Annotated in this window: 68 protein-coding genes and 2 pseudogenes (1 of these 70 cut by a window edge); 37 read left to right on the top strand and 33 right to left on the bottom strand. The window is 63.4% G+C overall.

Annotated elements, in window-relative coordinates; genetic code table 11:
• Positions 1-375 precede the first annotated feature (375 nt).
• Positions 376-1,146: a phospholipase D-like domain-containing protein gene (locus AC3WMA_RS18040; protein ID WP_492286732.1), complete on the bottom strand. Its 771-nt coding sequence runs from the start codon at positions 1,144-1,146 to the stop codon at positions 376-378.
• 358 nt (positions 1,147-1,504) lie between these two features.
• The gene (locus AC3WMA_RS18035; protein ID WP_492286731.1) at positions 1,505-1,714 is read right to left on the bottom strand and encodes a cold-shock protein; all 210 of its coding nucleotides are present in this window, start codon (positions 1,712-1,714) and stop codon (positions 1,505-1,507) included.
• A gap of 124 nt (positions 1,715-1,838) precedes the next feature.
• Between AC3WMA_RS18035 and AC3WMA_RS18030 the strand changes: the two genes are divergently transcribed.
• Positions 1,839-2,084 (top strand): hypothetical protein, encoded by a 246-nt coding sequence (locus AC3WMA_RS18030; RefSeq protein ID WP_492286730.1) that lies wholly within the window; start codon positions 1,839-1,841, stop codon positions 2,082-2,084.
• A gap of 84 nt (positions 2,085-2,168) precedes the next feature.
• On the opposite strand, the gene AC3WMA_RS18025 is transcribed toward AC3WMA_RS18030, so the two are convergent.
• Complete coding sequence (locus tag AC3WMA_RS18025; protein ID WP_492286729.1) at positions 2,169-2,375, bottom strand: hypothetical protein; 207 nt, start codon at positions 2,373-2,375, stop codon at positions 2,169-2,171.
• Positions 2,376-2,701: 326 nt separating this feature from the next.
• On the opposite strand from AC3WMA_RS18025, the gene AC3WMA_RS18020 reads away from it, so the two are divergent.
• The 3 genes from AC3WMA_RS18020 (at position 2,702) to AC3WMA_RS18010 (ending at position 3,988) form a co-directional block, all read left to right on the top strand.
• On the top strand, positions 2,702-2,914 hold the full coding sequence (locus AC3WMA_RS18020; protein WP_492286728.1) for a DUF2934 domain-containing protein: 213 nt from the start codon (positions 2,702-2,704) through the stop codon (positions 2,912-2,914).
• 41 nt (positions 2,915-2,955) lie between these two features.
• Positions 2,956-3,462 carry a phosphatase PAP2 family protein gene (locus tag AC3WMA_RS18015; protein ID WP_492286727.1) on the top strand — a complete coding sequence of 169 codons (507 nt, stop codon included), beginning with the start codon at positions 2,956-2,958 and terminating at the stop codon, positions 3,460-3,462.
• A 292-nt stretch (positions 3,463-3,754) separates the two neighbouring features.
• A complete protein-coding gene (locus AC3WMA_RS18010; protein ID WP_492286726.1) occupies positions 3,755-3,988 on the top strand; it encodes a hypothetical protein in 234 nt (77 codons plus the stop codon).
• Between the two features lie 64 nt (positions 3,989-4,052).
• On the opposite strand, the gene AC3WMA_RS18005 is transcribed toward AC3WMA_RS18010, so the two are convergent.
• The 7 genes from AC3WMA_RS18005 to AC3WMA_RS17975 form a co-directional block, all read right to left on the bottom strand.
• Positions 4,053-4,655, bottom strand: coding sequence for a hypothetical protein (locus tag AC3WMA_RS18005; protein ID WP_492287094.1), 603 nt, complete (start codon positions 4,653-4,655; stop codon positions 4,053-4,055).
• A gap of 157 nt (positions 4,656-4,812) precedes the next feature.
• Positions 4,813-5,247: a pyridoxamine 5'-phosphate oxidase family protein gene (locus AC3WMA_RS18000; protein ID WP_492286725.1), complete on the bottom strand. Its 435-nt coding sequence runs from the start codon at positions 5,245-5,247 to the stop codon at positions 4,813-4,815.
• A gap of 108 nt (positions 5,248-5,355) precedes the next feature.
• Positions 5,356-6,642 (bottom strand): Y-family DNA polymerase, encoded by a 1,287-nt coding sequence (locus AC3WMA_RS17995; RefSeq protein ID WP_492286724.1) that lies wholly within the window; start codon positions 6,640-6,642, stop codon positions 5,356-5,358.
• Entirely contained in the window at positions 6,639-7,061 is a 423-nt protein-coding gene (locus tag AC3WMA_RS17990) for a LexA family protein (RefSeq protein ID WP_492286723.1), read from the bottom strand. The genes AC3WMA_RS17995 and AC3WMA_RS17990 overlap by 4 nt, the downstream gene beginning before the upstream one ends.
• A 177-nt stretch (positions 7,062-7,238) precedes the next feature.
• Positions 7,239-8,009 (bottom strand): exodeoxyribonuclease III, encoded by a 771-nt coding sequence (xth, locus tag AC3WMA_RS17985; RefSeq protein ID WP_492286722.1) that lies wholly within the window; start codon positions 8,007-8,009, stop codon positions 7,239-7,241.
• A gap of 40 nt (positions 8,010-8,049) precedes the next feature.
• Positions 8,050-8,691 (bottom strand): dienelactone hydrolase family protein, encoded by a 642-nt coding sequence (locus tag AC3WMA_RS17980; RefSeq protein ID WP_492286721.1) that lies wholly within the window; start codon positions 8,689-8,691, stop codon positions 8,050-8,052.
• A complete protein-coding gene (locus tag AC3WMA_RS17975) occupies positions 8,691-8,930 on the bottom strand; it encodes a DUF2171 domain-containing protein (protein WP_492286720.1) in 240 nt (79 codons plus the stop codon). The genes AC3WMA_RS17980 and AC3WMA_RS17975 overlap by 1 nt, the downstream gene beginning before the upstream one ends.
• A gap of 857 nt (positions 8,931-9,787) precedes the next feature.
• Here AC3WMA_RS17975 and AC3WMA_RS17970 point away from each other — a divergent pair.
• The 6 genes from AC3WMA_RS17970 (at position 9,788) to AC3WMA_RS17945 (ending at position 12,790) form a co-directional block, all read left to right on the top strand.
• A complete protein-coding gene (locus AC3WMA_RS17970; protein WP_492286719.1) occupies positions 9,788-9,988 on the top strand; it encodes a hypothetical protein in 201 nt (66 codons plus the stop codon).
• Positions 9,985-10,206, top strand: coding sequence for a hypothetical protein (locus AC3WMA_RS17965; protein WP_492286718.1), 222 nt, complete (start codon positions 9,985-9,987; stop codon positions 10,204-10,206). Before AC3WMA_RS17970 ends, AC3WMA_RS17965 begins: the two co-directional genes overlap by 4 nt.
• Positions 10,207-10,379: 173 nt before the next feature.
• A complete protein-coding gene (locus tag AC3WMA_RS17960; protein WP_492286717.1) occupies positions 10,380-10,700 on the top strand; it encodes a plasmid stabilization protein in 321 nt (106 codons plus the stop codon).
• Between the two features lie 115 nt (positions 10,701-10,815).
• The gene (locus AC3WMA_RS17955; RefSeq protein WP_492286716.1) at positions 10,816-11,037 is read left to right on the top strand and encodes a con-10 family general stress protein; all 222 of its coding nucleotides are present in this window, start codon (positions 10,816-10,818) and stop codon (positions 11,035-11,037) included.
• Between the two features lie 679 nt (positions 11,038-11,716).
• Positions 11,717-12,568: an SDR family oxidoreductase gene (locus tag AC3WMA_RS17950; RefSeq protein WP_492286715.1), complete on the top strand. Its 852-nt coding sequence runs from the start codon at positions 11,717-11,719 to the stop codon at positions 12,566-12,568.
• A 72-nt stretch (positions 12,569-12,640) separates the two neighbouring features.
• On the top strand, positions 12,641-12,790 hold the full coding sequence (locus AC3WMA_RS17945; protein WP_492286714.1) for a hypothetical protein: 150 nt from the start codon (positions 12,641-12,643) through the stop codon (positions 12,788-12,790).
• Between the two features lie 109 nt (positions 12,791-12,899).
• Here the strand turns inward: AC3WMA_RS17945 and AC3WMA_RS17940 are convergent, their stop codons facing one another.
• The 6 genes from AC3WMA_RS17940 to AC3WMA_RS17915 all read right to left on the bottom strand — a co-directional run bounded on the left by AC3WMA_RS17940 (position 12,900) and on the right by AC3WMA_RS17915 (position 18,733).
• Entirely contained in the window at positions 12,900-13,052 is a 153-nt protein-coding gene (locus AC3WMA_RS17940; protein ID WP_492286713.1) for a DUF1127 domain-containing protein, read from the bottom strand.
• Positions 13,053-13,551: 499 nt separating this feature from the next.
• The gene (locus AC3WMA_RS17935) at positions 13,552-14,649 is read right to left on the bottom strand and encodes an HWE histidine kinase domain-containing protein (protein ID WP_492286712.1); all 1,098 of its coding nucleotides are present in this window, start codon (positions 14,647-14,649) and stop codon (positions 13,552-13,554) included.
• 115 nt (positions 14,650-14,764) lie between these two features.
• Positions 14,765-15,217, bottom strand: a complete 453-nt coding sequence (locus AC3WMA_RS17930; RefSeq protein ID WP_492286711.1) for a response regulator — start codon at positions 15,215-15,217, stop codon at positions 14,765-14,767.
• Between the two features lies 1 nt (position 15,218).
• On the bottom strand, positions 15,219-16,253 hold the full coding sequence (locus tag AC3WMA_RS17925) for a sensor histidine kinase (protein WP_492286710.1): 1,035 nt from the start codon (positions 16,251-16,253) through the stop codon (positions 15,219-15,221).
• 382 nt (positions 16,254-16,635) lie between these two features.
• Positions 16,636-17,517 (bottom strand): alpha/beta fold hydrolase, encoded by an 882-nt coding sequence (locus tag AC3WMA_RS17920; protein ID WP_492286709.1) that lies wholly within the window; start codon positions 17,515-17,517, stop codon positions 16,636-16,638.
• A gap of 70 nt (positions 17,518-17,587) precedes the next feature.
• Positions 17,588-18,733 (bottom strand): alpha/beta hydrolase, encoded by a 1,146-nt coding sequence (locus AC3WMA_RS17915; RefSeq protein WP_492286708.1) that lies wholly within the window; start codon positions 18,731-18,733, stop codon positions 17,588-17,590.
• 156 nt (positions 18,734-18,889) lie between these two features.
• On the opposite strand from AC3WMA_RS17915, the gene AC3WMA_RS17910 reads away from it, so the two are divergent.
• The 5 genes and pseudogenes from AC3WMA_RS17910 (at position 18,890) to AC3WMA_RS17890 (ending at position 20,946) form a co-directional block, all read left to right on the top strand.
• Positions 18,890-19,336 carry a hypothetical protein gene (locus tag AC3WMA_RS17910; RefSeq protein WP_492286707.1) on the top strand — a complete coding sequence of 149 codons (447 nt, stop codon included), beginning with the start codon at positions 18,890-18,892 and terminating at the stop codon, positions 19,334-19,336.
• Between the two features lie 263 nt (positions 19,337-19,599).
• Positions 19,600-20,001, top strand: coding sequence for a hypothetical protein (locus tag AC3WMA_RS17905; protein WP_492286706.1), 402 nt, complete (start codon positions 19,600-19,602; stop codon positions 19,999-20,001).
• A 21-nt stretch (positions 20,002-20,022) separates the two neighbouring features.
• Positions 20,023-20,163, top strand: a pseudogene (locus tag AC3WMA_RS17900) (GAF domain-containing protein); the annotation flags it as partial.
• Between the two features lie 81 nt (positions 20,164-20,244).
• Positions 20,245-20,580 (top strand): HWE histidine kinase domain-containing protein, encoded by a 336-nt coding sequence (locus tag AC3WMA_RS17895; RefSeq protein ID WP_492287093.1) that lies wholly within the window; start codon positions 20,245-20,247, stop codon positions 20,578-20,580.
• An 81-nt stretch (positions 20,581-20,661) separates the two neighbouring features.
• A complete protein-coding gene (locus tag AC3WMA_RS17890) occupies positions 20,662-20,946 on the top strand; it encodes a PRC-barrel domain containing protein (RefSeq protein WP_492286705.1) in 285 nt (94 codons plus the stop codon).
• Here AC3WMA_RS17890 and AC3WMA_RS17885 read toward each other — a convergent pair.
• The gene (locus tag AC3WMA_RS17885; RefSeq protein ID WP_492286704.1) at positions 20,943-21,176 is read right to left on the bottom strand and encodes a hypothetical protein; all 234 of its coding nucleotides are present in this window, start codon (positions 21,174-21,176) and stop codon (positions 20,943-20,945) included. The two genes, AC3WMA_RS17890 and AC3WMA_RS17885, sit on opposite strands and share 4 nt — an antisense overlap.
• A gap of 126 nt (positions 21,177-21,302) precedes the next feature.
• On the opposite strand from AC3WMA_RS17885, the gene AC3WMA_RS17880 reads away from it, so the two are divergent.
• Together AC3WMA_RS17880 and AC3WMA_RS17875 are read left to right on the top strand one after the other, a co-directional pair.
• The gene (locus AC3WMA_RS17880) at positions 21,303-21,488 is read left to right on the top strand and encodes a hypothetical protein (protein ID WP_492286703.1); all 186 of its coding nucleotides are present in this window, start codon (positions 21,303-21,305) and stop codon (positions 21,486-21,488) included.
• A 359-nt stretch (positions 21,489-21,847) separates the two neighbouring features.
• Positions 21,848-22,144, top strand: a complete 297-nt coding sequence (locus AC3WMA_RS17875; protein ID WP_492286702.1) for a SemiSWEET family sugar transporter — start codon at positions 21,848-21,850, stop codon at positions 22,142-22,144.
• A 10-nt stretch (positions 22,145-22,154) separates the two neighbouring features.
• Here the strand turns inward: AC3WMA_RS17875 and AC3WMA_RS17870 are convergent, their stop codons facing one another.
• The 6 genes from AC3WMA_RS17870 to AC3WMA_RS17845 form a co-directional block, all read right to left on the bottom strand.
• Positions 22,155-23,177 carry a YihY/virulence factor BrkB family protein gene (locus tag AC3WMA_RS17870; protein ID WP_492286701.1) on the bottom strand — a complete coding sequence of 341 codons (1,023 nt, stop codon included), beginning with the start codon at positions 23,175-23,177 and terminating at the stop codon, positions 22,155-22,157.
• 61 nt (positions 23,178-23,238) lie between these two features.
• Positions 23,239-23,490, bottom strand: a complete 252-nt coding sequence (locus tag AC3WMA_RS17865; RefSeq protein ID WP_492286700.1) for a hypothetical protein — start codon at positions 23,488-23,490, stop codon at positions 23,239-23,241.
• A gap of 84 nt (positions 23,491-23,574) precedes the next feature.
• Positions 23,575-23,820 carry a hypothetical protein gene (locus AC3WMA_RS17860; RefSeq protein ID WP_492286699.1) on the bottom strand — a complete coding sequence of 82 codons (246 nt, stop codon included), beginning with the start codon at positions 23,818-23,820 and terminating at the stop codon, positions 23,575-23,577.
• Positions 23,821-23,837: 17 nt separating this feature from the next.
• The gene (locus tag AC3WMA_RS17855) at positions 23,838-26,078 is read right to left on the bottom strand and encodes a xanthine dehydrogenase family protein molybdopterin-binding subunit (protein ID WP_492286698.1); all 2,241 of its coding nucleotides are present in this window, start codon (positions 26,076-26,078) and stop codon (positions 23,838-23,840) included.
• Between the two features lie 10 nt (positions 26,079-26,088).
• Complete coding sequence (locus AC3WMA_RS17850; protein WP_492286697.1) at positions 26,089-27,114, bottom strand: FAD binding domain-containing protein; 1,026 nt, start codon at positions 27,112-27,114, stop codon at positions 26,089-26,091.
• Positions 27,111-27,626 carry a (2Fe-2S)-binding protein gene (locus tag AC3WMA_RS17845; RefSeq protein WP_492286696.1) on the bottom strand — a complete coding sequence of 172 codons (516 nt, stop codon included), beginning with the start codon at positions 27,624-27,626 and terminating at the stop codon, positions 27,111-27,113. The genes AC3WMA_RS17850 and AC3WMA_RS17845 overlap by 4 nt, the downstream gene beginning before the upstream one ends.
• 360 nt (positions 27,627-27,986) lie before the next feature.
• Between AC3WMA_RS17845 and AC3WMA_RS17840 the strand changes: the two genes are divergently transcribed.
• Both AC3WMA_RS17840 and AC3WMA_RS17835 read left to right on the top strand, forming a co-directional pair.
• The gene (locus AC3WMA_RS17840) at positions 27,987-28,265 is read left to right on the top strand and encodes a type II toxin-antitoxin system Phd/YefM family antitoxin (protein ID WP_492286695.1); all 279 of its coding nucleotides are present in this window, start codon (positions 27,987-27,989) and stop codon (positions 28,263-28,265) included.
• Positions 28,262-28,597 carry a type II toxin-antitoxin system RelE/ParE family toxin gene (locus tag AC3WMA_RS17835; RefSeq protein ID WP_492286694.1) on the top strand — a complete coding sequence of 112 codons (336 nt, stop codon included), beginning with the start codon at positions 28,262-28,264 and terminating at the stop codon, positions 28,595-28,597. Before AC3WMA_RS17840 ends, AC3WMA_RS17835 begins: the two co-directional genes overlap by 4 nt.
• 120 nt (positions 28,598-28,717) lie before the next feature.
• Here AC3WMA_RS17835 and AC3WMA_RS17830 read toward each other — a convergent pair whose 3' ends face one another.
• Positions 28,718-29,836 (bottom strand): catalase family protein, encoded by a 1,119-nt coding sequence (locus AC3WMA_RS17830; protein WP_492286693.1) that lies wholly within the window; start codon positions 29,834-29,836, stop codon positions 28,718-28,720.
• 275 nt (positions 29,837-30,111) lie between these two features.
• Here AC3WMA_RS17830 and AC3WMA_RS17825 point away from each other — a divergent pair, with 275 nt between their 5' ends.
• On the top strand, positions 30,112-31,905 hold the full coding sequence (locus tag AC3WMA_RS17825) for a thiamine pyrophosphate-requiring protein (RefSeq protein ID WP_492286692.1): 1,794 nt from the start codon (positions 30,112-30,114) through the stop codon (positions 31,903-31,905).
• A gap of 66 nt (positions 31,906-31,971) precedes the next feature.
• The gene (locus tag AC3WMA_RS17820; protein ID WP_492286691.1) at positions 31,972-32,571 is read left to right on the top strand and encodes a flavodoxin family protein; all 600 of its coding nucleotides are present in this window, start codon (positions 31,972-31,974) and stop codon (positions 32,569-32,571) included.
• A gap of 43 nt (positions 32,572-32,614) precedes the next feature.
• Here AC3WMA_RS17820 and AC3WMA_RS17815 read toward each other — a convergent pair whose 3' ends face one another.
• Positions 32,615-33,559: a cation diffusion facilitator family transporter gene (locus tag AC3WMA_RS17815; RefSeq protein ID WP_492287092.1), complete on the bottom strand. Its 945-nt coding sequence runs from the start codon at positions 33,557-33,559 to the stop codon at positions 32,615-32,617.
• 369 nt (positions 33,560-33,928) lie between these two features.
• Between AC3WMA_RS17815 and AC3WMA_RS17810 the strand changes: the two genes are divergently transcribed.
• The gene (locus AC3WMA_RS17810; RefSeq protein WP_492286690.1) at positions 33,929-36,025 is read left to right on the top strand and encodes a catalase; all 2,097 of its coding nucleotides are present in this window, start codon (positions 33,929-33,931) and stop codon (positions 36,023-36,025) included.
• A 215-nt stretch (positions 36,026-36,240) separates the two neighbouring features.
• On the opposite strand, the gene AC3WMA_RS17805 is transcribed toward AC3WMA_RS17810, so the two are convergent.
• Positions 36,241-36,768 (bottom strand): DNA-3-methyladenine glycosylase, encoded by a 528-nt coding sequence (locus AC3WMA_RS17805; protein WP_492286689.1) that lies wholly within the window; start codon positions 36,766-36,768, stop codon positions 36,241-36,243.
• A 281-nt stretch (positions 36,769-37,049) separates the two neighbouring features.
• Positions 37,050-37,463, bottom strand: coding sequence for a DUF1236 domain-containing protein (locus AC3WMA_RS17800; protein ID WP_492286688.1), 414 nt, complete (start codon positions 37,461-37,463; stop codon positions 37,050-37,052).
• Positions 37,464-37,589: 126 nt separating this feature from the next.
• On the opposite strand from AC3WMA_RS17800, the gene AC3WMA_RS17795 reads away from it, so the two are divergent.
• From AC3WMA_RS17795 to AC3WMA_RS17785, 3 genes are all read left to right on the top strand, one after another.
• Complete coding sequence (locus AC3WMA_RS17795) at positions 37,590-38,360, top strand: exonuclease domain-containing protein (RefSeq protein ID WP_492286687.1); 771 nt, start codon at positions 37,590-37,592, stop codon at positions 38,358-38,360.
• 514 nt (positions 38,361-38,874) lie between these two features.
• Positions 38,875-39,348 (top strand): DUF3833 family protein, encoded by a 474-nt coding sequence (locus tag AC3WMA_RS17790; RefSeq protein WP_492286686.1) that lies wholly within the window; start codon positions 38,875-38,877, stop codon positions 39,346-39,348.
• 115 nt (positions 39,349-39,463) lie between these two features.
• Positions 39,464-39,754, top strand: a complete 291-nt coding sequence (locus AC3WMA_RS17785) for a phosphopantetheine-binding protein (RefSeq protein ID WP_492286685.1) — start codon at positions 39,464-39,466, stop codon at positions 39,752-39,754.
• 113 nt (positions 39,755-39,867) lie between these two features.
• On the opposite strand, the gene AC3WMA_RS17780 is transcribed toward AC3WMA_RS17785, so the two are convergent.
• Both AC3WMA_RS17780 and AC3WMA_RS17775 read right to left on the bottom strand, forming a co-directional pair.
• Positions 39,868-41,139, bottom strand: a complete 1,272-nt coding sequence (locus AC3WMA_RS17780; RefSeq protein ID WP_492286684.1) for a cation:proton antiporter — start codon at positions 41,137-41,139, stop codon at positions 39,868-39,870.
• Positions 41,140-41,290: 151 nt separating this feature from the next.
• Positions 41,291-42,388 carry a PAS domain-containing protein gene (locus tag AC3WMA_RS17775; RefSeq protein ID WP_492286683.1) on the bottom strand — a complete coding sequence of 366 codons (1,098 nt, stop codon included), beginning with the start codon at positions 42,386-42,388 and terminating at the stop codon, positions 41,291-41,293.
• 953 nt (positions 42,389-43,341) lie between these two features.
• Between AC3WMA_RS17775 and AC3WMA_RS17770 the strand changes: the two genes are divergently transcribed.
• From AC3WMA_RS17770 to AC3WMA_RS17760, 3 genes and pseudogenes are all read left to right on the top strand, one after another.
• The gene (locus tag AC3WMA_RS17770) at positions 43,342-43,539 is read left to right on the top strand and encodes a DUF3606 domain-containing protein (protein WP_492286682.1); all 198 of its coding nucleotides are present in this window, start codon (positions 43,342-43,344) and stop codon (positions 43,537-43,539) included.
• A complete protein-coding gene (locus tag AC3WMA_RS17765) occupies positions 43,536-44,063 on the top strand; it encodes a hypothetical protein (RefSeq protein ID WP_492286681.1) in 528 nt (175 codons plus the stop codon). The genes AC3WMA_RS17770 and AC3WMA_RS17765 overlap by 4 nt, the downstream gene beginning before the upstream one ends.
• A gap of 204 nt (positions 44,064-44,267) precedes the next feature.
• Positions 44,268-44,917, top strand: a pseudogene (locus tag AC3WMA_RS17760) (CinA family protein).
• On the opposite strand, the gene AC3WMA_RS17755 reads toward AC3WMA_RS17760, so the two are convergent.
• The 3 genes from AC3WMA_RS17755 to AC3WMA_RS17745 all read right to left on the bottom strand — a co-directional run bounded on the left by AC3WMA_RS17755 (position 44,914) and on the right by AC3WMA_RS17745 (position 46,431).
• The gene (locus AC3WMA_RS17755; RefSeq protein WP_492286680.1) at positions 44,914-45,321 is read right to left on the bottom strand and encodes a GFA family protein; all 408 of its coding nucleotides are present in this window, start codon (positions 45,319-45,321) and stop codon (positions 44,914-44,916) included. The pseudogene AC3WMA_RS17760 and the gene AC3WMA_RS17755 sit on opposite strands and share 4 nt — an antisense overlap.
• A gap of 524 nt (positions 45,322-45,845) precedes the next feature.
• Positions 45,846-46,088: a DUF982 domain-containing protein gene (locus tag AC3WMA_RS17750; RefSeq protein WP_492287091.1), complete on the bottom strand. Its 243-nt coding sequence runs from the start codon at positions 46,086-46,088 to the stop codon at positions 45,846-45,848.
• A gap of 103 nt (positions 46,089-46,191) precedes the next feature.
• Entirely contained in the window at positions 46,192-46,431 is a 240-nt protein-coding gene (locus AC3WMA_RS17745) for a DUF6894 family protein (protein WP_492286679.1), read from the bottom strand.
• 344 nt (positions 46,432-46,775) lie between these two features.
• On the opposite strand from AC3WMA_RS17745, the gene AC3WMA_RS17740 reads away from it, so the two are divergent.
• The 3 genes from AC3WMA_RS17740 (at position 46,776) to AC3WMA_RS17730 (ending at position 47,876) form a co-directional block, all read left to right on the top strand.
• Positions 46,776-47,102 carry a hypothetical protein gene (locus tag AC3WMA_RS17740; protein ID WP_492286678.1) on the top strand — a complete coding sequence of 109 codons (327 nt, stop codon included), beginning with the start codon at positions 46,776-46,778 and terminating at the stop codon, positions 47,100-47,102.
• Complete coding sequence (locus AC3WMA_RS17735; protein ID WP_492286677.1) at positions 47,103-47,609, top strand: transglutaminase-like domain-containing protein; 507 nt, start codon at positions 47,103-47,105, stop codon at positions 47,607-47,609. It begins immediately after the preceding gene.
• A 75-nt stretch (positions 47,610-47,684) separates the two neighbouring features.
• Positions 47,685-47,876, top strand: coding sequence for a CsbD family protein (locus tag AC3WMA_RS17730; protein ID WP_492286676.1), 192 nt, complete (start codon positions 47,685-47,687; stop codon positions 47,874-47,876).
• 93 nt (positions 47,877-47,969) lie between these two features.
• On the opposite strand, the gene AC3WMA_RS17725 is transcribed toward AC3WMA_RS17730, so the two are convergent.
• Positions 47,970-48,473: a YciE/YciF ferroxidase family protein gene (locus AC3WMA_RS17725; protein ID WP_492286675.1), complete on the bottom strand. Its 504-nt coding sequence runs from the start codon at positions 48,471-48,473 to the stop codon at positions 47,970-47,972.
• Positions 48,474-48,631: 158 nt separating this feature from the next.
• Between AC3WMA_RS17725 and AC3WMA_RS17720 the strand changes: the two genes are divergently transcribed.
• From AC3WMA_RS17720 to AC3WMA_RS17695, 6 genes are all read left to right on the top strand, one after another.
• Positions 48,632-48,931 (top strand): PepSY domain-containing protein, encoded by a 300-nt coding sequence (locus AC3WMA_RS17720; RefSeq protein WP_492286674.1) that lies wholly within the window; start codon positions 48,632-48,634, stop codon positions 48,929-48,931.
• A gap of 36 nt (positions 48,932-48,967) precedes the next feature.
• Positions 48,968-49,534, top strand: coding sequence for a hypothetical protein (locus AC3WMA_RS17715; protein WP_492286673.1), 567 nt, complete (start codon positions 48,968-48,970; stop codon positions 49,532-49,534).
• A 183-nt stretch (positions 49,535-49,717) separates the two neighbouring features.
• Entirely contained in the window at positions 49,718-50,008 is a 291-nt protein-coding gene (locus AC3WMA_RS17710; protein WP_492286672.1) for a hypothetical protein, read from the top strand.
• A gap of 114 nt (positions 50,009-50,122) precedes the next feature.
• Positions 50,123-50,974: a glucose 1-dehydrogenase gene (locus AC3WMA_RS17705; RefSeq protein ID WP_492286671.1), complete on the top strand. Its 852-nt coding sequence runs from the start codon at positions 50,123-50,125 to the stop codon at positions 50,972-50,974.
• Positions 50,975-51,388: 414 nt separating this feature from the next.
• On the top strand, positions 51,389-51,610 hold the full coding sequence (locus AC3WMA_RS17700; protein ID WP_492286670.1) for a hypothetical protein: 222 nt from the start codon (positions 51,389-51,391) through the stop codon (positions 51,608-51,610).
• Positions 51,607-52,216 carry the 5' portion of an ATP-dependent helicase gene (locus AC3WMA_RS17695; protein ID WP_492286669.1) on the top strand. 1,460 nt of this gene lie beyond the right edge of the window, so only the first 610 of its 2,070 coding nucleotides appear in the window; it begins with the start codon at positions 51,607-51,609; its stop codon lies off the right edge, out of view. Before AC3WMA_RS17700 ends, AC3WMA_RS17695 begins: the two co-directional genes overlap by 4 nt.

The raw sequence follows: 52,216 nt of genomic DNA, 5'->3' as shown, positions 1-52,216 counted from the left end.
GGAGCCGGCCAAGGAGAAGCCATGGCAATGAGCCAAAAGCCTCGAGGGGAACGGATGCGACCAGGAACCGGCGGGAGGGGGCCGGAGCGGTCAGCGAACCGTACGCTCGATATGGCGACTGCCTCCGCATCCGCAATCCATCATTTAGATGACCGCGCCTTGCAGCCGGCGCAGCCTATACCCGTCCATAGGATCGCTACCATCTCGGGCTTGGCTGCAATGACAGATGGCGGGCCGGCAATCACGACCTTGGTCTGATTGCCGCCAAACAAGGCCCCGCGCCATGTTGTGCCGCCCAAGGGGAACGGCGGATGATGGCTTGGCAGTGCTCCCTGAGATGAGCGCGCCGGCCTCCTCCCGCCGATGCGACAAGTGCTAACGAAGCAATCCTTCGGCTTGGAACTCGTCCCAACCAGCCAGGTCTGGCGAGATCCCACCATCTGGGTCTGGCGACTTGTTTCGGGATTTGCCGGCCTGCTTTCCAGCGCGCGTTAATGCTGCCTTTCCCGCAGCTCGCCGTCGGTTCTCGGCCGCGGTCACGACATCCTCTTCCCGCCAGATTTCCGCCGACCCGCTGTCGAGGACATGTTCAATGAAACCCGGGGTGAAGACGTGGAAGGTCACCGCTTTGGCCCGACCACGAAGCTTTACTGTTTTCGTGCCTGCGCTCTGGAGGCGGCCATCGTCGAGCCATTTGTGACGCTCGCGCGGTGATATCGAGAGGATGTCTTCGGCTTCGCTGGGGAGTATGCCGACGCCGCCCGTGAAACCAACGCGGCCATCTACGATTAGCAGCTTACGGTGCGTACGGTTGTTGACGCGGTCGAGCGTGTACCAAGTGACAGGGCGGAACCGCACGACCTCGACGCCCGCGTCCTGCATGCGCTTGATCAGCGCTTCGTCCATGGGAAGGCTGCCAACCCAATCGAGCAGCACTTTCACTCTCAGCCCCTCGCGGGCTTTGGCGGAAAGAGCATCCGCGAATTTCACCGCGATGTCGCCGCGCCAATAGATGTACGTTTCGAAACTGATTGTCTGCCGGGCTTCACGGATCGCGCCCAGCATCGAGGGAAAGATTTGGTTGCCGTTGACGAGCGTATCGACCTTGTTGCCGGGGATGTAGTTCGACCCGAAAAGGGCGCCCATCGACGTCTTCAGCTGGCGATCGGACGAAGCCAGGTGATGCGGAAGCGGCTCCCTCAGCTCTTGGGGCTCAGGCATCAGGTTATAGACGACGAGGCATCCAACCGCACCCGCCAATGCCGACAGGAATCCTACGGCGACAAGGTTTCGCCGATTGTTCACGGCCGCGAGGCCTGGCAGGAGAAGTGCTGATAGCCCATTCCGATTGATGTTCCGCGATCCTTTGGAGCGCGCCGTGTTGTGCTCCCGATGGAACTGAGAAGGTTCGGGCGGGGAGTGGGTCTTGAAGGGCGACGCCTGATAAATATGCCCGCCTCCCGATGGAGGCGGGCTGTCGCAGCCGGCAGAAGTGGCCGCGCCGCTACGCCGCCTTGAGGTTGTCCGCCGACTGCTTGCCCGACCTCTTGTCGGCGACCATCTCGTAGGAAACCTTCTGTCCCTCGTTCAGGCTGCGCAACCCGGCGCGCTCCACCGCGCTAATGTGCACGAAAACGTCGTTGCCGCCGCCGTCGGGGCTGATGAAGCCGTAACCCTTGGTCTCGTTGAACCATTTCACAGTGCCGGTAGCCATACGCATCTCCATAGTGGACCGGCAGGATGCTGGCTCCATCCGATGAGCGCAAGTGTTGGCGACCTTGGCGGAACAATCAGAAGCGACACGCAGTCTCCCTAGCAGATGCAAATGGAGATGAGCGATGACCAACAGCCAAGACACAGATGTCCGCGCAGCCAACGCGCGTGCTGAGCGGCAGGGTGAAGGCCCCGGTGGGGGGATCGTCCCGCCGATGCGGGCAGACAAGCACTCGACGATCGAGCCGGCCGTGGAGACGCCCGTCGAAGGGCGGCAGGGTTTCCTCGGTCGTCCAGTGCTCGCGGTGTTGATCGGTGGGCTCTTCCTGGTCGCGATCGCTTGGATCGTCGTCCACTACGCTTCGCGCTAGGTCGACAAAGCAGCAGCCCGCCATCGTCATGGCGGGTCTACAACAACCCGCTGCGTCGCTGGAAGAAGGGTGGGGCTTGGGCCCTCACCACACCAGCGTCGGCAGCAGATATCCGAGGAATGCGAAGACCGACAGAGCCGCGACCAAAATGACGGCCGCTCGCAGACGGCTCAGCGCCAGACGGGAACCGTCCGCCTCGACGAGCAATTTGAGCACGCCACGCAGAGGAGAAAATCGCGGGCCGCCCAATGAAGGTCTCTGGGCAGTTTTGGGGGCTTCTTCCTCGGCCAATTCAGTCGTCCTTATTTGGTCTTCGTGGCGGCCGAATGCTCCGGGGATCGTTCGATCACCTGGGATAAGGTCAACTGTCGCCGTTCACCTCCAGTTCCGGTCTGCTCAACGTCCAGCGAAAGCGGTGGCGCCGCCACCCGTCGCTCGACAAGGGCGCCGCGCGCGAAGCGACGGCCCCCGCGAGCGGGACTCTCAAGTTCTGGCAGATGGCTGTCAGGGATTGGGCAGCGCCGCATTCGCAACCCGTCGGCAAGTCGGTATCAGCAGGCGGAACCGTAAGTCCAGCGAGGGCGTTTTCAGCCGCGAACACCCTTGGGACGACACCGATGGACCACGACGCAGACCACGCAGAAATCCGCAGGCTGGCTTACCAGATTTGGTTGAAAGAGGGGCAGCCAGACGGGCGAGACCGAGAGCACTGGGTCGCAGCCAAGGCTGCGTGGGCCATGCAGAGGCACGGGCTGAGCGATGCCAGCGAGCAGCAGGCCGGCGCGGGCGCCGAAAAGTCCATTCGCAAGCCGCGCTCGAAGAAGAGCTGAGTCGCCGTCTGGTGCCGCGCATCGCACTGCCGGTGTATGGAATGGATCGCGCAATCACGCGAGCCGCCCGGCTGCCTCCATCGAGTGCGCGTGTCGCCTTCTCTCTCGGGTGGCTAGCCGATGCGCGCGTGCTGCTGGGAGGGGGCGCACTTTGGCTTCTGGCGACGCCGGGCCAAAGCGCTGCCCGCAGTGATGCTGTTCGCTTCATGACGACTATCGCGGCCACTACCGCCTTGCACCATGCCGTCAAGCGGATCGTCGACCAGATACGGCCTGACCGAGTGATTGGATCCGGGCGATTGAAGACCGGTCGATCGCTTGACGCGATGCCTTCGGGCCACGCAATGCATGCCGGTGCAGTGGCGGCCCTCTTCAGTGACCGCGTGGCTCGTCCCGCGGTTTTGTGGTCGGCTGCTTTGGGTCTGGCGTCAGCCCGGGTGGCAATGCTCGCGCATTGGCCCTCGGGCGTAGCGCTGGGGTTCCTCGGCGGAGTGGCCGTCGCGCGTTGCACCAGGTGGGTTAGGCGCTCTCACTCTCGGAAGCCATGACTGCGACGACGCAAGTCGCCGCGATGATGAGCCACGCCAAGTCGCCGACCCAGGGAGCGCTCATAGCGGGGGATGCCAGAACAGAGGTGATGCCCACTATGGAGAACAGCGCCGAAAGAAACGAAAGACGCAACATTTTCGCCTCCACTTTGAGCGCATGACCGCGGCTTGAAAACGCTGGTTCCCAGAGCCCGCCAAGGAATTTTCGAGCCGCGGCGGATGGCGCTGGCGCGCGAGGGGAACTCTGACTGGGGCGGCCGGTTGTGATCAGCCCAGCTTTCGAGGTCTCCGCATGAAATCGCTTCTTCTTCTCGCCGCTGTCTCGATGGGCTGGAGCTCGTTCGCCCACGCAGCCGCGCCTCAAGGTGAGGCCGAGGTTCCTGTTCTCCGGGCGGCCGCAATTCCCCTCAAGGTGTGCGCGACCCCGGTGGTGGTGGATCCGCTGATCGAACATCCGCTCGGGTCGCACTCCATGCCGACCAGGGAAATCAACCAGCTCCGTATCGAAACACCTTTGGCTGATTGAAACCGCGAGCTGGCTGCTCATCCGACGTGTGATCGCCGTCGCTCCACGCGCCGCCACTGGAGCGCTAACGAAGCAGTCCCTCAGCATCGAATTCATCCCAGCCGGCTAGGTCCGGCGGGACTTCGTCGTTCGGGCTGCTGACGGCCTTCCGCGCTTTGCGAGGCCGTTTGCTCGCGCGGGTCTGCGCCGCCTTTCCCGCGGCACGCCGCCTGTTCTCCGCTGCCGCGGCGATATCCTCTTCCCGCCAGATCCCTGTCAGTCCGCTGTCAAGGACATGCTCAATGAAGCGCGGCTCGAATACGTGGAATGTGACGGCCTTGGCGCGGCCACGCAGCTTGACCGTTTTGGTGCCCGCGCTCTGAAGGCGACCGTCGTCGAGCCATTTGTGGCGCTCGCGAGACGAGATGGCGAGAATGTCCTCAGCTTCGCTCGGGAGGACAGGCAACGCAGCGATGCCGGCCAGTGTCTCGCCGACGATCGCTGAAAGCGCGTCGAATTCCGCCGCGTCGGCGCCCGGCGAATCAAGTGTTACCTTGCCGGCTTCGACCTTCAGGCATTTCTTCCATGCCCAAGGCAGTCGACGTTTGATTTCGCGTTCGATCCCCTTTGCGCGAACCGACGATCCCAAGGTGACGGACGAAGGAAGAGGCCACTCGGCCAGCTGCATTGCGATGCGCTTCACATGATGCTCGGCTCAGGCTTGCTTACTGCGGGTCGACCTCGACGCAGCAAAGCTCTGCCCCTCGGCGCCGGCAAAACCGAAGGCTGGGGATTCGGGCACGGCGGCTGAGGGACCGCAAGCTCGCAGCGCTGGGCGGAAGCGGTCAGACCGCGACCTCTCCCTCGTCTTCACCGTCCCAGTAGTGCATGCGCGACGCGTGCACCTGAACCAGGACGATGCCGGGGGTCTCAATGCCCTGCGGGAACCAGCGCTCCATGTCGTCGACCCAGTGCTCTTCGAAAGCGACCCGGTCTTTGGTCAAGCTGGCTTTGCCCTCGATGCCGATGAAGATGCCTGGCTTGCCGAGCAGGCTCTTGTCGCCTGAGAAGGTTAGGCCGACCTGATCGGTGGTTTTGATGTCCTGGATGAACCGCGCATCATCATAGGCGAAGAACCAGGAATCCCCGTCGTAGTCGACATCGCGGTTGTTGCTCATCGGCCGGCTGGAAAGCTTGCCACCCTCCGTCACGGTCGTGAGCATGCAGAAATCGATCTCCTTCATCTTCTCCGCGATGTCGGTGAGTGTGAGCTCGCCCATGGTATCCTCCAGCATGGTGACCGCTTTCGATGGAGATCGAACGGGCGGGCCAAGGTCGTGTTCCCTTCGGTGCGATCCCGTCCGGCTCGCGACGGACCTCGCGGCTTCTCAGTGGGCGCGCGAACCAACGACGGGCACGTCGCCGAGCCGCGTGGTGTAGTGCGGCGAACGGCGGTCGAACTTGGTGGCCCAGGCCTTCCGCTGGTTCGCCACCCCTGCCGCGGCCGGAAACACGGCACCCCGGCCGTGCTGGCTGTTGCAGGCGTCCAGCGCCGCCATCAGGCGTCCCGACTTCTCCCGATCGAGACTGCCTATCAGCGCGCGCTGCGAAGCTTCGAGGGGAACCAGGTCGACCGTCATGAGACCGGCCTTGGCGTAGCGATATCCCGGCTTCCAGATCCGTCGCGCCCCCCATTTGGCTGCCCTGACAAGCACCAGCGTGTCGTTGCTGGCCTCTGGGAAATCCACCGTGGTCGAGACCGAGCGCGCGGGCCCGCCGTCGAATGGCGAGGTGTGGTAGAAGACGGTGACGTGGTCCGTCGCGAGCCCGTGGTGCCGAAGCTTCTCGCCCAGGCGCGTGGCATGCGACGCGATCGCTTCCTGCATCATCTCCAGGCTGTCGACCCGCCCGGCAAAGGAACGCGTCACGGCGCAGCCCTTGCGGGTCGGCGCGACGGCCTCGAGGTCGACGCAAGGGTGCGCCCGCAGCTCCTGGATGATCCGCTCGCCGACGACGGTCAGCGTCTGACGCGCTAGTTTCGGATCGAGTGCGGCGACATCCGCCGCGGTCTGGCAGCCGAAGGCCTTGAGCTTGGCCTGGCTGGAAGCCCCAATGCCCCAGACGTCAGCGAGCGGCATGAGGCGGAGCCACTCCTGGCGGGCCTCGGGGCTGGTCAGGTCGCAGACCCCGCCGAGCTGCGGGGTGCCTTTGGCGATCTTGTTGGCGAGCTTGGCGAGTGTTTTCGTCGGGCCGATGCCGACGCAGGTCGGAACGCCGGTCCAGGTCGAGACGGTCGAGCGTAGGTCCTTGGCCCAGTCCAACCGGCGCTCCGGCTCCACCGGCGTCGCGTCGAGGAAGCTCTCGTCTATCGAGTACACCTCGATGTCGGACGCGAACCGCTGGTAGACGGTGTTCATCCGCCGGCTCATGTCGCCGTAGAGGGTGTAGTTCGAGGAAAACACGACGATCCCCTCGCGCTTCACCAGGTCGCGGATCGTGAACATCGGGGCGCCCATCCGGACACCGAGCGCCTTAGCCTCGCTGGTGCGCGCGACCGCACAGCCGTCGTTGTTCGACAGCACGATTACCGGCCGGCCCTTGAGCTTTGGGTCGAACACGCGCTCGCACGAGCAGTAGAAGCTGTTGCCGTCGATGAGGGCGAAGCTCGCGGTCACCGACGGAATCGCCGAACGCTGTTGGTAACGACGCCGAATATCTCGATGTCCGCATCGGGGCCGGGGTCGTAGTCGGGATAGCGGCGGTTTCCGAACGCGAGGCATGATCGCCCCCCGAACACGCGGAAGATTTTGACCGACCGCTCGCCGTTGACATCGACGACGACCGGATCGCCGTCGTGCGGCCGCAGGCTGCGATCGACCGTGATCAGGCTTCCGTCGAAGATGCCGGCGTCGATTGCGCTGTCGCCGGCGACGGTCATGATGAAGGTCGCTGGCGCGTTCTGGATCAGTGCACGCGACAGGTCGATCGGGGCGTCCAGGTAATCGTCGGCCGGCGAGGGGAAGCCCGCGCGGACTGGCTGCCGGTAGACTGCGAGGAAAGCCGGAGGACCGACGACGGCCGGATGCGTGAGCATGATCGCGTTCTCTTTGATGAGAACATAATAAGAACACTAGCCGCCCGATTCCTGTCAACGCGGATTCGCCCGGGTGCTCCGAAATTCAGCGCACAAAAAGGGGAGAACCTTCCCAGCGGTGTGCGCGGGATGCTCGCCAGCCGTCAGTCCGCGATCGAACGAGCTCACGGTGTTGGCCTAGAGCTCAATCATCACCGGCGCGTGGTCGCTGGTGTGCTCCCAGCCGCGCGGCGAACGCCGAACCTCCGCCCGCTTGAGCGTATCGGCCAGCGCGGGGCTCAACAGGAAGTGGTCGATCCTCAGCCCAGCATCGCGTTCGAACGAGTTCCGCCAGTATTTCCAGAACGTGTAGATTCGTTCCTCGGGGTGAAGGTGCCTGACGGCGTCGACCCAACCCTGTTCCAGGAGGTTAGCGTACGCCTTCCTCACCTCGGGGCGAAAGAGAGCGTCCTCTCTCCAACGATCGGGCGCATAGACATCGAGCTCCGTGGGCATGACGTTGAAGTCACCAACAAGCGCCACCGGCACGTCGAGCGATAGCAGCTCCTCGGCGTAGCTCTGCAGCCGCTCGAACCAGCGAAGCTTGTATTCGAACTTCGGGCCAGGGGCCGGATTGCCGTTGGGGAGATAAACGCACCCGATGAGCATTCCGCGCGCCGCGGCCTCGATGTATCGGCTATGACTATCGTCGGGATCGCCGGGCAAGCCTCGGCGCGTCAGGACTAGTGGGCTGCCGCGCTTCGCAATGATGGCGACGCCGTTCCAGCTCTTCTGGCCCTGCCAAACTGCCTCATACCCCACTTGCTGCAACTCCCGCTCTGGGAAGCGGGAGTTGGGACATTTCAGCTCCTGCAGGCAGACCACGTCCGGCTTGTCCTGCTTGAGCCAGCGCAGCAAAACCGATAGGCGGCCGTTGATACCATTGACGTTGTAGGTGGCAATCTTCACCGGCGCCTGCCCTCACGAACCGCTTTCCCGGCCAAGCCCGTCACAGGCGTTCCCGCAAGAACGCCTGCGTCTTCGCTATCGCGTCAGGCCAGCTCGCGACGGATAGTCCGTGTCCTTCGCCTCGATAGATGTGGCTCTGGACGTGGCCTCCATTGCCCTTGATCAGCTTCTCGATCGCGACTGCGTTCGACAACGGAACAATGCGGTCGGCATCCCCGTGCAGAATGAGCGTCGGTGGTAATGATGCCCGCTCTAATCCAGGCGGGAGGAAGCCGAAGAAGTCGACAACGGCCTTGATCCTGCTGTCGCGAGCGGCGAGTGCCAAAGCCAACGCTCCGCCGAGCGAGAAGCCGACAACGGCGAACCGATCCTGTCTTTCGACCTTGATGGCCTCGATCGCTTCGAGCCAGATCGGAAACTTGGTCTTGATCTCACCGTAGCGGGCTAGGCGATCACCGGTGGCTTCGAAATACCGGGGTAGCCAGACGGTGTAGCCGGCAGCGGCGATCATCTCCGCGGCGAACTCGTATCGACCGCCGTTGGTCAAGCCATCCGAGCCGTGGAGAAGGATGACGCTGCGCCCAGGACCTCTCGGACCGAAGCGATCGACTGCGATGCTCGCGTGAGCCGGGCCAGCGACGATTGCCGCGCCTGCGCCTGCCACGAAATGGCGTCTGTCCATTATTCGGCCGCCTCGGACCATCGTTCTTTAGCTTCAGCGGCCGGGACGATCAGCTTGATGGTGTCGCCCTCGAGACCGATGACGAGCCCCAGGTCGATGTAGTGGTGAGCGCCGCCCGACTCGGGATCATTCTTCTTGAGTTTGATGAGCTGGCCGCTGAGAGCGTCGACGGTTCCGACGTGACCTCCATCGGATCCGATCACCCGTTGGCCATCCCTGATTTGCTCGACGAACATCATCGCTGGATTTCCTTCCTGAAGCTGTGCCGGAGCAACGGAGCGTCGCGTGCGGAGGTTCCGGCCGGCGCAGCGGAACCATCGCTCGCCCGCGAAGTTTGCAGCGGCGGTGTGGTTCGTCAGGACAGGCGTGATGGGTGCGGACGGATTTCGGTGCGATAGTTGCGGCTCGCCGAGTATCGCGGTGCCATCGGACCTACGGCCCACCAGCGATGTGTGTTGCGGCGGCTGCTCCCGCCGCCTGGCGACCTGGTCGGAGTATCGCGCCTTCGTGGCGACGGCAGTCAGAAAGGGCGCGAAGGGCCGTCAGCCCATCGTCGCTGATCCGCTTTCCGCATAAGTTTCTCTCACGGCTGTGAAAGCTTGGCGAGCCCGACGGCACCCCTTTGCCTGCGACGAATTAAGACGAGCTGCAATGTCGAAATGCATCAAGCTGTTGAGCGGTCGGGAGCTCAGGCCGCTAACGGCAGCGAAGGCCTATTTCAGTGGATTGCGGGAGAGCACCCCGATCGGATCGCCTCTAAGGGACCCCGAGCGGTCCGATGCTCTGGATATCTACCAGCGCTATTGCAGAGTGACCGGCGGATCTCCCGTAGCCGCTGTAGGCGTAACCGTAATCAGCGAGAGAAAGCTGCGGCCAGGTGGAAACTATGCGCGGATTGCGAGATCGTTCGCCGTTGTGACCGCGGCCGGCGAAGCGGCCGCCTTCAATATGGAAAAGGCCCTGAAAGCGATTGCGGAGTAGCTTGGGCCCGACACATTGGAACCAGTTATTGCAGGCTTTCGTTCACTGCCACGGGGTGGTTCGCGAGGCGCCATTGGTCGCAATCTGGAAATCCGACGGACCGAACAGGCGGCCCATGCAGGTGAAGCGCGCGCTTCACACAGAGGTTTGCCAGGACAGCGATGGCAAGCGTTACAAGGTCGTCGTGTGGCGCGAATGGCCCGGCCTCTCGCTGACATCGTACACGCTCGAAGACGGTACTCCCGTCCATTACGAGGACGAGTGCTACTTCGCCCTGCCGTCGGGAAAAATGCTGACACGCTGCGAGGAAGAATGAGCGAGATCGAAGATGGCGAGGTGATTGTCGTGCTGAGGCAGAACGTCAAGCGTGGCGGCGAGCTAATGGCGACCTATCAGATGGACTACCCGGACTGGGCTACCGCGCTGCGCGAAATTTCAGTCGACCTGGAGGCTGGCCGCGTTGAGGCGATCCAAGTTGGAAGCAGGCAGCTAAGCGGCGACGAGATTGCTGCGCTATCGCGGCGGCGAAGTTGAGAAAAGAAGCCGAGGAGTTGGTGAGAACTCCGCGAAGACACATCCAAGGCCAAGGCTGCCTTTTAGCCGAGCAGCTAGGCGCTGCCAGCGCCGGCGCAGCTTCGCCGATCGGTCTGGAACTTTTGTCATTGGATGCTGTTCGCAGGGCTTAACCCCCAATTTTGGAGGCAGCCATGCCAAGGGGCGACAAATCCAAGTACACCGACAAGCAGGAGCGCAAGGCCGACCACATCGCCGAGGGCTACGAGAAGCGCGGGGTCTCCGAGAAGGAGGCCGAGCGCCGGGCGTGGGCGACCGTCAACAAGGATGACGGGGGCGGGAAGAAGGCGGGCGGCTCCGGGCGGGGGAAGGAAACCGGCCATCCGGCCGCGCACAAGGGCGGAGAAAAGGGCGGCAAGGCCTCTGCCGAGCGGAGCGCCGCCGATCGATCGGCATCGGCAAAGAAGGCGGCGGCGACGCGAAAGCGCAACGCCGAGCACAGAGCTCACCACTGAGAAGAAGTTGGAACAGCCCAGCGCCTGGGTCGTTCACTCCAAGACCGCTCAGTCGGTCAACTCACCTCAAACCGAGATTCTCCGGCTCTCCGGAGAGCAACCTATGGAGCGAGTGATGGCCAATAACCAAGGCTTCGCCAATAATCCCGACAATGCCCGCGAGGCGGGAAAGAAGGGCGGCGAGCACAGCCACCAGAACGAGCGCGGGCAGCAGTCCGCGTCGAACAGCGACCGCCAGCAAAGCGGATCGCACGGCACCGAGCGTGGCGGATCGGGCAACTTTGCCAATGACCGCGAGCGCGCGTCGGAAGCAGGTCGCAAGGGCGGCCAACACTAGTCACCGTCGTTAGTGCGGATTGGGTGGGCGGGTCCTCCGGGGCTCGCCCTTTTCGCAACAGGGAGGCCGAAATGCTGCAGGTCCAGACGATCACCAGAACCTACAAGACATTCGAGGATGCCCGGAACGTGGCGGTCCGCTTGGCCGAGGCTGGTATTCAGCCCGAGAGGATCGGTCTTCTGGGACAGCAAGCTGGCGGTGACGACAACACGGCTACGGCAGCAGGCGTTGGAGGGGCTGCCGGCGCCGCGACGGGGCTCGCACTTGGCCTGGGGGCACTCACCCTTCCAGGCGTCGGGCCGATCGTCGCGACTGGGTGGTTCCTGTCCGGCGCTGTGACAGGGGCACTGGCTGGAGGTGTTCTGGGCGCACTAGTCGATGCCGGCGTGCCGGCGAATGACGCTGAGCGCCACGCAGGCGAAACGCGGCGGGCCGGTCTGTGGTCTCGGTGCGCGTCGAGGAGCCCGACGCCGCGCTGGCGACGCGAATTATGGATGCCGCAATGCCCCTCGAGGTGGGCAGATCTGCAAATGGCGACCTCGGCAAGGTCGTTTCCTGACGCCCGTTCTCGGTCGCAAAGCGTCCGGGGGAACTAGTCCCTGCCGAGAAGGTTCGACGACAAAGCGCTGGGGGGCGATTTGGCCGGCGGCAGCGCCGCGGTCCGACACAGGGATCTTGAATGCCAGTCAAAGACGCCATGATCCACGAAGACGGTCTTCCGGGGCACGAAGCCGCCCTGACGCCGAAGCCGGACTGGGAGCCGCGTTATCTTGGAAGCGATCGACTCAAGGGAAAGGTCGCGCTCATCACGGGAGCGGACAGCGGCATCGGCCGCGCGGTCGCAGCACTTTTCGCCCGGGAAGGGGCGGACGTCGCGATTGTCTACCTCAGCGAACACGACGACGCCAAGGAGACGGTGCGCATCGTTGAGCGAGAGGGGCGGCGAGCCATCTCGATTGCTGGAGACATCGGGGAGAAGGCGTTCTGCGGCGCTGCCGTGTCCCGGACTATCGAGCAGTTCGGCAAGATCGACATCCTCGTCAACAACGCCGGCGAACAGCACCCGGACAAGGACATCACCGACATCACCGAGGAGCAGCTTCGGCGCACGTTCCAGACCAACATCTTCGGCATGTTTTTCATGACGCAGGCCGCGCGCCCACATCTCAGAAGCGGTGCCGCCATCGTCAACTGCACTTCCGTCACGAGCTACCAGGGTTCGAGGGAGCTGCTCGACTACAGCTCGACGAAGGGCGCGATCACATCTTTCACGCGAGCCCTCTCGGAGAACCTGGTCGAGAAGGGAATACGCGTGAATGCGGTGGCTCCCGGGCCGATCTGGACGCCCCTCAACCCGATGGGCGGAGCAAGCCCGGAGAAGCTGAAGCATTTCGGCGAAAGCACGCCGATGAAGCGCCCGGGGCAGCCGAACGAGGTCGCCCCGAGCTTCCTGTTCCTGGCGTGCGAGGATTCCAGCTACATGTCCGGGCAGGTGCTGCACCCGAACGGCGGCACAGTCGTGAACGGATAGGGCATGCCAATGCCGATCGACAGTTCGCCTCCGCCGGAGAAGGCAAGAAGAGCAGCCATCGGCGTCGTCGCCGTGCTCGCCTTCATCATCGCGGCGATATTCATCGGCTTCAACCTGAACCACGCTCAGACGCAGCGCGAACTGCAGTCCGGCCGGGTCGATCCAAGGGACGCTCCCAAGAGCTCCACGGATCTGCAGGCGCCGAGGCCGCCTCAAAAATGACCTCGGCACTGAACGCAAAATGCCCGCCGTGAGGCGGGCATTCGCTCTTCGACCGAGGCTCAAGGGGAGGGAGACACGAGCCCCGGGAGAAACTCTGGCAATCGCTCGATCAGGCCGCGTTCGCGCGGGCGATGAAAGGGATTTCGGAGCGCGAGACGCCGAGGTCCGCAAGCTCGCGGTTGGTCAGGCGGGACAGCTCGCTGACGGTCTCGCGATAGCGGAGGTAGGCGCGGATCTTGGCAGCGATCATGGTGACGAACATTGTGGTCTCCCTAAGTTTCCCGACCGGGGCGGCGCCCACAGCGACAATCTCGTTGTGGGCTGCACATAAGCCGAGCCGGCCGGCACATTTAGGTGGGGCGCGGCAATTCCGACATGCATCTAATGCATGGATTAGGGCTATATTGGCGTGTTTTCGAGTTCGTTATGTGTTCAATGCAGATCTAGTTGCGATTGCAACTGAATCCTCCGCACCGGTAGCTGAGACCGATGGCTGCATCGAGCCCTGTCCCTGCGTCCTCCTAAAAGCCTCCTTCGATCTCGGCGGCGATATAGGCCTGCACGCGTAGGATGAGCACCAAGTTTACGCTGCAGGTCGATTGATGGCGTTGCCTGCCGAATCCTACGGGTTCGCAATCCCACGTGCTGGGCGCGCGTTGGCCTTCAACTGGCTACCCGGTCGCACCCGGTCGGCGTCCCGACCGGGGGAATGTCGGCTATTGTAAAAACAGGGAGGAATGCGCTTTCCGACGGCAATCGGCTTAAAGTGCCATGACGTCCGGCATGGCAGCGTCGAACGTCGCAGTGAGGCCACGGGAAGACCACTCCTTCGCGACGCCGCCCTTCCCGACGAGTCCCATCTGGATCAGGCGCGAACCGAAGCTGCGGTCGGTAGGCTCGCTAGTTGGCGGGCCGCCCGTTTCCTTCCAGATCATCCGGAGCACTGCTTCGACGCCGCTCTGGTCGATGGTCCAAGACAGGTCGACCTTACCGGCTGGCACCGAGAGCGAACCGTATTTGGCGGCGTTGGTCGCCAACTCATGGAGAAGCAGAGAGATCGACAGCGTCGCCTTCGGCCCAAGGTCGATATCCAGCCCCGATGCTCGGATGCGGCCGCCGTCACCGTGCAAGAGCAGCATTGGCCGCACCACTTTCTCCAGCGACGCCGCGGCCCAATCCTCCTGGAGCAATTGGTCATGGGCTCTGCCGAGCGCCGCGATGCGGCGGGAAAGCGCCTCGACGGCGTCCCGCTCCGTCACGCCTTTCAGAGTCTGCGTCGCTATAGCCTGCACCATAGCCAGGGTGTTCTTCATGCGGTGCGCTATCTCGGCGTTCAGGACAGCCTGCTGGGCCTGGGCCTCGTCGCGCTCGCGCAGCGTCCTGCGCAACTCCAGCTGTCGCATGACCTGGCGAGCCAGCACTTTGAGAGTGGTTTGCTGGATGCCGGACAGATCGCGCGGCTTGAAATCGAGCACGCAGACCGTGCCGATCGGGTGTCCCTCACCGGTCTTCAGCAGCGCGCCGGCATAGAACCGGAGACCGTTCTCGGCGGTGACCAGAGGGTTACAGTCGAAGCGAGCGTCCTTGGTCGCGTCCGGTACGAGCATGAAGTCCTCCTCGAGGATCGCCCGCGCGCAGAACGATGAATTGAGAGGCGTCTCGCGGACGCCCAGTCCGACCTCAGCCTTGAAGAATTGCCGCCCATTTCCGACCAGGTTCACGACTGCGATGGGCGTCTCGCAGATCTGGGACGCCAATTCGGCGATCTCATCGAAGTCCTGCTCCCGCGGCGTGTCGAGCATGGCGAAGCTGGCAAGCGCATCGAGCCGCGCGCTTTCGTTCAGATCGAGATTCAACACGTGCCAAGCGCCTCCTCGCGCGAGCCGGCGGTGCGAGCGCGCGGTAATTCGCGGTGCGGGGACCGGACTTTCCCTCGCGGGGGAGAGGAGCCGCGAAGTTGATTAGAAGCCGGCTTCACGAGGACGCCAAGCTCGCGGTGAGGGTTGTCGAGGCGACAAGGTCGCCGGGCTTGCCGATCGACGGCGGTGGGGAGACCAACATCTCGCCGAGGTACTGGATCGCAGACATGAAGGTGTTTCGCGAGAACGGTTTGGCGATGATCCCGTGGGCGCCCGCGAAGTCCGGTGGCACCTTCGACGGGTTGGCCGTCACGAAGATGATGATCGCGTCGGCCCAGCGCTTTCGGATCAGCGCGCAGACATCGAGGCCGTTCGTCCCCTTGGCCAGGTGCATATCGACGAAAGCGATGTCGGGAGCGATATCTCTGTCCAACGCCTCGACGTCGTAGAGCGACGCGGCCTCGCCGACAACGCAGTGGCCGCTGTCCTCGACCATGGATTCGACGTCCATCGCGAGAAGAGCTTCGTCCTCAACGATCAGTATCCTCAGGGGCTTCGACCTCGTCATTTTAGAGAGGACTCTTCTTTTCAAGAGTGACGCGCGTACCGTTGGCGAGGCGATCCCAAGTCACCTTTGCGCCTGCCTGCTTCGACAGCCGAGAGATCAAGGTCCGGCCCAAGCCGTCGCTCTTCTTGTCGAGATCGATGCCATGCCCATCGTCCTCCACCGCCAGGAAGTAGTCGGAGCCGCTGCCGCGCGCGGTCAACTTGATCGTCCCGCCGCGGCCATCTTTCAGGCCATGCTTGATCACGTTGGTGAGCATCTCGTTGAGGATCAGGCCCAGCGACGACGCGTAATCGGACGGGACCTCGATCGGCTCGATATCCGCGATGAGCTCGATGTCGCTGCGGCCGCTGGCCCCGATGACACCTGACGCCATGCTCTCGGCGAAGCCGGCGATGTCGAACCTCGTGACGTCGTCGGACTGGTAGAGCCTTCGATGCACGGTGGCCAGGGCATCGATCCGTTCCATCATGACATCCAACTTGGCCGTGATTCCAGGATCGTCGATTTGGCGTGATTGAAGCCGGAGCAAGGCGCCGATCATCGTGAGGTTGTTCTTCACCCTGTGATCGACCTCGTGGAGCAAGATTGTCTTGGCTTCCAGGGCCGCCTCCAAGTCCAGCGTGCGCTGCCTGACTTGCGTCTCGCTGGCGGCGAGGGCGGCCTGCTCCTCCGCGAGGCGCCTCTCCACGACGACGCGGGCAGTCGTCTCCGGCGTAATGTTGAGCACGGCAGCAACGCTTCCGTCCTCTTCGCGAAGAGGAGACAGGGAGTAGTTGAAATAGGCGGTCTCGATGCCACCACCGTCGAGGCGCGCCATCGCAAATGGAGCGTCCTCAAAATGGACCGGCTCCCCGCGCTCCCGGACGCCCTCAAACTGAGGTTTCAACTCCTCCCAGATCTCCGCCCAGACGACCGAGCCTGGCTGCCCCAAAGCCGCAGGGTGCTTGGCGACCAAGATGCGGCGATACGCGTCGTTGTATATCAGTGCGAATTCCGGTCCCGACCACAAGCAAATTGGAAACGGGGATTCGAACATAGACCTCACCACCGTTCGAATGGCGGGTGACCACCCCGTCGTCGGCCCTAGCGGTGTGCGCGACCAATCCAGCTCCCGCGCGTGAGCGCGGACTTCGCCGGCCCCCGCGAAGAGTTTGGCGGCGTCTGCCAGAGCCTCTGACCAAGAACCTTCATCTGCCACGTAAAACAGCCCCCAGCTCCCGACGAACGGACACCAATGCATATCGCGTTCCGGGGTGTCCGCGGGAACCGTGAGCACGCATTCTCGATTGCACTAACACGCTTGCGTCGTTCTCGTTTCCCCAAGAGTGGATTTTTTTCGCGCCGGTCTCTTCGGTGCTTTGAAGACTCCGCGGCTACGGCATGCAGCTGCAGACCGAATACACGCGCTTGACATCGCTCTAGATCCCGTCGCGTAGAAACCGCGTCAGCGCTTTCGCCACCCCGGCAGGAGCCTCGCGCGTCGGAAAATGCCCGACCCCCGGCAAGCCGACCATCTCGAAAAGGCCTGAGAATTTCTCCGGCACCTTCGCGAAGCTTTCCTGGGCAGTCACGCCATCCTCGTCCCCCTTGATGAAAAGCGTGGGGAGGGAGAGCGACTGTGTTTCCTTCACCTTCACTGCGAGCCATGCGCTCCGCGAGTCCAGGTCGGCGAACCCCCAGCGCGACCGGTAGCTGTGCAGCGTGACGTCCACCCAGTCCGGATTGTCGAATGACCGCGCCACGGCTTCAAAAGTTGCCTCATCGAACCACCCCGGCGGCGACCAGTTCTCCCACTGGATTCGCGCGAAGCCGCGGGGATCGCGGCGAACTGCGTCGGCGCCGCGATCCGTGGCCATGAACCATTGGTACCAGTAGAGTTTGGCCTGCGCGAAGGTGGGGGTAGCCAGTCCGCCCATTCGTGGGGTCGTCGACAGCATGCAAAGGCGTTGGACCCGCCCCGACCAACCGACGGCCAAGGCCTCCGCGATGCTTGAACCCCAATCGTGCCCGGCCACAGAGAAATTCTCGATGCGGAGTGCATCCGCCAACGCAATTATGTCCATCGCGATGATGGCGCTGTCGCCGGTGCGAGCCGCCGTGTCCGACAAGAAGCGGGTTGCTCCGAAACCGCGGAGCGTCGGTACGACGACGTAGCAGCGCTCATGCGCGATAGCCTCGGCGATGGACGACCACGTCGAGGCGTCGTCTGGCCAACCATGGATCAGCACGACCGCAGGATCGCCCGGGTCCCCATACTCGTCATAAGCGAGCGCAAGTTCTCCGATGTCCCGGATTGGCATGGAGGTGCTCCGTATTTTGCGAGAGAAGGATTGCCGCCCGGCGCGGGCGGCAATCCAGACGCATCTGCGGTTAGCCGCCGAAGCCCTTCTTGATTTGCGAGGCGGCGAGATCCTGCGCTTCCCCTGCCTTCGCGACGACCGCATCCATACCGAAGAACTCGTGCGTAACACCCGGATACAGTTGGTGCGTAGTCTCAACGCCCGCCGCCTTGAGCTTCTCGACGATCATGTCGCCGTCGGATTTCAGGGGGTCGATCTCGGCATTGATCACCGTGGTCGGAGGCAGGCCCTTCAGGTTTGCTGCCACCAGATTCAGGCGCGGGTCCTGAGTGTCGCTGCCGCCGTTCGTGGCGTGCTGGACGAACCAGGCCATCATCGGAGTATTCAGCGGCTTGGCCGCCGCCTGCTCTTTCTTGGAGGGCGTGTCCATGCTCGTCGTTGCGACCGGATAGACCGAGACGATTGCGACTGGCTTGGTCAGGTTCTGATCACGGGCGGCTATGGCGGTGTTGATGGCCAGGTTGCCGCCGGCACTCTCGCCTACCAGAGCGATCTTATCGGGGTTGTAGCCCCAGCCCTTCGCATTCTTCAGGACGTATCTGTAGGCCTCGACCGCCTCGTCGTGGGCGGCCGGGAACTTGTTCTCCGGCCCCATCGGGTAGTCGACGGAGACGACGGCAGCGCCCGTCTTCCTTGCAAGCGCCGAGGGCGTTGCGTCGTACACGTCCAGGTCCGCGATGACCCAGCCACCGCCCCGGAAGTAGACGATCACCGGAAGGTTCGACTCCTTAGTAGCTTTCTCGGGCACGTACCAGCGCAGGCGCAGGTTGCCCATGTCGGCGAAGCGCTGGTTGGAAACCTTGAGTCCCTCATGCGGCTTCGCGTCGATTTTCTTGTCCTTGATGATTTTCATCACCGCGTCGGTTGGTGTGGGCTGCTTGCGCGCCTCGCTCGGCTCGAGGCTCTCGATCGGCTTCGGCTCAAGGCCTGCAAGCACCCCCAGGACCTCGGCCATGTCGGCATCGGGCTTGGACGGCGTCGGTTGAACGGCAACGCTTGGCGAGGGCGTCGTCTGGGCAAAGGTCGGCGTGAGAGCGCTTGTTGCGAGGAGAAGCGCGAGCGGAAATGTGCGCAGGGTAGGGAAAGGCGTCATGAGCAGGTCCTTGGTCAGGGTTTGGCTGATCAAACCTTTGAAAAATCGAGAAGTTCCTTTCATGAGGCGCTCTGGGGGACGCGTCATGCGGTCCGGGTTCCGCTGGCGGAAGACTAGCGCGCTGCAGTCGGAAACGCGGGAGTCGGAGATCGGGGAAGTTGACGTTCGACTGCAGCGGGGATCAATCTGACGCGTGATTACCCTGGGACTTCTCTCCCTATGAAAAACGCCATCCTGCTTCTGATTTACACGGCAGCCGCTTTCGGCGTGGCCGTCCCGGCCAACGCCGCGCAGATTACCCGCCACGGGACAACGGTTACGGTGAGCGGCCTCATCGGCCCGGGCGATGACGAAGCGTTTGCAAGCGCCGCTCCTCAAGGCAGCTTCAGAACTGTTGTGCTATCAAGTGGTGGCGCTGGCGAAGGCGGCCTTCCGGCGGCGATTGCGATGGCCCGCAGCATCAAGGCGGCCGGTGCGGCAACCGTCGTGAACGCGTCGGGGAACACTTGCGGGAGCGCCTGCACGCTGCTCTTCGTAGCCGGATCGCAGCGCTACTACGTCGGAGGCGATCGCATCGTCGAGGGCGTACGCGCAAAAGGCAAACCTGGGCTCGGCTTCCACCAAGGGCGCTCGCCGCGGGGCACGGCTCAGATGGCGTCCGTCTAATCCGAACTGGGAGCGCCGGCTGGCGGCGACTTGTCCAGCCGATCGCCGTTCGAGACTTTTTTTTATGTGTCCGGTTCGACGGCTCTTTCGACAGGGCTTGCGACGAGCCTCAAGCGCCCGTGAGCGGGGCAGCCACGCACCCCTGGCATGTCTTTTGATGGGGCGCTCAGCTCTGGTGAACTGTAGCTCCTTCCGTAAGACGGAATCGCTATGTTCCTGGGATGCGTGTAGCCTGCGCCGACCAGTTTGCGGGGAGGGGGGCTATGACGAGCTATTCGCATTCGCTTCCCGCTAGCCGGGTGGCGATCAGTTTGCCTCCCGAGGTCCGAGAGCCGACAGATATCGATCTGCTGCACAGCATCAGTGTCCAGCTGATAGCGGAGCACGACAGCGAGGAGCTGTATCGCAAGATTGTCGCGGTGGCCGTCGCGATTACGGGCTCTGAATTTGGCACAATGCAGGTTCTCTGCTCAGAGGCGGAGCATCCCGGTCACGGGGGCGAGCTTCGCCTCCTCTGCCACCACGGGCTACCAGACGAAGCTGTGTCCTTTTGGCAATGGGTCAAACCGACCGCGTTCAGCAGCTGCGCTGTCGCCCTGAAGGCTGGACGGCGCGCTGTCATCGCGGATTTTGAGGCATGGGACGCCATCGCGGGGACTGCCTAGCTCGCGGCATTCCGCAGGGCTGGCATCCGGTCCGCGCAGACCACGCCGCTGATCTCACGCGCAGGCAACCTGCTTGGAATGCTCTCGACCCACTGGACGCAGGCGCACCAGCCCTCCGAGCGCGATTTGCGGCTGCTGGATATCTTGGCTCGGCAGGCCGCGGACTTGCTGGAAAGGACCATTGCGGAGGAAGCTCTGCGAGCGCGAGAGCAGGCTCTGCTTGAGAGTGAGCGGCGTCAGTCCATGTTGGCTGGGGAGATGAGCCATCGGATCAAGAATTTGTTCGCGCTCGTGAACACGATGATCCGATTCGGCGCTAAGGGAGCCAGAGACCCCGAAGATTTCGCGGCAAGCCTGTCAGGTCGCTTGTTCGCGCTCGCAGAGGCTCACCAATTGGTCTTGGCCGGTGAGGCGACTTCAAAAGCCGCCGAGCTTCGAACTGTGATCCAAGCTGTCATTGAACCCCATCAATCGGAAGCCCGCTGTCGGGAGCGGGCTCGTCAACGATGCGCTCCGAGGAGCAGCATCATCGACGCCGCGCAGCAGTCATCGCCGCAGATGAACCGTTCCCACGCATAGCTCGGCGCGTTACGAGAGTGGTGCTTCGCCAACTCGGAACGCCACGCCGGCGCGCACGTTCGTCATCCGAGAGGTGACTTCATGGATGACGACAAGAAACCGGACGAAAGCAGCCTGAGCGAGAGCATTCTCGAAGGTACCCCTCTGCACGGGCCCGACGGCAGTAAGATCGGGGCCGTAGGGCAGATCCACGGCAAAGGCGAAGAGATGCAGGTCATCGTGAGCCTCGGCGGATTTCTCGGCGTGGGCGCGAAGGTTGTAGTCCTCCGACACGGCGAAGTGCAATTCGAGCGGGGCGACGATGCCTCGTTTCGGGCTGTGACTAAGCTAACGAACGACGAGCTGGCGGAGAGGTCGCCGGTTTAGGAGCGACCGGCTCCTCCGGCCGCAATAGCCGCCTTTGCTTCCAGAAAATAGCAACTGGGTAGTTTCCTCGACGCGGCCATCCGGCCTCGCTCCGGTATGGCGAGCACCAGCAAGCAGGCGACCAGGTCAAAAGAATAGCCACCACCGCCATGCGCGCTATCCGTGTCGCGACCTGAGCTTGCGGTCACCGGTCCAAACAAGCGTCGTTGCCCGCCGGCATCGGTCTTCATGGAGCTTCCAAAGACTTGTGGGGCCGGTTCAGCTGAGTGTCTGCAGCTCCAAGGCGCCGGAAAGGAACGGGCGGGATGCCGGGCGCGTTTGAATCCGCGACGCTTTCGGGATCGATGGAGGAATGCATGGCAAACGATAACAGCCCCGCGGTGGAGAGCCTGCGCCAAGAGCAGAAGGCGCAACGCAAGGAGGAGCGAGAGCTAACGCCCGATCAGAAACTGGAGAGAGCGCTGAAGGACACATTTCCGGCAAGCGACCCAGTCGCCGAGCAGGTTCCGATCACACCGGGGGCAGCCGAGGAAAAGAAGTGATCCGCGCCGCATTCTCAAGTCTGGCGGGTGCTTGGATTGCCCGGGGCGTCGAGCGCGGGGACATTCCAGAAAGACTCTCGGTTCCCTTGACGGTTTTGGCGACCAGGCTGCCCGCACCACTCATCCTCGCGGCAGCCGTCGGCTACGGCTTCTACCGCTTGAATGCCGAGGCCCGCGCCACGCGGGCGAGGGATGTCTCGCCGAAGTCCGGCTCCAGAAGCAATGCTCGCCTCTCGACAACGCGGCTCCGCTCAAATCACACGGGTACCCGCCAGAGTTCGAAAAAGCGGGCGAATGCGTAGACGCATCAGCACAAGGCTCGTGCGGACGCCCGACGCTACTTCCCACAGGGGCCCGCGATGAACTGGATCGCAGTCGTCGGAACCGGCGCCGCACTTTGTTCGACCATCAGCTTCGCCCCCCAAGCCTGGCGGATCGTCAGGACGCGCGATACACAGGCGATCTCGCCGGCGACTTACAGTTTCACCGTCACGGGCTTCGCGTTCTGGACGGCCTACGGTATCGGCCTCGGCGAGTGGCCACTGATCGCCACGAACAGCGTTTGCTTCGTTCTCTCCGCCTTCATCCTCCTGATGACGCTCCTGCCGCGGGCAAAGAAGGATGCCGTAGCGGATCGGATCGATCCATCGTCCTGAGCACGGATAGCTACGGCTTGCGATCCGCCGCGTCAGCGCCGCGCGCTCCGATCGGCATTGGAAAACCCTCCGTCGTATCCCGGTCTGTCTGCCGTTCGGCCTCGGCATTGAGTTCCGCACCCACGAGCAGGATCGTCGCGGACAGCCACATCCAAGTCAGCAGTCCGATGACCGCGCCGATCGCCCCGTACGTCTTGTTGTAGTCCTCGAAATTGGCCACGTACCAAGAGAACAGGATCGACCCAATGACCCAGGCTACCGCAGCAACCAAGGCGCCCGGGCTCACCCACTTCCACTGCGCATCATCACGGCTGGGTCCGAAACGGTAGAGAATCCCGAGGCCGACCACGAGCGCGATGAAGAGCAGAGGCCAACGACCGACCGAGATGAGCCATTCGCTCGCAGACGCCAGGTAGACGTAATCTAGGATGATCGGAATTGCCGCGATCGCGCCCAAGGAGATCAACAGGAAGGCTATGATGCCTGCCGTAAATGCAAGAGAAACCGCATTGAGCTTCAGGAATCCCCTTTTTTCGTCCTCGCCGTAAGCGACATTCAATGCATCAAACAAGGCCTTTACGCCGGCGTTGGCGCTCCACAGCGCCATTGCCAGGCCGAAGAAGAATGCGAGCCCGAGGGTCGCGCCTTTGCCGCTGCCGATACGGGTGACCTGGTCGGTGAGAAAATCGGTCGCCCCTGCCGGAAGGAAGGCGTCCAGCTCTCGAAGATGGTCGGCGATCGCGCTTGGATCGTTGAAGAGGGCATAAAGCGAAACGAAAGCTGTCAGAGCCGGGAAGAGAGCGAGCAGGCTGTAAAACGTGACCCCTGCCGCCACCGCCTGCACGCGGTCGCGATTGACCTCCGAGTAGGTGCGGGCGAGGATCTCGTGCCAACCCCGTGCCGGAATCTGCGTGGGTGCTGATGCCTCGATTCCGGCCGCGGAACGGCCCTCCGCCTTGGCTGCGTATTTCCGTTCGCGACGGTCTGCGCGGGGACTGCCCACGGCGAGTGCTACGGCGCCGACGATGCCCACAACTCCAAGGGCTAATGGAAGCGCGCGGTAGCATGCGCGACATCCGCGGCGCCGCGTGCCCTCAGTCATCACTGTCGATCTGACGGCGGAGTTCGATGTCGGCCGCGCCATTGACCGCCTCAGCCATACGCGACGGAAGGTCTGGGAATTCCTCTAGGATTTCGCTTTCCGAAATTCCCAGAGCCTCAGCTGCACTAATTGCCACTCCTGCCAGCTGCTCCAGCCGAGCATCGTTCCCATCTTCCAGGAACGCCTCAGTGGCCACGTTCTCCGCGATCCACACTTCGACAAACGCCACGGCTCTTTCGGACATTGGTGCCTCGCCATCTACTACCTGGCCAAGAACGCGACAGCGGCTCTCCAGTTGCCTTCGACGCGGCATTCTGTCGGGAGCTGCTCAGGTCTTGCGCAACTTGCCGAGGTTCCCTGGAAGACCCGATATCCGAAGGTCATCCGGCCGGTTCAAACCCTCCGAAGGCTCGGGACCATGACTGTTTTCGCCTTTGTGCTGCTCATCCCAAGATCGGATAGCTGCGACCAGTTCGGCATGCTCGGCCGCGGAAGGAGAGCCATCTGGCGCGTCTGAAAGCGAGCTCGCCCGAGCGACCGCCGCCTCGTACTCGTCGTGGTTCGAGATTTTCAAGCTATTCTCCTTTCCCGTCATGCAGCCAACAGCTTGTCGATGGTCATGGGAAGGCTGCGCAGGCGCTTGCCTGTCGCGTGGTGGATCGCGTTGGCGATGGCGGCCGCAGTGCCGACGATGCCGATCTCGCCGAGTCCCTTGACGCCGATCGGGCTCGCCTTGTCGTCGTGCTCTTCGACGAAGACCACGTCGATGTCGTAGATGTCGGCGTTTGCCGGGACATGATATTCGGCCAGCGAGTGGTTCACGATGCGACCGAGGCAATGATCGGTCAGGGTCTCCTCATGCAGCGCCATGCCGATGCCCCAGACCACACCGCCTATGATCTGGCTGCGGGCGGTCTTGGGATTGAGAATGCGGCCGGCCGCGACCGCATTGACGATGCGCGTGACACGTATCTGCCCGAGTTCCTCGTCGATCCGAACCTCCGCGAACACGGCTGAATGAGTGTAGGAGGCGTAGCGCATCGCCCCGATCAAGCCGGGGCTGGCGCTCTTCTCCGCCTCCAGTTTCGTTTCGCCGGACGCCGCAATGACCTCTGCCAGAGCAACGGATTTCGCGGGATTGGTTCGTAGGAGTATGCGGCCATTCGCGAACGCGATGTCATCCTCGCCGGCATCCGCGAGCGGCGAGCCATCGACTTTCCGCGCCAGCTTGAAGAGCTGCGCCTGCAACTCTTGGCACGCTGCCATCACAGCGCTTCCAGCTGAGGCCGCCGTCCACGACCCGCCCTGCACCGGCGAAGCCGGAAGGGTCGAGTCTGCCAGCCTCACGGTGACCTGCTCCATCTCCAGGCCAAGCGTCTCGGCGCCGATCTGGCTCAGGATGGTGTAGGTTCCAGTGCCGATGTCGGAGGTCGCGCAGGAGAGCTCCAGGCGGCCATCGGCCGTGAAGACCGCGCGCGCCGCTGTCTTCATCATGCCTGCCTCCCAGACGCCGCTTGCCATGCCCCAGCCGATCAGCTCGCGGCCGTCGCGCATCGAGCTCGGCTGTGCGTTGCGCTTGCTCCAGCCGAACCGTGCTGCGCCCTCGCGATAGCAGGCCCGGAGCTCCTTCGAGGTGAAGGCCTTGCCATTGTTCTCATCATGGTCAGTGTAGTTCCGCAGGCGCAGATCGATCGGGTCGATATTCGCGGCGATCGCCAATTCGTCCATCGCGCTTTCGAGCGCGAACAGACCGAGCGGTGCGCCCGGCGCCCGCATGTCTCCGGGAGAGTAGATGTCGAGCTTGGCCAGTTCGTAGCGCAGGTCGACATTAGGCGCGTGGTAGAGCATTCCCGACCAGTTGACGACGTTCTCCTGGTGATCCTCGAACTGCGAGGTCGCGGCGACCGCGTGGTGCTGGATCGACACCAGCTTGCCGCCGGCATCGGCGCCGAGCGACACGGCATTGATCGTCTCCGGCCGGTGGACGTGGCTGAACATTTGCTGACGCGTCAGCTCGACGCGCACCGAGCGTTCGAGCGCCAGTGACGCCATCACGGCGAGGAAGAGCTGGTGCTGTGGGCGCAGGCCGGAGCCGAAGCCTCCACCGACGTAAGGCGCGACAACGCGGACTTCGTCGCTCGAAAGCCCGAAGACGCTGGCGACATAGGCTTGGCTGTTCTGCACGCCCTGAGTCTTGTCGTGGACCGTGATCTTGCCCTTCCCCTCCCAGATCACAGTCGTCGCGTGCGGCTCCATCGGATTGTGGTGCTCGGCCGCGATGGAGTACTCCGCACTGACGCGGACCGTAGCCTCGCTGAACGCTTTGACGGCATCCCCGCGCGGGTCGGGCGGAGGGGCGATGCCCATACGCTTTTTGGGGGGCTCGTAGGCATCGCTGCGGGCAATGCTCAAATCCGTCATATGCGGCTCCTCCTCGTAGGAGACCGAGACGAGAGCGGCAGCCTCGCGGGCGGCGTCGAAGCTGGTCGCCACGACCAACGCGATGGGCTGCCCGCTATACTGGATCTCGTCGCTGTATAGGGGGCGGAAGGGCGAGCCGGGAGGTCCGACCTGGTCGCGGTACTTGTAGGTGAACCAGGCGGTCTGAGGCCGATTTTCGTGCGTGAAGATCATGATCACGCCGGGTGCCGCTTCCGCCGCGCTGACATCAATCGAGCGGATGCGCCCGCGGGCGATCGAACTCTCGACGATATAGCCGTAACCGAGACATTCGGCGGCGAACTCGGCCGCGTAGGTCGCGGCGCCGGTTACCTTGGCCGGCCCGTCCACGCGGTTGCGGGGAGAGCCGATATGCGGATCGTTTCTCAGCATGGCGTTCTCCTCACGCGATCCGCTTGTCGGTCAAGGACTGCGGTGTGCCGGCCGCCGCCTGAGATAGCGTGCGAACGATCGCGCGGCGCGCGAGATCGATCTTGAAGGCATTGTGTTCGTGCGGCTGGGCGCCTGCGAGCAGGATATCGGCGGCGCGGGAGAAGAATGCGTCGTCAGCGGACATGCCAACGAGAGCCTCCTCGGCTTCCAGCTTCCGCCACGGCTTGTGCGCGACGCCGCCCAGCGCCACCCGCGCCGCAGCGATCCGCCTGCCGTCGACCTTCAGTGCCGCCGCCACCGAGACCAGCGCGAAGGCGTAGGACAAGCGGTCGCGCAGCTTTAGATAGCTATAGTTCCCGGCGAAAGCTGACGCCTCTCGCGGCAGCGTTACCGCGACGACGATCTCGCCTGGGCGCAGGATGTTGTCACGCTGAGGCTCGTCTCCGGGCAGGCGATGATAGTCGGCGAAGGCGATCCGCCGCTCGCCATCCGGCCCGACAACCTCGACCTCAGCATCGAGCGCTGCCAATGCGACGCACATGTCCGAGGGGTGCGTCGCGATGCAGTAGTCGCTCGCACCAAGGATGGCATGGATGCGGTTGACGCCACCGATCGCGCTGCAGCCCGAACCCGGTTCGCGCTTGTTGCAGGGCGTGGCGACGTCGTTGAAGTAGTAGCAGCGGGTGCGTTGGTTGAGATTGCCGCCCGTCGTGGCGGCGTTCCGCAATTGCGGCGTCGCACCCGCGAGCACGGCATGGGCCAGCAGCGGATAGCGCGCGTTGATGCGCTCGTCATAGGCGACGTCGCTGTTGGGCACGAGCGCGCCGATGCGCAGCCCGCCATTCGGGGTCTCGGAGATGCCGCGCAGTTCGTCGAGACGGGTCACATCGACCAGTTCACCCGGGCGCTCTACCTCGTATTTCATTAGATCGACGAGGTTCGTCCCTCCTGCGATGATCGCTGCGGCCGGGTTGCCCTTAAGATGTGAGATCGCGTCCGCAAGGGTTTCTGCGCGATGATAGGAAAAGCGGTTCATTCAGCGGCCTCCCGACTGACGCCCGAGCGCCGGACCAGCACGTCCTCGATCGCGTCGACAATGTTGGGATAGGCGCCGCAGCGACAGATATTGCCGCTCATCAACTCGCGGATCTCGTCTCGCGTGGCGGCATGCCCTTCCTCGATCAGCGCGATGCCGGAGCATATCTGTCCGGGCGTACAGTAGCCGCACTGGAAGGCGTCGCGCTCGATGAAGGCCTGCTGCAACGGGTGCAGTTGGCTGGCCTGCCCGACCCCCTCGATCGTGGTGATCTCCTTGCCATCCTGCATGACGGCAAGCTGTAGGCACGAATTGATGCGACGGCCGTCGATGAGGACGGTACAAGCGCCGCACTGGCCGTGATCACACCCCTTTTTCGTGCCCGTCAGCGCCAGATCGTGCCTGAGCAGGTCAAGGAGCGTGGTCGAGGGTTGGACCGCGATGCGGCGCGGCTCGCCATTGATCGTGGCCTGGATTGGAATACCGGACGGGCCGGGTTGAGTCTGGGACATCCGGAACGCTCCAATCCAATGATGATGACCCCCCGGCCGCTGATGTGGTGCAAACAGGAAGCTGCTAGCGAAGTTCCATGGGACTGAAAGATGTGTGCTGCGGCCGGTGCCGTTTAGCCCGATCCCCGATCCCGCCAGGCCAAATCCTTCAAACAGATCCGTTCGAAGAGCGCCCGATTGCGCGCGGGGCGTCGCCCGATTGTACGTCGTACCGTGCTACACACCGGCTGTTGGTCAGGTTGCCGGGCAAAGTGTCCGTCCAGCTCAATAATCGGCTCCGAAGATGCAGCTCATGCTGCGTTCTTGCCGCGCTGGATGCGGTGGACTATATTCGGACCGAATTTAGACCGGGTGGTAGCTATGAGATATTCGACCCAGGTCAAGCCGATCAGCTATCTGAAGGCGAATGCGGCCGAAATCCTGCTGGATCTCGCTGAGAGGCGGGAGCCTCTGGTCATCACGCAGAATGGCGAGGCCAGGGCGGTGCTGCAGGACGTGGCCTCCTTCGAGCGGACGCAAGAGACGCTCGCGCTGTTGAAGCTGCTCGCCATCGGCAATCAGGATGTGGATGCAAGCAAGACCAAGCCAGCTCGCGCTGTCGTCGAAAGATTACGCGGGAAAGCGGCTGATCGCCGATGAAGGAAGGGCGGTTTGAGGTCGAGCTGACGCGAGGCGCGGAGGATGATCTCGAAGCCATTCACGCCTACCTTGCCGAACATCGATCAATGGACGCGTCCGAGTCGCTTCTCAATGCATTCCTTGAGAACATCTCCACACTGGAGCGTTACCCCGACCGGGGCATCTTCCCGAAGGAGCTTGAGGCGTTGGGCGTTCGGGAGTTTCGGCAGATTTTGCTCGACCCGTATCGCCTGACCTACCGCGTCATCGGTGGCAAAGTCGTCATACTGGTCATCGCCGACGGTCGCCGCGACATGCAAGCTTTGCTTGAACGCCGCCTACTTGGCCGGTGACCACGAGCAGAAGGTCGGGCCGCCTGAGACGAAGATAGCTCATCTACAACACCTAATCGGGCTACACGGCGCGATTATACGGGCTAAACGACGGCCAATGGGCTACACGGCAGCCGGCGGTCAGGCCGGCAGATCGACGTCCTCGAGGTTCCGGGGCTGGCGCATCGGGCAGCCGCTGTGTTCCGAGCGGAAGCGCGCGGAACTGCGGTAGGCTGCCTTGCGCAGGCGCATGATCGAACCGAGCGGACGATGCGCCGCGAGCCCATGCCAGGGACTGAAGAACTGGCCGTCATCGATCGCGCGCGACTTCTCCTCGTCCCAGGCGATCTGCGTGGGGGCACTGATCGTCGCGACCGTCCGATAGGGGCTCTGTTCCTCCGGCCACTCGACGCTCGCATCCTCGATCGGCATCGTCTCAAGGTCGGTGCACAGCTGGACACGAAGTTCCCAGCGGGCGCCATGATGGGCGAAGAAGGCGTTGCAGGCCTCGCGCAGCCCGTCCGGGTGCCCAAAGACCTTGACCGGCTGATCGGTGAGGCTGGTCAACTCAGGGAGGACGGGGACGAGCTGGACCTTGGCCATGTACTCGCCAAACAGGATCGGGGCGGCGCTGAAATAGGTCTCGCCGAGAGGATGCGTAGCGGGATGCCCGCCGAGCTGCTTCAGAGTCGCGCTTTTGCCGCCGACACTTTCGACCGCGGTCTCGATGCCCCGTAACGTGTAGCTCAGGGCCTTCTTCAAGAACTGGACCTTGTCGGTGGTCGCCGCCAGGAGCTTGAGGTTTCCGAGGAAGGCCTTGCCATTGGGGGCGGCGAAGACTGGTCCATTGACCAGCACGAAATCCTGAACGGCCTCGGTCTCGGAGCCGGGGAGGCGGTCACCCTCGACCCCGATCACCTTAATGGCCAGCCCGCGAGGCACCGAGACGTCGTCGTCGAGGACGTCGCCGGGGATCGTCGAGAGCCGCATGATGACGGGGTAGCGGCCGGGCGTGGAAAACAGGCCCTGGGCGAGTTCGGGCGGAAGGTCCGGGGCTACCGTCAGTTCCCCTTGGAGCAGCGCGTGACTCTTGGCGTGTACGCTGCGTAGCGGGCGGCCCTCTTCCTTGAGTGTCGTTTCGCTGATGCCGCGAAGCGTCGACACGAGCCCGTCCTCAGTCGCGCGCTCCTGCGGCTCGGGCTGCTCGAACTCTGGGCGATAGGCCAGGGGAGGGGTCGCTAGCTCACTACGATCGGACATTGAGGGCTCCTGGGGAACCCTTGCCAAACACCCGTCAAGCTCGACCTGTTCCAGATTGCCGGCTTTCAGTGCTCATACGCCCGCATATCGAGCTGCGCCCGGTGCGGTGCATCAAAATTCGAGCATCCGTGCGTCGTCTCGCTGCGGCCGCTGCAAAAGGGGAACCTCCCTTGAATCGGGCTGTTCAGCTCAGAGTCAAAGCGCTGGGGGAACAGCGCTCGTGGACGACGGAACCATTTCCCGCGTCTGCGCTGCCCAATCCTTTGGAGAGCCTAATGGCCCACACCGTCTCGGATTTCATCTGGAGCCGACTGCACGAATGGGGTGTCAGGCGCGTTTACGGCTATCCAGGTGACGGCATCGGCGGACTGATCGCGGCCCTGCAGCGGCGAGAGAGAGACATCGAATTCGTCCAAGCCCGGCACGAGGAGATGGCGAGCCTTATGGCATCGGGCGAGAGCCGCTTCACGGGAAAAGTCGGGGTGTGCATCGCGACTTCGGGACCGGGAGCCGTGCACCTCCTGAACGGCCTGTACGACGCGCGGCTCGATCACCGTCCGGTCGTAGCGTTGGTCGGGCAGCAGGCTCGCTCGGCGATGGGCTCCCACTATCAGCAGGATCTCGATCTTCAGTCGCTGTTCAAGGACGTTGCCGGCGCCTATGTCGAGACAGCTTCTGTCGCCACCCAGGTGCCACACCTCATTGACCGCGCCTTCCGGATCGCTGAAGCGCAGCGTCGCGTTACCTGCGTCATTCTACCGAACGACCTTCAGCTCGAAACCATGGAGGAGCCGACGCGCGAGCACGGCATGACCCATTCCGGTGTCGGGATCGAACTCTCGCCGGTCGTTCCCGCCGAGCCGGCTCTGCAGCGCGCGGCCGATGTGCTCAACGCAGGGAAGAAGGTCGCGATCCTGGTTGGCGCCGGCGCGCTTGGCGCGACCGATGCCGTGCTTGCCACGGCGGAGAAGCTGAAGGCAGGCATCGCCAAAGCGTTGCTCGGCAAAGCCGCTGTCCCGGACGACGTGGCGTTTTGCACCGGGTCGATCGGATTGCTCGGCACAAAGGCCAGCTGGGATATGATGCAGGGCTGCGACACGCTGCTGATGGTCGGTTCGGGCTTTCCATACACCGAGTTCTTGCCGAAGCCGGGACAGGCGCGTGGCGTCCAGATCGACATCGATTCAGGCATGTTGGGCCTGCGCTATCCCATGGAGGTCAATCTCATCGGCGACGCCGCGGCAACGCTGGAAGCTCTCCTGCCGCTGCTGAAGCCAAAGGGGGATTGTGATTGGCGAACGACGATCGAGGCCAGTGTCAGCGAAGGATGGCAGGAAGCCCGTGAAAGCGCGATGGTCGACGCCTCACCGATCAATCCGCAGCGTGTTGTGTCGGAATTGTCGGATCGCCTGCCCGACCAGTGCATCGTAACGGCGGACAGCGGAACGACCACCGTCTGGTATGCGCGACATCTTCGGTTTCGGCGCGGGATGATGGGGTCCGTTTCCGGAACCCTTGCCACGATGGGCTGTGCCGTTCCCTACGCCATCGCCGCGAAATTTGCCCACCCCGACCGGCCCGCGATTGCGCTGGCGGGAGACGGCGCGATGCAGATGAACGGAATGTCCGAGCTCGTTACGATCGCGAAGTACTGGAAGCGGTGGAGCGATCCCCGCTTGATCGTCATGGTGCTGAACAATCGAGAGCTGGCCTATGTGACCTGGGAAGAGCGCGTCCAGGCCGGCGACCCGAAATGGCCCACCAGCCAGGACCTCCCGGACATCCCCTACGCCGATATCGCGAAGCTCATGGGTCTGGGCGGGCGTCGCGTCGAGGACCCCGAGCAGGTAGGGCCGGCATGGGACGAGGCTCTCGCGGCCGACCGGCCCTTCGTTCTCGACATGGTCACCGATCCAAACGTTCCGCCACTACCGCCTCACATCAACTTCGCTCAGGCGCGTGGACTGGCGGGCGCCCTGATCAGCGGCGATCCCGAAACCGGCAACGTGGTGACCAACACCGCTCGTTCGCTCATCGGCACGCTTCTGCCGTCGCGAAAAGATCGCTGACCGCCATCCGCCGCAGGTGGGGGCGCCTGGACGGCCTTCAGTCTCCAAAAACGATAGGATTTCGAAATGACGCTCAAAATCCTGGCTCTCAATTGCACCCTGAAAGCCGAAGGTCAGTCTTCAACCCAGCGCATTCTTGAATTGGCTCTCGCTGAGTTCCCCGACAACTGCAAGCGGGAGATCGTTCGAGTCGCCGCGCTCAGCATCAAGCCGGGCGTCTCCTCCGATGAAGGGAAAGGCGACGACTGGCCGGCACTCAGGCGCAAGATCGATGCTTGTGACATCCTGCTGATCGGCACCCCGATCTGGCTCGGGCAGACGTCGAGCGTCGCCAAGCGGGTGCTGGAGCGCATGGATGCGTTCCTCGACGAAGCGGACGATCAGAACCGGACGCCTGCCTACGGCAAAGTCGCTGCCATCGCCGTCGTGGGCAACGAGGACGGAGCCCATCACGTCTCCGCCGAAATCGCCCAGGCATTGTTCGACGTCGGGTTTACGATCGCGGCCGGCGGCCCGACCTATTGGGTCGGGGAGGCTATGGGCAGCGTGAACTTGATCGATCTCGACGAAATTCCTGAAACCACCGCCAAGACGAACCGAATGCTCGCGCGCAATGCAGCACATCTAGCCGGCTTGCTGAAGCGGCACGCCTATCCGGGCTATTGACTGAACAGAACGCCAAGAAGCTCGCCTCCGGCGAGCTCGAATCCTACTCGACCAGCTTGGCACGCCTTTCCCGCCAAGCGGCAGAGGTCTGCGGTTTCACAAAGACCGAGACGATGTCCGAGCGGCGTTTCCTCAGCCTCGCCTCGATGCGCTCAACGCAATCCTCGATATCCCCCGTGGAGCGGTCGTCCTTGAATTCGAGGCTAAGAGCCACGACGATCTGGTCGGGCCCCAGATGAACCGTTGTCATGCCGTTGACACGCTCGACATCCGGATCACCCTGGACCGCAGCCCTGATCTCTTCCTGCACATGGGGCAGAGCGGCTTCCCCGATAAGCAGGGCCTTGCTTTCCCGAGCGAGAAGCACCGCGGTCGCCGCAAGAATGACGCCGATCAGGATCGAGGCTGCGCCATCGAGCTCGGGCCGCTCGAAGTAGGCCGCTGCGGTGATGCCAGCAAAAGCGATGAGCAGGCCTAGCAGTGCTGCGGTGTCTTCGAACAGCACCGTGAAGACGCTCGGGTCCTTGCTTTGCCGCACGGCTGCAAAATACCCGAGCGCGCCCTTGGCCTCCCTGAACTCCTTCAACGCAATCCGCCAAGAATAGCCCTCGAACATGGCCGATAGGCCGAGCACGACATAGTTCGCGGTGAGGTTCGTCGCTGGATGCGGCGTTACGACATGGGACACCCCCTCGTAGAGCGATACGCCGGCCCCGACCGCGAAAACCAGCAGCGCGACGATGAAACTCCAGAAATAGAGTTCACGTCCGTGTCCGAAGGGATGCGTGAGATCGGGCGGCCGAGCCGCTCGGTTCAAGCCATAGAGCAGAAGCGCGCCATTGCCTGTGTCGACCAAGGAGTGGACGCCCTCCGACAGCATCGCGGAGCTACCCGTCCAGGCCGCGGCGATGAATTTGGTCGCCGCGATCAGGAGATTGCCTGCCAGCGCCGCATAGATGACTTTTCGCGATCCCGAATGCGCCGCCATACCGCCCCCCGCTTCGGCGCAACGAGCGGTCACGACGAGGGTTCCCGACGCGCATCGGAGAGTACAAATAGAGATGGTCTACCACCGCCTTTGCTCAGATAACCCGTCTAGCGCCGCTCTGCTCGGCGACAAGCGAGCCGTGATTTCGTAAAGCGCGGGGGCCGCCCCCGAAATGCACCACACTGGGCGGGAACTTAGAAAGCTTCCACGTCGTTTGCACAGGACCACCCCAAGGCGGGTTTGCTGTGCCTGGTCTTCGCACCGTCGCGGTAGGCGAGCCTGTTTCGCGTCGTTTCCCAGCGCCCCGCATGCGGCCGTGATCTCGTAACGCGGATCAGCCGCTGGTTAGCCAATGAAGGACACAGTGCGATGGCCCGCTCCCCCCGCGACGTTGCCTCCGGTTCGAAAGCCAAGATCGGCGATGGCGGTGAGCTGCACCAGACGGCCGCCCAAGCCGAAGCCCGTATCACCACCAATCATGGTGTCCCCGTCAGCGACAACCAAAATTCACTCAAGGCTGGGGCGCGCGGTCCGACGCTGCTGGAAGACTTTGTGCTCCGCGAGAAAATCCAGCATTTCGACCACGAGAGAATTCCCGAGCGCATTGTCCACGCGCGCGGCTCCGCGGCCCACGGCTTCTTCGAGCTGACGGAGTCCCTCGGTGAGTTCACGCGCGCGAGGGTGCTGACTGAAGTCGGCGTCAAGACCGAGGTCTTCGCGCGGTTCTCGACGGTCGCCGGCGGCGCGGGCTCGGTCGACACGCCCCGCGACGTGCGCGGCTTCGCAGTGAAGTTTTACACGAAGGAAGGGAACTGGGACCTGGTCGGCAACAATATCCCGGTTTTCTTCATACAGGATGCGATCAAGTTTCCCGACCTGATCCACGCGGTGAAGATGGAGGCCGATCGCGGCTATCCGCAGGCAGCCAGCGCCCACGACACCTTTTGGGATTTCGTGGGATTGATGCCGGAATCGACCCACATGATCATGTGGGCAATGTCAGACCGCGCCATTCCGCGTTCGCTGCGGATGATCGAAGGCTTTGGCGTCAACACCTTCCGCCTGCTGAATGAGAAGGGCGAGCCGACATTCGTCAAGTTTCACTGGCGGCCCAAGCTTGGAACGCAGTCGACTTGCTGGGACGAGGCCGTGAAGATCGCCGGGGCGGACCCCGACTATCACCGCCGCGACCTCTATGAAGCAATCGCCAACGGCGATTTTCCGGAATGGGAGTTCGGAGTCCAGCTCCTCAGCCAGGATGAGGCCGACGCTCTTCCCTTCGACATCCTCGACGCAACCAAGGTGATCCCGGAGGAGCTGGTGCCGATCCGCACCGTCGGCCGTATGGTGCTGAACCGCAACCCGGACAACTTTTTCGCCGAGACCGAGCAGGCTGCCTTCCTGCCGACCAACATGCCGCCGGGGATCGACGTCTCGGAGGACCCGCTTCTGCAGGGGCGCTTGTTCTCGTACCAGGACACTCAACTCTCGCGGCTAGGGACCGTGAACTTCCATGAGATTCCGATCAACAGGGCCAAGGGCTGCCCATTCCAGAACATGCAGCGAGACGGGCAGATGCAGACCCAAGTCTTTGCCGGCCGGGCTAATTACGAGCCCAACAGCCTTGCCGAGGCTGGTGAAGACGGCGGCCCGCGCGAGGATCCCGTCGGCGGCTTTCGGACAGCCTCGGTCCCGGTCGAGGAGCATAAGGTCCGGCTGCGCGCGGAGAGCTTCGCGGACCACTACAGCCATGCGCGGCTGTTCTACCGTTCGCAGACCGAGATCGAGCAGGCCCATCTGGCGAGCGCGCTCGTCTTCGAGCTCTCGAAGGTCACGCTGGAGCACGTCCGAAATCGCGTGATGGCCAACCTCGTCAATGTGGACGAGAGCTTGGCGCAGCGCGTGGCGGACGGGCTCGCGATGCCGTTGCCGAAAGGGTCAAAGCCGGCCACGGCGCCGACTGACATGGAGCCATCGCCCGCGCTTCGCATCGTCGGAAAGTATCCCGAGATGTTGAAGGGCCGGACAGTCGGCATCCTGGTTTCGGACGGCGCGGACGGTGGCGCGATCTCCTCCCTCAAGGCAGCGGTTGAGCGGGATGGCGGGGCCGTGAAGATTGTTGCGCCGAAGATCGGCGGCGTGAAGCTCAAGGATGGCAAGACTCTCAAGGCCGATGGCCAGCTCGCTGGCACACCCTCCGTGCTCTTCGACGCGATCGCGATCATTGTCTCGGAGGCCGGTTGCGCCGCGCTGCTGAAAGAGGGTGCGGCGATCGACTTTGCAAAGGACGCTTTCGGGCATCTCAAGGCGATCGGCCACAGCGCAGAGGCCAAGCCACTTCTGGACAAGGCCGATGTAGTGCCGGACGACGGAGTGGTCGCGCTCGGCAATTCAGCGGCTGATTTCCTGCAGCCCGCGCGCACGCGCCAATGGGCCCGCGAGCCCAGTGTCCGCACTCTGGCCTGAACGGGATCCCAAGCTGCCGTGTCCGCTCTGGATGAGATGGGTCTGCCGGTCGTGGCCAGCTTTGTGTGAGTAATCTCACCGCAAGTGAAGGGCTGTTTTTACAGCAAAGCTAGCTTCGCGCTGGGAACGCCAGAGAAGGTCGCACAGCGAAAGTGCTGCGGCGAAATCGCCGGCAGCAACTGGCCCGCGATGCTGGCCGCCGACCGGCGGGGCGGCTACGCAAAGGGCCGGCTTAGGTGAGGGGACCCGGCGAGGCCGAAGCGCCAGAGGCGGTCCAGAGCTCTCGAAATTCCGATCCTCGGGCCGCACACCAGTATCGGCGGGCTGCTCCTATCGATCAGAAGAAATGGCGGCTCCGATAGGCTCAGCCCATTGTGGCTGGCATTGACGCCGAGGGCTTGCGCAAGCCGCCCGGGACCCGAGCAGAGGTTTTTTGGGCCGCCGCGGCGATCCGCCATCCGATCGATTCCTCGCTCTGGAGCGAGCGCGCGAATGAGAACCGCGCCTCCGTCGACCGCGACGGCGTTGAGGCACCAATGCAGGCCATAGGACCGGTAGACGTAGGCGTGAAGAGACGCCCCGAACATGGCCGCGTTGGTAGGAGTGGGCCCTCGGAAGCTGTGCGACGCCGGATCGTCGCGCGTGTAGGCCTCGGTCTCCACGATCGTTCCACCTACGCCGTCGACCAGCAATGCGACCCCGATAAGCCGCTGTGCGAGGGCAGGGGCATCGAGTTCCGTCATGGCAGACATTGGCTGATGGTGATTCCGTGACATGGAGGCAAGGTTTCGCGCCGCCGCAGTAGAAAATCCCGGGTCCTGGAAATTGCTCGGGCCGATCCGGCTAGCGAGAAGCCGTGAAGATCGTCACCGTCGTAGGAGACCCTCGGCCGCAGATATTCAAAATGCCTGCACGCAGACGACGCCGGTTCCCTACCGGGCCGGCCCCAGAAAGGTCCGGCCTCGCGTCACGGGACCGGACCTTGTCATAGATTATCAGTGTTTAAGTCTGGCGAAGTGATCCGTCATTCAATGACCTGAATGATCCTTCGGGACTGTGGCTCGACGATCACCGTGCGATCGTTGACGACCGTATAGCGATAGCCCTTGGTGCCGAACTCGGACGGCACTTCGCGATAGGTTACGCCGCTCTCGGGCAATACCGCTCCAACCCGAACGTCTTCGCGGTAGGTGTAGGAGGGCACTTCGTTGGCGCGCACGTAGGTCTTGAAGCGCGGCGTTGCATCGCCGGCGATCCCGCCAACGACCGCGCCGCCCACACCGCCCACAACCGCGCCGACCGGGCCCCCGACAATCGCGCCTCCCACGGCCCCCGTGGCTGCACCCGCCGCCGCGCCGCCGCGCGCGCCTTCCGGGTTCTGCGCATGGGCCAGAGCGGGAGCCATCAGAACCGCCGCGATCACAATATACTTCTTCATGGGTTCGTCTCCTTGGAAGCCCCCCGACTGCCGAGACAACTTGAGTGGCTGTCGCCTGTTCCACGGCCCTAGCGCCCAGGCGATCCAGCCAGACAACGCGGAAGCCTGAGCTGATGCTGACTTGCGTTGGCCAGCTACAGTGCTGATCTCAGGCTCATGGAGCGCATCAGAGTTATCGACCTGGAGACGGCCGGCGAGGGGCCGCACGATGTCTGCGAGGTCGGCTGGCAGGATGTCGCTATCGGCGCGGACGGCCGGTGGGAGCTCGCCGAGGAGCGCGGCGCCCACCTCGTGAACCCCGGCAGGCCGATCTCGCCAGACACGATGGCGGTTCACCACATTCGCGACGAGGACGTGGCTGGAGCACCGTTCTGGAAAGAGATCGCATCCTCCGTTCTACGCCCGGCGGGCGGCCTTGCGGCGCTGGCGGCGCACCGAGCGGCCTTCGAACAGCGCTTCTGCCGGCCCGGACTAAGCGGAGGCGCGCAGTGGGTCTGCACCTGGAAGTGCGCCTTGCGGCTCTGGCCTGACCTGCCGCGCTTCTCGAACCAGATGCTCCGGTACCTGAGGCGGCCGACCGGGCTCGTGCACGAGGTCGGGTTGCCCGCGCACCGAGCCTTGCCTGACGCCTACGTCACGGCGCACCACCTGCGCGACATGCTGAACGAAACCTCGCTCGCCCAGTTGCTCTTTTGGAGTAGCGAGCCCGGCCTCCTACCCCGCGTCCCGGCTGGTCCAGACCGCGGCAAGAGCTGGAATCTGGTGAGCGCAGCCTCGCTGCGGGAATTGGCCGCTAGTCGCGACTCCGATCTCCGCTTCAGTGCCCTGACCGAACTCAGACGGCGCGAGGCAGATCTCCCCGAACCCGCAGCCCCGGCGCAGCCGAGGCTGCTCTAAGGCGCGGCAGTTCGGCGGCCCTCTCCAGACCACACGCCGAGGCGCAGGCATTCAACGGAGAAGGAGGGCCGGCGTGATCAATCCGGCGGCGAGCGCGATGACGACAAGCATCCTCAGCCAGACCGCGCGGGTACGGGGTGAGAAGATCCATGAACTCTGCATGCTTTTTACGACGCCGCTGGCCGATTTTAACAGAACGCCACATCCAGTCGTGAAGACTGGCCGCGGGTCAATATCGGAATTCACCTGCATAGGGGGTGACCCTGCCGGTCTTTGCTCTCGCACCGCGGTCGGATGAAAGCTCCCGGAGGCTGGCTTCCCCTCGGACAACCTCGAGGGCCTGCTCTGCGCGCCTTCCCCTTAGAGGATCTTGTCCTGACACCCTGTTTCGGAATGGAGCGCCCTTCTTGGCGGTGCTCTTGTCCCCGTTCACTCCCCACTTCCCATCATCGGCCGCTGACCGACCGAACCATCGACGCGCGAGCGGGTTGCGTTCACATGGAGGACTACGCGGATGAAGGCCGACGACTTTTCGGGGATGCTGCCCGCTTTCCAACCACGGGATTTCTTCACCGGCCGGATGGTCGGCTGGGCGATGCTCGAAGGCCCGTTGGGCGGTTTGAAGCGACGAGCCTCACTGAGGGCAGCCGGTCGGGAGCTGCCCCACGGGCAAATTGCGTTCTCGGAAACGTGGACGTTCGACGATGGTCAGGTCGATGAGCTGCGGTGGCTTATAAAGCCGGTCGGCGGCGGCAAATTCGAAGGCTCGGAGCCATCCTTAGACGGCACAGCAGAGGGGTGCGCGTCCGGCTGCGCTTTCCACTGGGTCTACACCCGCAACGTTCCCGGCATTGACGGGGAGACCACGAAGCTGAACTTCGACGACTGGTTCTTTCGAATAGACGAGAGTGGGACGATGGTGAAGGGCACGGCCGGCCGACTAGGCCTGCCGTTTCTCACGGCTGTCGTGACCTACCATAAGCTGTAGCGGAGCTGTCCGCATGCCGATCGACAAGACACTTCCCCAAAGACCGTTCAGAAGGATGGGGGTGCGCGTTGTTGCGATGATCGTGTTGAAGCAGCACTTTTCCGAAGAGGGGTGAATGGCGGACCTTATCGAAAACGACGCCGCGCTCGTTGCGCGCCTCCTCGAAATCATCGCGAGCGAAGGATTGGTAAACCGCGACAAGCTGGACCTTAGCGCAGAGGTCGAGGACATCGGGCTTGAACTGGATGATCTGACCCTCATCGGGAACGCGATCGAACGCGAGTTCGACTGCGACATGCTACCGGACGAGGAGATGCAAGCCTGCACGACGGTTCGGCAACTCGTAGCACTGATTGGCCGTAGGCTGCAGGAGCGAGCTGCGGATCCATCGAAACGGGCACCATGACGAAGTCGCGGCAGTTGAAATCGGCTTTCGCCCATTCGCTGAACCAAGCTCTGCGTCACACCCACTATTGACCCGGCCGCGCTTAGGCGAGCGGCGAGCGCATTCCTCCAGCGCTATTCGGCGTCTGGATTCCGCCCATGGCGCCTGTCCAGCACTCGCATGAGCGGCGTGACCGTTATTCCGTGCATCACCACCGACATGAAAATCGTCAGTCCAACGATCGACCAGAGGCGAGCGCCGCTGTCGACCTCGCCGATGTGGTTGAGGCCGTAGGCGAGATAGTAGACGGAGCCGACACCTCGGATACCGAAGAAGGCGATGGTCGCTTTCTCGGCCTTGCTCGCGTCGTGGCCCCAAAGCCCGATCATTCCAGCGACCGGGCGGATCACGAGCAGGATCACGAGCGAGGTCGCGATTTCCAGCCATCCGAGAGGGGCCAGCAGCCCGCTCACCAACGCGCCTCCCAGGAGCAGAAGAAGCGCCATCATGGCTAGGCGCTCAACCTGTTCGGTGAGCTCGTGCATATTGAGCTGGAAGTCGTGATCCCTGTCGGCATGGCGGAATGTCAGGGCTGTCACGAAGACGGCGAGAAAACCGTAACAGTGAAGCATCTCGGTCAGCCCATATGAAACGAAGGTGGCCGAGATCGCGATCAGCCCGTCGCCCGTCCGAGCGAACTTCGCCCGAGCAGGGGCGTGGAAGGTCAACCACCCGAAGGCTTTCCCAACGACGTAGCCTCCCGCGACCCCTGCGCCGATTTCCCAGAGAACATTCAAGGTTAGCCATTCCACCAGCCACGGCTTTCCGGTCGAGGTCGCGAGCGACAGGGCGATGGCAAGGTGAACGAACGGAAAGGCAAAGCCGTCATTCAAGCCCGCTTCCGAGGTCAGGCCGAAGCGTACCTCGTCCTCTTGGCCAGACCCCGGCGGCCCGACTTGGACATCGGCAGCCAGCACAGGGTCGGTCGGCGCCAGCGCGGAGCCCAGTAGCAACGCCATTGTCCACGACAGGCTTAGCCACCAGCCTGACAAGAGGGTAATCGCGGCGATGCTGAGCGGCATGGTGATCGCGATCAGCCGCCACGTAATCCCCCAGGTCCTGAAGTCGAACACCCGATCCAGCTTCAGGCCCGCGCCCATGAGCGCGATGATGACCACGATCTCCGAGAGGCGCTCTGTGATCCGCGGGTAGCGCATGGGCAGTGGGTCCAGTGAGACCCAAGGAAGAGAGAAGATTGCCGCGCCCAAGCCGAGGCAAACGATAGGGAGAGAGAGAGGCAGCCGCCGCAGGGCCAATGGCAGCCAAACGACGAGTGCGACGAGCACCCCCACACCGGTCAGGACGAGGATATAGGGGTCGGGAGCGAGGTCAGGCTTGAATTGCATGGTAATCAAACCTGCGGCCCATCGGATCGATCCCACGCGATCGAAGCCCGCCGCCTTTCCTTTATCCAGCCGGAGAGCGCCAGGGATACGAGGGCACCGTCGACGCGGCCCGAGCGCCGCGAGCGCGATGCGTCGACGCACCCGTTCCCAGTTAGGCGGCCAGCTTGGCGGCGGCCATTTCGATTTCTGCGACGAGGCCGGAAGCGCGCCAGTCGAACTCCATGCGGGCCCCAAGCTGCGATTTGGCCGCGCGGTCGACGAGCAGGCTCCCGAAGCCCTGCCGTTCGGGATTGCCCACGATTACAGGCCCGCCTTGCTCCTCCCATCGCAGCAGGACGCGCTCGCCGGAAGCCTGAACGGTCACCCGCACCTTGCCGGCATCGGTAGAAAGAGCTCCGTGCTTGACGGCGTTTGTGGCGAGTTCGTGGAACACGAGGGCGATGGCGGTCGACGAGGACTGGCCCACTTCGACATTGTCCCCGTGGACCTCGATGCGGCTCTTTCCGCCGCCGTTGTAGGGCGCGACCAGCCGGCCGATCAGGCCCGAGAGTATGTCGGGTGAATGGTCGCCGACTTTGTTGAGGACGATGCTGTGCGCCCGGCTGAGGGCCGAGATCCTTCCGACGATTTCCTCGGCGAAGCCAGCGGCTGCCGGCTCCTCCCGCGCAGCCATTGATACCAAGCTGCCGATCACAGTGAAGATGTTGCCGATGCGATGCTGGAGCTCGCGTGCAATCAACTCGCGCTGCTCCTCCGCAGTGCGGCGCGCCGTGATGTCGATATGGGCACCGATGAGCTTGATTGGCTTTCCGGCATCGTCGCGATGGATCTCTGCCTTGGCCAAGATCCATCGCAACTCCCCGTCCGCGGGCCGAATGATCCTGTACTCGGCCTCGTACTCGCAGTCGAAACCGAAAACGCTGCGATGGAAGTGGCTGACAATACGCTCACGGTCCTCCGGGTGAATCCGCGCGACCCACGCCTCGTGGGTTTCGTCCGCGGCTTCCGGCGGCAGGCCGTGCACCGCGAGATATTCAGGCGAGCGCTTATTGCGAAACGCCCCCTGGCGGAGGTCGACCTCGAGGCCCCCGATCTGGCCGATGCGCTGAACGCGCGCAAGCTCCGCCTCGCGCGAGCGCAGCTGCCTGAGGGCCTCATCTAGCGGCAAATTGGCCCCCTGCTTAAACTCACCTTCGCCTCGGTAACTGCCGCAGCCGCCCATTGCCACCGTTTTCTTGCGACCCGACACTCGGTTCTCTCGAAGAGGCCTGCCGGGAGCCGGCTGCCGGCCGCAGGCGAAAGCTCCGCTGCGACGCGGAGCCTGGCGGGCCGTCCCCTGAACCTCTTTGCCCCTCTGTGGAACCAAATAGGAGCGGCTGGGTTTTTCGCCGTCTGTCAGGGGCTTTCTGCAAAATGGCGCAAACGCTGGTCGTGTGCCGGGTGGGCACGCAGTGGGCATTCCGCGATGTGACCGGAGCGTTCTACGGGCATTCCTCTGAACTGCATTCCACCATGGAATTCGCGCAGCACATGGCTGCGCGGGCTGGTAGCCATGTCGTCCTCAGCGCAGAGGCAGACGAGGCGCTTCGCTCCACTACACGTTCCAAGGCGATTGACTCCAGAGAAGCCCCCGGGAAAAAGTCTCGTCCTCGTTTTGGATTGCTATGGGCGCGCCTTGGACAAGCGCGGCGGAGAAAGTGAAACCGACAGTCGACGCATACACGGTCGCTCTGCCTTGGTACGAGCGCGAGGACTACGAGCGGCTTTGGGATCTCGCGCATGACAAGGCGGAGATGCCGAGGGATTACGACGCCTGGCACGCCGCCGCGACGAGGGTCATTAACGAATGGCTGGCCCGTGGAAGGGCGCTTGAGATCGTCACGGTAAGGCCGGACGAGTTCCTGTCGTGGCTCGACACGCAGGGTCTTCCGAATACGGCAGCCGCCCGATTGCGGTACGTTGAGGAACGAGCGTCGCGAGCCTCCCCCTCCAATACGCCTTAGGGCCAGCGGAACGCCGCGCCGTCGCTGCGTTAGCGCCGGTTTCGACCTTGTTGCTCCAAGAATGCGTCGACCTGTGCGTAAGGTCAGCCGGAGACCCTCGCGATACGATTGGGGACACCATCCAGGCCCGTTGCCAGCAGAAATGGAACATCGGAACTAGTAGCCTCGCGATCCATTGATCCGCTCAAGGGAGGATCGAATGGCAGAGGACAGGACCAACCGCGGCTACCGGGACCGCTCCCGCATCGATGTGAGTGAAGACTGTGAAGCCCGCTACTGGACCGACAGGCTCGGCGTGTCCAAATCGCAGCTTGAGGAGGCAGTCCGAGAGGTTGGCCCCGCGGCGGAAGCGGTGGAAACCGAACTTCGCAGGAAGACCCTGGCAGCCGGTCCGTGAACGAGACTCTCACGATCCGCAGACTGGGTGACGACTGGCTCATTTGCGAGCCCGGCTCGCGCACCCGCATTGTTTCGCCCGGCAGCGGCGTGGTGGAGCGCATCGTGGCCGACTGGAACGCAGAGGAGGCGAAGCCTGTGAATATCGATTCGATCGCGGCCTACGAAGCGGCGGCGGCCAAAATCCACCAGCTTGCCGATGCCAGAGAAGGGTCGCCGGAGGCGGCCGAATTGGCTGCTTTGGTAGCGGCGGTGAAGGATTGGGAGGAACGCGGGCAGTGCGCTCGCTCAACGCCAGCCCCCGGAAACTACAAAACGCCCGCGCGGCCGGGCCAGCCAGGCAATGAGCGTGAAGAGAGGCAAGGCCCCAATCCCCGCTCAGCCCACTCCAGCGGTCCCCATCCGCCATACGACGTCAACGATCAGGAGGGCGCGGCAGCGGAAAAGCACGCCGCGGGGGCATCCGATCACCAGGAGTCGGCTGCGCCCGCCAATCGCCCGAGCGGAAACATCAGGTCGACGTAGCACGAGCGAACGGCAATCTCACATGACGACGGATCCAATTCGGACCTTCGAGGAACTCGCGCTGGCTTTGAAGCGCTTCGAGGAGCTGTTCGGAGCCGTCGAAGGATCAACCGAGGCTCGCGATCTGCGCAATGTGTCTGCCCGCCTCAGGAGCTTCGAGGATAGGGTCGCGGCCGGGCTGGCAGTACAAAAGGCCCGATCGCGATGCACACTCGATCGATTCTCAGCCTACTGTCAGAAGCCAGCGAACATGCCGTAGCCGCAATGCCACCGCCAGACCCCCCGTATCCCCCCGGGCCCAACCATACCTCTGACGAGGAGGGCGTTAGCGAACTACGCTTAGACGGGCTTGAAAGCGCCGGGATACTGGCGGAGCGCCTCATCTCGCACTGCCTTGCGAGAAAGGAGCGCATTGTGGTGGCGGAATCGTGCACAGCCGGCTTGCTCGGCCAAACGCTCTCATGCTGTTTCGGCGCTGCGACTGCATTCGAGGGCGGTTTCCTGACCTACACCAAGGAGCCAAGTCGCAGATGCTGGGTGTGCCGAGGGATTTGCTTAGGGGCTGTACCGCGGTTCACCGCCGCGTGGCGGCCTCGATGGCCGAGGGTGCGCTCGCACGGAGTCCCGGCACGGTCTCTCTGTCGGTTACCGGGGTTACCGGCGACGCTCCAGACGAGGACGGCAACCCAATCGGTCGTGTGATTGTAGGTTGCGCGACCGCGGCAGCGACGCAGACAATCCACTGCGAATTCGGGCGACTGACTCCCTCCGCGCTCAATCAATTGGCGGTCGCTGCCGCTCTGGCATTCGCCTTGCGCCAACTCGGGGACATAAGCGTCTCTCCGGCCTTCTAGACTTTCGCGCTGTCGCGGTTGCCCTCAAATTGGTCCGTGCCCTGCAAGGCCGAAAGCCAGTGCTCCCGTCGCGGCACCCACAACTCGTACTGGGGGGTAAGCGTGCTCGGAGCGTCGTCGAGGGAACCGATGCGGATCTCGATCTCGCTGCTGCCATCGCTGGACGCGAAGAGCGTCGATCCGCAACTCGGGCAGAACGTCCGGTGGTCGGTCGAACTTGTCCACTGATTAGTCCGGCCCGTCACCCGAACCGCATCGCTTGGCCACACCGCGAAGGCCATGAAAGCCGACCCCGTCTCGCGCCGGCACGTCTGGCAGTGACAGATTCCAGTCCTCATCGGGTTCCCGGCCGCCCGGTAGCGCACCGCGCCGCAATTACAGCCGCCGCTCCTGACCACCGCCATCGGCGCTACTTCCTCGCGACCGGGCGGCCCGGGTCGATCGGGCTCCACGATGCGGAGGGCTTCCGATCGCCGTCCTCCGTCGCGGGAGGATTCTGTTTATCCGGTTTGGATCGCTCTGCCGCAGGCGTGCCCGAGCCGGGCCGAGGCCTGCTGTCCGTCGCTCGCCGGGATTGGCCGACTGTGTCTTCCTTGGGCTTGGACATTTCGCTCCCTCCTTGTTCTGAGCGATGAATTGCCGACCCTTCTTTTGGTTCCGATGTTGCCGCGAGCACGCGACCAGACAGACGTTGCAGGGTACGCCCTCAGCGAAAGCCCAGCATCAAGAATTCCCCTGCGGTTTGGATCCCGGAGCCCGACCTCGGTTGTGTGCGGCCTGGCGCCGTAGCCGCTGAAGGGCCTCGTCCAGCAAGTACACCAATCGGTAAGAAGCCTTCTGTGACGGCCTCCGCCCTCAGCGTCTCAAACTTGGCGATAAGCCTCTCCGCGCGGTGTGCCGCCGTACCGGGTGCGCGGGAGTCCATCGTTTAGACCAGCCGCCCGCATTCCCGGGCGGCCGCCTCGAATGTCGATCTGGCATCGGCTACAGACGCGCCTCCCTTGAGGGCTGCCATGCAGACGGCGACCGCTTCGCGCCAACTCTCGCCAGCTCCGGAATGACGCCAACTCAGGAGGTACTCCGCGGCACGCTCGACATTGCTGACAGCGTAGCGCTCCCCGGGGTTGGAGGTCGCGACATATACCGGGGGTGAGAACCAGTGCAGCGGCATGAATCCCAATACGTCGGCATTGCGGATTCGTTCCGCCAGACGCCGCATCTCAGCTTCGCGACCCCTGCGCTTATCGCGATCGAAGCGCTGTCCAGTCGTTCCGCTAATCGATGTGCCACCGGCCTTTGAGCGCGAGCCTGGCGCTGTAGATCGCACGTCCCGAATTATTCCTCACGGATACCGAAAACGTGCGCTCGTCCCCGTCGGGCATCTCGTCACGCGCCATGTCGGGCAACAGGCTGAGCGCGGCTTTACGGGCAGCTTGGGCGTCCGGATACTCGCAGCCCTCATTGTCGATAATGGGAACGGCGCCGTCCGATGAATCGATGTAGAAACGCGGCATGCACTGATTGATAGCACTCTAATATGTTTTTCCGCAAAGAAATGCACCGAGGCGAACGGAGAACCCGAGTTGATCGGACACGGATATTCAGCAATCGGATGGCCGAAAGGGCCGGTACTTTAAGAAAGCGGCGCCCGATCTTTATCGGCCTGCCGACATTGGAAGCAGCTGTGCCGAAAAGGCGGCGTGGCTCTGCAAAGAGCCGTTCCTGGCCGCAAAGCAGCAGGTGCGGTTCCGCGATAATCGGAGGCGGTTCAAATGCCTGAAATCTCGCCAAAGGCGGGAGGAACAGCGGCCATCCCGACGTGTTGCGATTTACTGAACGTCACCATCGGGATCGCAGCATGGATATCCGCGTCGGCTACCGCATCGAGATCACCACGACGCAGCCCCTCTCGTGCATGACGCTGCTCGACCCGCACCCCAGCCGCGACGGAGATGTGGTCGGAGGCCAGACGCCTCAAGTCACGTCGCTTGTCGACGGCACGGGCGTGCCGGTCCGCGAATACACCGACGGGTTCGGGAACAGGTGCCGGCGGCTCATGGTGCCCACTGGCGGCGCACTCTTCACAAACGACATGATCGTCCGTGATGCCGGCGTCCCCGACCAGTGGGACAAGGACGCGCCAGAGGTCCCACCGGACGACCTCCCGTCCGAGGTCATCGAATAGATGCTGTCCAGTCGTTACTGCGAGGTCGACGAGTTGTGGGCCACGGCTTGGAGCTTGTTCGGCAACTTCGCTCCTGGCTGGAATCGCGTCCAGCAGATCTGCAATTACGTCAACGCGCAGATTAGGTTCGACTACCAGTTCGCCAGGAACACTCGCACCGCCGCGCAGGCGATGGATGAGCGCGTCGGCGTCTGCCGTGACTTCACACACCTCGCCATCGCGCTATGCCGGGCCATGAATATTCCCGCCCGCTACTGCAACGGATTCCTCGGCGATATCGGCGTTCCCCCCGACCCCGCGCCGATGGACTACAACGCCTGGTTCGAGGCGTATCTCGGCGGCAAGTGGTACGTTTTCGACGCGCGCCACAACATGCCGCGGATCGGTCGCATACTGGTGGCGCGAGGGCGGGACGCTGCCGACATCCCCATGATCCACACCTTCGGGGCTCACGTGCTCCAGCGCTTCGAAATCGTAACCGAGGAGGTCGTCGCCGCCGCGGCGTGATCCGGAACATCCCAACCAAGGTGGCGTTGGATCCCACGACGCCGCATGGGCGGTAAGGTTATATGAGATGCTCCGATGGGTAGCACGACCGACAAGATCAAGGGCATGGCCAACGAGGCCGCCGGTAACGTCAAGCAGGCCGCCGGCAAGGCGATGGACAAGCCCAGGCTGCATGCCGAAGGCGTCGCGCAGGAGCGCAAGGGCGAGGCCCAGCAGGCGCTCGGCAAGGGCAAGGAAGCCGTGAAGAACGTCGTCGACAAAGCCTGAGCGGCTACGACTTCGCAAATGGGCGGTCGCCGAAAGGCGCCCGCCCTTTTTCTTTCGAAGCCTCGGCGAGAGCATCGCCGAGGCTTCGCAGCATCAAGCAGCCTTCGCCACGGCAGCGCTGTTGGCCGGACCGCCGAGCTGCGTCAGCATCTTGTCAGTCTTCGTTTCCTCGGCGAGAGTTGCGTCCAGGAGCTTCACTGCACCCTGGTGGCCAAGCTGCTGCGCCCACGCTTTAAGCGTGCCGTAGCGGGCAATCTCGTAGTGCTCGACAGCCTGCGCGGACGCCACCAGGCCGGCGTCGATCGCGGGGCTGTCGCCGTAATCCTCGATGACCGCCTTGCCTTCCTCGATGATCCCGAGGATTGCGTCGCAGGTCTTGCCGCGCGGGGCCTTGCCGATCAGCTCGAAGACCTCCGCGAGGCGCTCCACATGGCCCTCGGTCTCCTCGCGATGGGTTTCGAAGGCCTTCTTGAGTTCTGCGGACTGAGCCGCTTTCGCCATCTTGGGCAGCGTCTTCAGGATCTGCTTCTCGGCGTAATAGACGTCCTTGAGCATGTCGTGGAACAGGTCGTCGAGCGGCTTTGGGGTCGTGGCCATGGTCGTTCTCCGGCGATGGGTGGGTGGTTGAGGCCAAACGGGCGCCAAGCCCCCGTGTTCCTTCCCCTTTGAGGGCTGGGCGTTGGAACTTTGGTGGGCAACTTGCCGTTTGGTTGTGCATCGCGGCAAACGCCGCCGCCTGCCTGATGGAGACCATCATGAAGAAGCTGCTCATTGCCACGTTGATCGCCTCCGCGACGTCCTTCGCCGCCATGGCTCAGACGTCAACGACATCGCCCATGCCGGCGCCCAAGGCCGATGCTGACAAGAACGCCCCGCTGCCCGGTGCCAACAGCTTCACTGAGGGCCAAGCCAAGAGCCGCCTGGAGTCGAACGGTTATTCCAGCGTCGGCGCCCTCAAGAAGGACGACAACGGCGTCTGGAAAGGAACGGCCACTCATTCAGGCGCGCAGGTCAATGTGTCCGTCGACTATCGCGGCAACATCACCCGCAACTGACCCGTGCCGCTCGCACCCCGAACTTTGGAGAACGACATGACCCGCACCTTGACCCGATCCTACGATAACCACGCCACGGCCCGCTCGGTCGTCGAACAACTGGAGGCAGCCGGCGTCTCTAGCAGCGCCATAAGCTTCGTGGGCCGAGACGGCGACACCGGCGAGACCAATGCCGCAGAGGGCGCCGGCATCGGCGCGGGCGTCGGCGGCGCCGCTGGCCTGCTGACCGGTCTCGGACTTCTCGCGATCCCGGGCGTTGGTCCCGTCGTCGCGGCCGGCTGGCTCGCGTCCACAGCGGCGGGCGCCGTCGCCGGCGCCGCCGCCGGCGGACTGGTCGGCTCCTTCGTGAAGGAAGGCCACGACGAGGATGAGGCCAACTACTACGCCGAGACGGTTCGCCGTGGCGGCTCGGTGGTCTCCGTCCGGACCGAGCCGGAGCACGAGGCCACCGTTCAGGCGATCCTCGACGGCGCCACGCCGATCGACCGCTCGACCCGTGAGGCCGACTACCGCGCCGACGGCTGGTCGCGCTTCGACCAGAACGCCGATCCTTATGTCCGCAACGCCACGGCGGCCGGGCGCGTGCCGCCAGCGGTCATCTGATCGAGCCCACCCTCGGATTGATGAACGGCCCCGGTAATCCCGGGGCCGTTCCGTTGGCAGGGCGTTGGTGACAATGGAGTCTAATGTTCGCGGCTATGACAGGAAGCCGGCGGAGACGACAATACGGCTGCAGCGGCGGGAGTCGGAGGAGCTGCTGGTGCCGCAACGGGGCTCGCTCTTGGCTTGGGCGCGCTGACCATTCCGGGCGTCGGACCGATCGTTGCCACCGGATGGTTCCTGTCCGGCGCGGTCACCGGCGCATTGGCAGGAGGCGTTCTGGGCGCGCTGGTCGATGCCGGTGTACCGGCGAATGACGCCGAACGTCACGCCGGCGAACACGCGCTGGGTCGGTCTGTGGTCTCCGTGCGTGTAGAAGAGCCCGACGTCGCGCTGGCAACGCGGATCATGGATGCCGCAATGCCTGTCGAAGCAAGTGAAGCTCCTCAAGCCGACCTCGCCAAGGTCGTATCCTGACGCCCATTCTCGGCCGCAAAGGGGGAACTAGTCTTGGCCGAGACGGTTCGACGACAAAGCGCTGGGGGGCAATTGGCTGGCGGCAGCGCCGCGGCCCGAGCCAAGGAATGTCGAATGCCCGTCAAAGATGCCATGATCCACGAAGACGGTCTTCCCGGGCATGAATCCGCCCTGACACCGAAGCCGGACTGGAAGCCGCGCTATCCGGGAAGCGATCGTCTCAAAGGAAAGGTCGCGCTCATCACGGGAGCGGACAGCGGCATCGGCCGAGCGGTTGCCGCGCTTTACGCTCGCGAAGGGGCGGACGTGGCCATCGTTTACCTGAGCGAAGATGATGACGCCAAAGAGACGGTGCGCATCGTTGAGCAAGAGGGGCGGCGAGCCATCGCGATCGCTGGCGATATCGGTGAGAAGGCGTTCTGCAGCACCGCCGTGTCACGGGCGATCGAGAAATTCGGGAAGATCGATATCCTGGTCAATAACGCAGGCGAGCAGCATCCGGACAAGGATATCACTGACATCACCGAGGAGCAGCTTCGCCGGACGTTCCAGACCAACATTTTTGGAATGTTTTTCATGACGCAGGCGGCACGTCCGCATCTCAAAAGTGGCGCCGTCATTGTCAACTGCACATCGATCACGAGCTACCACGGTTCCAGCGAGTTGCTCGATTACAGCTCGACGAAGGGCGCCATCACCTCGTTCACGCGAGCCCTTTCAGAGAACCTGGTTGGGAAGGGAATACGTGTGAATGCGGTGGCTCCCGGGCCGATATGGACGCCTCTTAACCCGATGGGCGGAGCAAGTCCCGAGAAGCTGAAACATTTTGGTGAAAGCACGCCGATGAAGCGGCCGGGACAGCCGAACGAGGTCGCGCCCAGCTTCCTGTTCCTGGCTTGCGACGATTCCAGCTACATGTCCGGACAGGTGCTTCACCCGAACGGCGGCACGGTCGTGAACGGGTAGGTCACGCTAATGCCGATCGACAGACCGCCCCCACCCGAGAAAGCAAAAAAGGCAGCTATCGGCGTCGTTGCCGTGGTCGCCCTAATCATCGTGGCGATATTCATCGGCTTCAACCTGCACCATGCTCAGACGCAGCGTGAGCTGCAATCTGGCCGGGTTGACCCAAGAGATGCTCCGAAGAGTTCCACGGATCTGCAGGCGCCGAGGCCTCCTCAAAAATAACTACTCTACGCTGAAGACGAATTTTATGGGTGGAAGGACGCCGAATCAGTGATCTAGCGGCTCACGCGGCTCGATCGATATGGAGCTTAATGGCACTCATTTCGGCCAGCGCAACGGTGTGCATTTTGCCACGAAGCTTGACTCCTTGAAGGCGATAGTTCTCATTATGTTCTCATTCTTGAGGACGCAACCATGCCGCCAGTCGTGCTGAAACAGGCGCGTGCTCCGAATCCTATGGAGCAACAAATCGATTCCGTTCTGGCGGAGTTCGAGGGCGATGCCCGGGCTGCCATTGGGGCTCTGCTTCACAACCGTGATGAGCTCTTGCGAGATGCCGATCGCGCGGCCTCACTGGGCTTCCTGCGCGGTCGGTTCTCGAAAGGAGCGCGGCCAGTTCGGGAATCGAAGGTATGAACGGGGTCGCCCCGATCAGCTATCTCGACACACTCAATCCGGCGCAGCGCCACGCGGTTGTGCATGGCGTCGGCGCCGTGGCTTCGCCGCCGTTGCTTGTCATCGCCGGGGCAGGCTCCGGAAAGACCAATACGCTGGCCCATCGTGTCGCCCATCTTATGGTTAGCGGGGCTGATCCGCGGCGGATCCTGCTGATGACGTTTTCGCGCCGCGCGGCATCCGAGATGGCGAAGCGCGTCGAGCGGATTGCGCGCAAGGTGCTTGGCGATGGCGCCGGAGTCCTCGCCGATGCCCTGACCTGGGCCGGCACCTTCCACGGCATCGGCGCGCGCCTGCTGCGCGACTATGCCGAGCAGCTTGGCCTTGATCCCGCTTTCACGATCCACGATCGGGAGGACTCGGCCGACCAGATGAATCTGGTCCGGCACGAGCTCGGCTTCTCCAAGACAGAGTCGCGGTTTCCGACGAAGGGCACCTGCCTGGCGATCTATTCCCGCTGCGTGAACGCCGAGCTGCCGATCGAAGAGGTTCTGCGCCTGTCCTATCCTTGGTGCGCCACCTGGGCGGCGGAGCTAAAAGAGCTCTTCGCGGCCTATGTCGAGGCCA

It is taken from the genome of Allobosea sp. FW305-C-101 (genome assembly GCF_058783685.1).
Note: the sequence above shows the minus strand (reverse complement) of the source record. Positions and strands in the feature narration are given on the sequence as shown.

Coding starts and splice junctions, on each gene's coding strand:
- AC3WMA_RS18020 (WP_492286728.1), top strand. CDS start 2,702: ATGGACCACGACGCAGACCACGCAGAAATCCGCAGGCTGGCTTACCAG.
- AC3WMA_RS18030 (WP_492286730.1), top strand. CDS start 1,839: ATGACCAACAGCCAAGACACAGATGTCCGCGCAGCCAACGCGCGTGCT.
- AC3WMA_RS17880 (WP_492286703.1), top strand. CDS start 21,303: ATGGCAAACGATAACAGCCCCGCGGTGGAGAGCCTGCGCCAAGAGCAG.
- AC3WMA_RS17980 (WP_492286721.1), bottom strand. CDS start 8,691: ATGGACAGACGCCATTTCGTGGCAGGCGCAGGCGCGGCAATCGTCGCT.
- AC3WMA_RS17955 (WP_492286716.1), top strand. CDS start 10,816: ATGGCCAATAACCAAGGCTTCGCCAATAATCCCGACAATGCCCGCGAG.
- AC3WMA_RS17920 (WP_492286709.1), bottom strand. CDS start 17,517: ATGCCAATCCGGGACATCGGAGAACTTGCGCTCGCTTATGACGAGTAT.
- AC3WMA_RS17805 (WP_492286689.1), bottom strand. CDS start 36,768: ATGACGGAACTCGATGCCCCTGCCCTCGCACAGCGGCTTATCGGGGTC.
- AC3WMA_RS17960 (WP_492286717.1), top strand. CDS start 10,380: ATGCCAAGGGGCGACAAATCCAAGTACACCGACAAGCAGGAGCGCAAG.
- AC3WMA_RS17705 (WP_492286671.1), top strand. CDS start 50,123: ATGCCCGTCAAAGATGCCATGATCCACGAAGACGGTCTTCCCGGGCAT.
- AC3WMA_RS17885 (WP_492286704.1), bottom strand. CDS start 21,176: ATGAAGACCGATGCCGGCGGGCAACGACGCTTGTTTGGACCGGTGACC.
- AC3WMA_RS17855 (WP_492286698.1), bottom strand. CDS start 26,078: ATGCTGAGAAACGATCCGCATATCGGCTCTCCCCGCAACCGCGTGGAC.
- AC3WMA_RS17840 (WP_492286695.1), top strand. CDS start 27,987: ATGAGATATTCGACCCAGGTCAAGCCGATCAGCTATCTGAAGGCGAAT.
- AC3WMA_RS17720 (WP_492286674.1), top strand. CDS start 48,632: ATGAAGAAGCTGCTCATTGCCACGTTGATCGCCTCCGCGACGTCCTTC.
- AC3WMA_RS17925 (WP_492286710.1), bottom strand. CDS start 16,253: ATGTTCGAATCCCCGTTTCCAATTTGCTTGTGGTCGGGACCGGAATTC.
- AC3WMA_RS17825 (WP_492286692.1), top strand. CDS start 30,112: ATGGCCCACACCGTCTCGGATTTCATCTGGAGCCGACTGCACGAATGG.
- AC3WMA_RS17915 (WP_492286708.1), bottom strand. CDS start 18,733: ATGAAAGGAACTTCTCGATTTTTCAAAGGTTTGATCAGCCAAACCCTG.
- AC3WMA_RS17700 (WP_492286670.1), top strand. CDS start 51,389: ATGCCGCCAGTCGTGCTGAAACAGGCGCGTGCTCCGAATCCTATGGAG.
- AC3WMA_RS17735 (WP_492286677.1), top strand. CDS start 47,103: ATGCTGTCCAGTCGTTACTGCGAGGTCGACGAGTTGTGGGCCACGGCT.
- AC3WMA_RS17750 (WP_492287091.1), bottom strand. CDS start 46,088: ATGCCGCTGCACTGGTTCTCACCCCCGGTATATGTCGCGACCTCCAAC.
- AC3WMA_RS17890 (WP_492286705.1), top strand. CDS start 20,662: ATGGATGACGACAAGAAACCGGACGAAAGCAGCCTGAGCGAGAGCATT.
- AC3WMA_RS18040 (WP_492286732.1), bottom strand. CDS start 1,146: ATGGGCGCCCTTTTCGGGTCGAACTACATCCCCGGCAACAAGGTCGAT.
- AC3WMA_RS17970 (WP_492286719.1), top strand. CDS start 9,788: ATGCAGGTGAAGCGCGCGCTTCACACAGAGGTTTGCCAGGACAGCGAT.
- AC3WMA_RS17745 (WP_492286679.1), bottom strand. CDS start 46,431: ATGCCGCGTTTCTACATCGATTCATCGGACGGCGCCGTTCCCATTATC.
- AC3WMA_RS18010 (WP_492286726.1), top strand. CDS start 3,755: ATGAAATCGCTTCTTCTTCTCGCCGCTGTCTCGATGGGCTGGAGCTCG.
- AC3WMA_RS17910 (WP_492286707.1), top strand. CDS start 18,890: ATGAAAAACGCCATCCTGCTTCTGATTTACACGGCAGCCGCTTTCGGC.
- AC3WMA_RS18005 (WP_492287094.1), bottom strand. CDS start 4,655: ATGCAGCTGGCCGAGTGGCCTCTTCCTTCGTCCGTCACCTTGGGATCG.
- AC3WMA_RS17940 (WP_492286713.1), bottom strand. CDS start 13,052: ATGTTCGTCACCATGATCGCTGCCAAGATCCGCGCCTACCTCCGCTAT.
- AC3WMA_RS18035 (WP_492286731.1), bottom strand. CDS start 1,714: ATGGCTACCGGCACTGTGAAATGGTTCAACGAGACCAAGGGTTACGGC.
- AC3WMA_RS17990 (WP_492286723.1), bottom strand. CDS start 7,061: ATGCTCACGCATCCGGCCGTCGTCGGTCCTCCGGCTTTCCTCGCAGTC.
- AC3WMA_RS17725 (WP_492286675.1), bottom strand. CDS start 48,473: ATGGCCACGACCCCAAAGCCGCTCGACGACCTGTTCCACGACATGCTC.
- AC3WMA_RS17730 (WP_492286676.1), top strand. CDS start 47,685: ATGGGTAGCACGACCGACAAGATCAAGGGCATGGCCAACGAGGCCGCC.
- AC3WMA_RS17740 (WP_492286678.1), top strand. CDS start 46,776: ATGGATATCCGCGTCGGCTACCGCATCGAGATCACCACGACGCAGCCC.
- AC3WMA_RS17785 (WP_492286685.1), top strand. CDS start 39,464: ATGGCGGACCTTATCGAAAACGACGCCGCGCTCGTTGCGCGCCTCCTC.
- AC3WMA_RS17975 (WP_492286720.1), bottom strand. CDS start 8,930: ATGATGTTCGTCGAGCAAATCAGGGATGGCCAACGGGTGATCGGATCC.
- AC3WMA_RS17715 (WP_492286673.1), top strand. CDS start 48,968: ATGACCCGCACCTTGACCCGATCCTACGATAACCACGCCACGGCCCGC.
- AC3WMA_RS17905 (WP_492286706.1), top strand. CDS start 19,600: ATGACGAGCTATTCGCATTCGCTTCCCGCTAGCCGGGTGGCGATCAGT.
- AC3WMA_RS17845 (WP_492286696.1), bottom strand. CDS start 27,626: ATGTCCCAGACTCAACCCGGCCCGTCCGGTATTCCAATCCAGGCCACG.
- AC3WMA_RS17810 (WP_492286690.1), top strand. CDS start 33,929: ATGGCCCGCTCCCCCCGCGACGTTGCCTCCGGTTCGAAAGCCAAGATC.
- AC3WMA_RS17820 (WP_492286691.1), top strand. CDS start 31,972: ATGACGCTCAAAATCCTGGCTCTCAATTGCACCCTGAAAGCCGAAGGT.
- AC3WMA_RS17850 (WP_492286697.1), bottom strand. CDS start 27,114: ATGAACCGCTTTTCCTATCATCGCGCAGAAACCCTTGCGGACGCGATC.
- AC3WMA_RS17790 (WP_492286686.1), top strand. CDS start 38,875: ATGAAGGCCGACGACTTTTCGGGGATGCTGCCCGCTTTCCAACCACGG.
- AC3WMA_RS17800 (WP_492286688.1), bottom strand. CDS start 37,463: ATGAAGAAGTATATTGTGATCGCGGCGGTTCTGATGGCTCCCGCTCTG.
- AC3WMA_RS17815 (WP_492287092.1), bottom strand. CDS start 33,559: ATGGCGGCGCATTCGGGATCGCGAAAAGTCATCTATGCGGCGCTGGCA.
- AC3WMA_RS17875 (WP_492286702.1), top strand. CDS start 21,848: ATGAACTGGATCGCAGTCGTCGGAACCGGCGCCGCACTTTGTTCGACC.
- AC3WMA_RS18000 (WP_492286725.1), bottom strand. CDS start 5,247: ATGGGCGAGCTCACACTCACCGACATCGCGGAGAAGATGAAGGAGATC.
- AC3WMA_RS18015 (WP_492286727.1), top strand. CDS start 2,956: ATGGATCGCGCAATCACGCGAGCCGCCCGGCTGCCTCCATCGAGTGCG.
- AC3WMA_RS17755 (WP_492286680.1), bottom strand. CDS start 45,321: ATGGCGGTGGTCAGGAGCGGCGGCTGTAATTGCGGCGCGGTGCGCTAC.
- AC3WMA_RS17830 (WP_492286693.1), bottom strand. CDS start 29,836: ATGTCCGATCGTAGTGAGCTAGCGACCCCTCCCCTGGCCTATCGCCCA.
- AC3WMA_RS17930 (WP_492286711.1), bottom strand. CDS start 15,217: ATGACGAGGTCGAAGCCCCTGAGGATACTGATCGTTGAGGACGAAGCT.
- AC3WMA_RS17770 (WP_492286682.1), top strand. CDS start 43,342: ATGGCAGAGGACAGGACCAACCGCGGCTACCGGGACCGCTCCCGCATC.
- AC3WMA_RS17965 (WP_492286718.1), top strand. CDS start 9,985: ATGAGCGAGATCGAAGATGGCGAGGTGATTGTCGTGCTGAGGCAGAAC.
- AC3WMA_RS17780 (WP_492286684.1), bottom strand. CDS start 41,139: ATGCAATTCAAGCCTGACCTCGCTCCCGACCCCTATATCCTCGTCCTG.
- AC3WMA_RS17950 (WP_492286715.1), top strand. CDS start 11,717: ATGCCAGTCAAAGACGCCATGATCCACGAAGACGGTCTTCCGGGGCAC.
- AC3WMA_RS17865 (WP_492286700.1), bottom strand. CDS start 23,490: ATGTCCGAAAGAGCCGTGGCGTTTGTCGAAGTGTGGATCGCGGAGAAC.
- AC3WMA_RS17895 (WP_492287093.1), top strand. CDS start 20,245: ATGTTGGCTGGGGAGATGAGCCATCGGATCAAGAATTTGTTCGCGCTC.
- AC3WMA_RS17835 (WP_492286694.1), top strand. CDS start 28,262: ATGAAGGAAGGGCGGTTTGAGGTCGAGCTGACGCGAGGCGCGGAGGAT.